The organism is Streptomyces sp. NPDC001508 (assembly GCF_040298665.1).
GTDB lineage: Bacteria > Actinomycetota > Actinomycetes > Streptomycetales > Streptomycetaceae > Streptomyces.
Window position 1 is genome coordinate 1 of record NZ_JBEPAP010000067.1, and the last position, 52,447, is coordinate 52,447.

Genomic DNA, 52,447 nt, shown 5'->3' on the forward strand with positions numbered 1-52,447 from the left:
CGCCGGCGGCCGCCTCCCCCCAGGGGGCGGCCGGCAGGGGGGCGTCGGCGGCGGGCGGCGCACCGGCGGGAGGCACCGGCGCACGACCGCCCTGCGGGGGCACGACGCCGACCGGGAGCGTGCGTCCGTCGGCGGCGGCCGGGAGCGAGCGTCCGTCGGCGGCGGCCGGCGGCAGGGCGGGGCCCGGACCGCCCCGCGCGCCAGGGGCGTGCGGGGTCGCGTGGACGGCGCCGCCCGGCGGGAGCGCAGTGCGCTGCCGGTCCTCGCCCGGGGCGCTCCGGGGGGACGTCCCGTGCCAGGGGGTGGCGCGCACTCCGTAGGGGTCGGCGATCTGTCCGGGGGGCGTGCCACCGGGACGTGGGTCCACGCCCAGGCCAGGGGCGTACGGCGCCGGGCCGGAGCCGTCAGCGCGGGCGGCGGCGCCCGGGTCGGCCTCGGTGGGCGGCCGGGCGCCGGGCAGCGCGGCCCGCCCGTTCTGCTGTGCCTCCTGCACCCGGGCGGCGGCGCGTGCGCCCGCCCGGTACGCGGCGATCGCCCCCGCACGGGCGGCCCGGATGTCCCCGCCGCTCTCCAGCGCGGGGCGGCCCGGTTCCCCCGGCGGCCCGGCTCCGTCCGCGCCCTCCGCGCCGGGCACCGGCCGGCCGCCCACGGCCCGCGCCTGGATCGCGGCACGCCGGGCTGCCTCGGCATCCACGCCCTCCGGCGCCCCACCACCGAACCCACCCCCGACACCACCAGGCCGACGGGCGTCGCTGCCGGGCACACCGGACGCCGCGGATCCGCCCGGGCCGACGCCACCGACGGCGCTCCCCGGCCCGCCCGGACCACCGGGTCCGGCGCCGCCACCCGGCCAGGTGGAGTCCCTCGGGCCGGTGGAGGCACCCGGGCCGGCGAGCCCGCCGGGCCCGGCGAGGCTCTGTGGACCGGTGCCCTCCGGCTCCTCCGGGGCCGGTACCGGGTCGTAGCCGGACAGGGCCTCCTCGGCCGCGCCGACCGCGAGGCCGGTCAGCATCACGCGGCCGTCGTCGCAGACGAGGACCGTGCGGGCGGTGATGTTGCGGTGCACCCAGCCGTGCGCGTGCAGCACCCGCAGCGCCATCAGGACATCGGAGGCGACCTCGGCGGCCCGGTACGGCGTCAGCGGACGCTCGGCCAGCAGCGCGGACAGCGGACGCGCCGTCACACACTCGCTGACGATCCACAGCGAACCGCCCTCGGCGAACACGTCGAAGACCTGGTCGAGCCGCGCGTGGTCGGGTATGCGGGCGGCGGCCTGCGCCGCCTCGACGGCGCGCCGCACCGCCGGATCCGTGGGCCGCCGCGTCGCCGACCGGGCCGCCGGGGGCCGCCGCGAGCCGCGGTCACGGGCGGTGAAACCGTCGGGCAGCCCGTCCGCGTCGAGCACCTCCGCCTCGACGACCTCGGGCAACGGCACCTGCCTGACGAGGACTTCCTGCCCGCTGTAGGTGTCGAAGGCGCGGGTCTCGGTGAGTTCGTACTCGTCGGAGGGCGGCAGCGGCAGGCGGTAGCGGTCGGCGAGCACCCGACCCGCATAGTCGTCCACGTTGCCTCCCCCGGCAGCCCTGTCGGTCAATTCGGTTCGCCTTACGGCCCGTTCGGCAGGCGTTCCTGGATGCGTACGGTCCGCGCCCCCTCACGATACGTGCCGGAGGCAATCCGCATTGAGGGCTTGACCGGATTGTCACGCCCCGAAACCCGGACCGCCCGACTCACACCTTGGGTTCGAAGGACCGCGTCAGCGTCTTCCAGGTGCCCTTGCGCAACTCTCCGCCCCACTGCGCGGACTTCGCGGTGTACATCAGCGCGTAACCGACCCGCCCGTCGATGACGAAGCCGCGGTCGATGGTCCGGTACTTCGTGCCGCCCTCGGTGTAGGTGAACTCCCAGTCGGCCGTGTTCCAGCCGCGGTAGTCCACCTGCTCTATCCGGATCCGCTGGTACTGCGCACGCACCATGTAGCGCTCCTGGTTCTTCCAGTCCGCCACCGGGTCGTCCTTGGGCGTACTGGTCCAGGCCACGAGAAGCTTCTGCCCGTCGGGCCCGGTGTACCGGTCTCCCGCCTCGTCCGAGGACCCGTACTTCCAGCCCTCGGGCAGCCCGATCGAGTACCCCTGGCTCCCCTTGTGCGTCTGTGCCACGGGCGCACCGCCGCTGCCACTGGAGTTCGACCGGCCGGAACCACCGTCGCCGGACGCGCTCGCGCTCGGTTCGCTCCCCGCGCCGGACGCGGAGCCCTTCGCCGCGCCCGTACCGGAGGAGGCCGAGGTCTCGCCGTCCGTGCGGGTGCCGCCGTCCTTGTCCTGCTTGGTACCGGCGCTCGCGCCCGCGCTCGCCACCGGCTTGCCGCCGCCGTCCTCGGCGCCGTTGGAGCCGCTGTCGTCACCGAGGGTGAGGGCCAGCACGGTGCCGACCACCGCGAGCACCAGCACCACCGCGATGATCACCAGCGTCCGTTTCGGCACCACGTCCGTGAGCGGCGCCCGGGGCGTCGGCCGCGACGGCAGATCCGGCGGCGGCACCACGGGCCACCCGGAACTCGGCTTCGCCGCACCCGACTTGGCCGCACCCGACTGCGCGCCCGCTCCCGGAGCCGCCGAGCCGGCCGCGGCCGACCGGGAAGCGGACTCGGACGCCCCCGCGGAGTCGGCACCGGCAGCCCCGGCGCCGCTTGCGCCCGCACCGCCGGAACTCGCACCGCCGGAACCCGCGCCGCCGACGGCCGGGGCGGACTCGCCCGCACCCGCCGCCGCGCCCTCTGTGCTCTGGGCCGTCCGGCTCGCCACCCCGGCCGTGGCCGCCCCCGCGGCCTTGCGCACGGAACGCAACGCCCCGCGCAGCTTGTCGGCGGCCTCCTCGCCCCGTTTGCCGCCGCCCGCGGCGGCCCGGTCCGCGGCCCCGCCGGACTGCGTCGGAAGCGGCACGACCCGTGTGGCGTCCATCGCCTCCGGCTCGGGCGCGTGGATCACCGCGTTGAGCATGGCCCGGGCGCCCGCGTCGTCCAGCCGCTGGGCGGCGTCCTTGGTGAGCAGCCCATGGATGACGTCTCTCAGGGGCCCCGCGTTCTTGGGCTCCTCCAAGGGCTCGGTCATCACCGCGGTCAGCGTCGCGATGGCCGACCCCTTGTCGTACGGCGGGGCGCCCTCCACCGCCGCGTACAGCAGGCCGCCGAGCGACCACAGGTCGGCCGCCGGGCCCGGCTTGTGCCCGCGGGCCCGCTCCGGGGAGATGTAGGAGGGCGCGCCGACGAGCATGCCGGTGGAGGTGATGGACGGGTCGCCCTCCACCTGGGCGATGCCGAAGTCGGTGAGCACGACCCGGCCGTCCTCGGCGATCAGCACGTTGGACGGCTTCACATCGCGGTGCAGGATGCCTTCGCGGTGCGCCGAGCGCAGCACGTCGAGGATCGCGAGCCCGACCTCCGCCGCACGCTTGGGCTCCAGCAGGCCGTCCTCCCGGATGACCTCGGCGAGGGACTTGCCCTCCACCAGTTCCATCACGATCCACGGCCGGTCGTCCTCGTCGACCACGTCGAAGACGGTGACCGCGCTGTTGTTGCGGATCCGTGCGATCGCCTTGGCCTCGCGCAGGGTCCGCGTGATCAGGCGCCGCTTCTCCTCCTCGTCGATGTTCGACGGGAACCGCAGCTCCTTGACGGCGACGGTCCGGCCCAGGGTCTCGTCCTCGGCGCGCCACACCGTACCCATGCCGCCGCGGCCGAGCACTTCTCCCAACCGGTATCGCCCGGCGAGGAGACGTCCGCTCTTGTCCTGACGGGATGTCCCCGCCCGATCCGCCTCCGACATGCGTCCCCTCATGCAACCCGCCCTGACAGAGCCTCCATTGTCCCTCACCCGACAAGTGCCCAACGCCCAGGGTGCCCCTCCTGATGCCCCGGGTCCCGCGCTCCTCCTTCCGCTTCCTTCCGGTTCCTTTCCCTGCCGCCATGCCCCGGCGATACTCCTGGCCGTACCCCCCGGCTCGCCGCGCCGGGTCGGCACGCGACGGCGGAACCGAGCCGCCAACCCGCCCCGCTCTCGGTCGACTTCCGCCCTCTCACCTGTTGAAACGGGCGGGCCGCGCACGGAGATCCCGGCTCACCACACCCGTTCGGGTGAAGTCGCCCGGCCGGCTCAGAGCGGCACGATGTCCGGCGCCCCCAGCCGCGCCGCGTCGGCGGTGAGGTCGTCGGGCTGCAACTGGGACTCCCGCTCGGCCTCCACTCGCTTCTCGTAGTGCTCGACCTCACGCTCGATCTGGTCCTTGTCCCAGCCGAGGACGGCCCCCATGAGTCCGGCCGCCTCACGGGCGCTGCGCGTGCCGCGGTCGAAGGTCTCGATGGAGATCCTGGTCCGGCGGGTCAGCACGTCGTCCAGGTGCCGCGCGCCCTCGTGCGTGGCGGCGTACACGACCTCGGCGCGCAGATAGTCGTCGGCCCCCTGGAGGGGGTCGCCCAGCGAGGGGTCGGCGGCGACCAGGTCCAGGACCTCCTCCGCCATCGAGCCGTACCGGTTGAGCAGGTGCTCCACGCGGGCCACATGCAGCCCGGCGCGGGCGGCGATCCGCGCCCGCGCGTTCCACCTCGCCCGGTAGCCCTCCGCGCCCAGCAGCGGGACGTCCTCGGTGACACACTCGGCGACACGCATGTCGAGTCCGTGCACCGCCTCGTCCACCGCGTCCTTCGCCATGACCCGGTACGTCGTGTACTTGCCGCCGGCGACCACGACGAGGCCCGGCGCCGGGTGCGCCACGGTGTGCTCGCGCGACAGCTTGCTGGTCGCGTCGGACTCGCCGGCGAGCAGCGGGCGCAGTCCCGCGTACACACCCTGGACGTCGTCGCGGGAGAGCGGCACCGCGAGCACCGAGTTGACGCGCTCCAGCAGGTAGTCGATGTCCGCGCTGGACGCGGCCGGGTGGGCCTTGTCCAGGTCCCAGTCGGTGTCGGTGGTGCCGACGATCCAGTGCCGCCCCCACGGTATGACGAACAGGACGGACTTCTCCGTGCGCAGGATCAGTCCGGTCGTGGAGTGGATGCGGTCCTTGGGCACCACCAGGTGGATGCCCTTGGAGGCGCGGACGTGGAACTGCCCCCGCTCCCCCACCATCGCCTGGGTGTCGTCGGTCCACACACCGGTGGCGTTGACGACCTGCTTGGCGTGGATCTCGTACTCCCCGCCCGCCTCCACGTCCTGCACCCGGACGCCGACCACCCGCTCGCCCTCGCGCAGGAACGCGGTCACCCGCGCGCGGTTGGCGGCCTTCGCGCCGTAGGACGCCGCGGTCCGCACGAGGGTGGCGACATAACGGGCGTCGTCCACCTGGGCGTCGTAGTACTGGAGGGCGCCGACCAGGGCGTCCTTGCGCAGGGCGGGGGCGACGCGCAGGGCCTGACGGCGGCTCAGGTGCCGGTGCATGGGCAGGCCCCGGCCGTGGCCGCGGGCCATCGACATGGCGTCGTAGAGCGCGACGCCCGAACCGGCGTACAGCCGCTCCCAGCCCTTGTGCTGGAGCGGGTAGAGGAACGGCACGGGCTTGACCAGGTGCGGCGCGAGGCGCTCCAGCAGCAGGCCGCGCTCCTTCAGCGCCTCGCGGACGAGCGCGAAGTCCAGCATCTCCAGATAGCGCAGGCCGCCGTGGATCAGCTTGCTGGACCTGCTGGACGTGCCCGACGCCCAGTCGCGCGCCTCGACCAGGCCGGTGGACAGGCCGCGGGTGACCGCGTCCAGCGCGGTGCCCGCGCCGACCACTCCGCCGCCCACCACCAATATGTCCAGCTCGCGCTCGGTCATGCGCGCGAGGGACTCCGCGCGCTGCGCCGGCCCCAGTGTCGCTGTCCTCACCGCTGCCTCCCGCTGTCGGTCGCGTAGGCCGCACCCGGTGGGCGAAGCCCGGTTCGTCCCCTCCTCATGCCCAAATTCTGACCGGCTTGCCCGACTTCAGCCACCACTGGCCCCCAGCCTGTGGACAACGACCGCGCGACCGGCGGAAGACCGCCGCAAGACACAAGAACACAATCCCACATCACGGTCATATTTACTCCTAGTGTGACATTGCGCTCTCCCGTCCTGTCCACCGGGCTTGCGCACCTGTCCTGCTTCGGCTACTGGGAAGGACGGCCCACGCATGCCCGCAGACCTCGCCGTCATCGGACTCGGCCCCTACGGCCTGCCCCTCGCCCAGGCAGCCGTCGCCGCCGGCATCCCCACACTCGGCTACGCCACCGGGCCGGAGACCGGCTCCCTCAGCCCCGCCGAACTGCGCAGGATGCTCTCGGGGGGCTTCCGGCCGGCCACCGACCCGGCCGGGCTCGGCCGGGTGCGCACCGCGGTGATCTGCGCACCGACCCCACGCGGCGTGGACGGCGGACTCGACCTGAGCCAGGTGGAGTCCGCCGCCCGCACCCTGGCGGCCCGGCTGCGCCCGCACACCACGGTGATCCTGGAGTCGCCGGTGCACCCGGGCACCACCGAGGACTTCCTGCGGCCCCTGCTCGAGAAGGGTTCACGGCTGCGCGCGGGCCGCGACTTCCACCTCGCCTACGCGCCCAGCCGAGTCGACCCCGGCAACCGGGACCACACCCCGGCCAACACACCCAAGGTCATCGGCGGCCTCACCCCGGCCTGCACCGAATCCGCCGCGGCGTTCTACGCACGGCTCACCGACAAGGTGGTACGCGCACGTGGACCGCGCGAGGCGGAGACGGTGCAACTGCTGGAGACGAACTTCCGGCACGTCAACATCGCCCTGGTCAACGAAATGGCCGCTCTGTGCCATGACTTGGGCGTGGACCTGTGGGACGTCATCCGTTGCGCGGAGACCAAGCCGTTCGGCTTCCAGGCGTTCCGGCCCGGCCCCGGCGTCGGCGGCCACGGCGTCCCGCAGGACCTGACCGGCCACGCCGGCCGCCCGCTGCGCATGGTGGAACTGGCCCAGCAGGTCAACGGCCGCATGCCCCGGTACGTCGTCCAGCGGGCCGCGGCCCTCCTCAACGAGCACGGCAAGTCGGCCCGCGGTGCGCGCGTGCTCCTGCTGGGCGTCACCTACAAGGCCGACCTCGCCGACCAGCAGGGCACCCCGGCCCATGAGGTCGCGATCCGGCTGATGGAGCTGGGCGCCTCCGTCAGCTACCACGACCCCCACATCGCGTCCTGGAGCGTCCTGGACCGCCCGGTCCCCCGCGCGGACTCCCTGTACGAGGCCGCGGCCGACGCGGACCTCACGATCCTCCTCCAGCAGCACCGCACGTACGACATGCAGGGCCTGTCGGTGAAGGCTCAACTGCTGCTGGACACACGGGGCGCCACACCCACGGGAGCGGCGCACCGGTTGTGAGGGGGGCGCACGCGACGGGGGCTCACTCCAGAGCCGGTGGCACAGGGCGCCGGCCGACGGGTAGCGTACGAAATCGGACGGAGCCCCACCGCAGCGGCCAACTGCAGCGGGCCCCTGAACGGTGAACGGAGTGTCCACCCCTAGTCTCTATAGGGGTGGCCGCTCACCTTCCGTAAAAGGTGGAGCGCACCGTAGCGGGTACTGGGGCGGGCTCCTGAAAAGTGAACGGAGTGTCCACCCCTAGTTCGTATAGGGGCGGCCGCTCACCTTCCGTAAATCCGCAAGATCCACCTCCTCCGGTACCGGACCTCCCCTCAGCGAATCCGGTACCGTACAAAAAGGTGGAGCCCACCGCAGAGGGCAACTGCAGCGGGCTCCTGAAGGTGAACGGAGTGTCCACCCCTAGCTCGTATAGGGGTGGCCGCTCACCTTCCGTAAATCCGCAAGATCCACCTCCTCCGGAACTTCACCAGCCGAAGCCGAATGCGGTCCCAGCGGGTGGGCATGCGGTGACGGCCCATGGGCGCGCCCCCTTCCACGATGCCGCCCAGAGGCCCGGTAGGGCGGTCCGTCGGAATTCGGGCCGGGCCCCGAGGGCGGGGTCCGGAACCGTGTCCTTGGAAGGGGGCGCCCCAGAGAGCAGGGTCGCCGATCACTGACGCTACCTGCCGAGTTCGCCCGTTCGGCCCATATTCGCCCCGAACGCAACCGCGCGCCCCACGCACACAACACGCGCCCCCGCCAAGCCACTTGGGCATACGGAAGGGCTCGGCTGCCCCTAGGGGCAGCCGAGCCCTTGCCGGCGACTCAGGTCGAGCGCGGTGTCACCTCACCGCCGGTGCTGCGAGTCCGCCACGGTGACCTCCACCCGCTGGAACTCCTTCAGCTCGCTGTAACCGGTGGTCGCCATGGCCCGGCGCAGGGCGCCGAAGAAGTTCATCGAACCGTCGGGGCTGTGGGACGGGCCGGTGAGGATCTCCTCCATCGTGCCCACCGTGCCGAGGTCGACCTTCTGGCCGCGCGGCAGTTCCTCGTTGACCGCCTCCATGCCCCAGTGGTGGCCCTTGCCGGGCGCGTCGGTGGCGCGGGCCAGCGGGGAGCCCATCATCACCGAGTCGGCGCCGCAGGCGATCGCCTTGGGCAGGTCGCCGGACCAGCCGACGCCGCCGTCCGCGATCACATGCACATACCGGCCGCCGGACTCGTCCATGTAGTCCCGGCGCGCGGCCGCCACATCGGCGACCGCCGTGGCCATCGGCACCTGGATGCCGAGCACGTTGCGCGTGGTGTGCGCGGCGCCCCCGCCGAAGCCGACCAGCACACCTGCCGCGCCGGTGCGCATCAGATGCAGGGCGGCCGTGTAGGTGGCACAGCCGCCGACGATCACCGGGACGTCCAGCTCGTAGATGAACTGCTTCAGGTTCAGCGGCTCGTGCGAGGAGGACACATGCTCCGCGGAGACCGTCGTACCGCGGATGACGAAGATGTCGACGCCCGCGTCCACCACCGCCTTGGAGAACTGGGCGGTGCGCTGCGGGGACAGCGCGGCGGCCGTGACCACGCCGGAGTCGCGCACCTCCTTGATGCGCGCGCCGATCAGCTCCTCCTGGATGGGGGCCGCGTAGACCTCCTGGAGCCGCCGCGTCGCCGCCTCGGCGGGCAGTGCGGCGATCTCGTCGAGCAGCGGCTGCGGGTCCTCGTACCGCGTCCACAGGCCCTCCAGGTTCAGCACGCCCAGGCCGCCCAGCTCGCCGATGCGGATCGCCGTGGCCGGGGAGACGACGGAGTCCATGGGGGCGGCCAGGAAGGGCAGCTCGAAGCGGTAGGCGTCGATCTGCCAGGCGATCGAGACCTCCTTCGGGTCCCGCGTACGGCGGCTCGGTACGACGGCGATGTCGTCGAAGGCGTACGCCCGGCGGCCGCGCTTGCCGCGCCCGATCTCGATCTCAGTCACGTCTGTGGCCTTTCCCTGATGCGTTCAGCGTCTTCCAGTATCGCCGACGGGCCGCGCACCGCCCCCGCTCAGGTGCCGGGCACCGCCCTCGCTCAGATGTCGGACGTCGCCCCGCTCGGGTACGGCGAGGACTCGCTCAGCACGACAGCTCAGGCGCGACAAGAGCGGCCCCGGAAGTTCCGGGGCCGCTCCAGGGACGTCGGTCACGCGCGGTGCACGCGCGCGTGGGTCACTGCCTGCTGTAGTTGGGCGCCTCGACCGTCATCTGGATGTCGTGCGGGTGGCTCTCCTTGAGGCCCGCGGAGGTGATCCGCACGAACCGGCCGTTGGACTGCAGCTGCGGCACGGTCCGGCCGCCGACGTAGAACATCGACTGGCGCAGGCCGCCGACCAGCTGGTGGACGACGGAGGACAGCGGGCCGCGGTAGGGCACCTGACCCTCGATGCCCTCGGGGATCAGCTGGTCGTCGGAGGCGACGCCCTCCTGGAAGTAACGGTCCTTGGAGAACGACTTACGGTCGCCGCGGGTCTGCATCGCCCCGAGGGACCCCATGCCGCGGTACGACTTGAACTGCTTGCCGTTGATGAACAGCAGCTCCCCGGGCGACTCCTCGCAGCCCGCGAGCAGCGAGCCGAGCATCACCGTGTCGGCGCCCGCGACAAGCGCCTTGGCGATGTCGCCGGAGTACTGCAGACCGCCGTCGCCGATGACCGGGACACCGGCCTCCTTGGCGGCGAGCGCGGCCTCGTAGATCGCGGTGACCTGCGGGACGCCGACGCCGGCGACGACGCGGGTGGTGCAGATCGAGCCCGGTCCGACACCGACCTTGATGCCGTCGGCGCCCGCGTCGACCAGGGTCTGGGCGCCGTCGCGGGTGGCGATGTTGCCGCCGATGACATCGACGCCCGCGGAGTTCGACTTGATCTTGGCGATCATGTCGCCGACCAGGCGGGAGTGGCCGTGCGCGGTGTCGACGACGATGAAGTCGACGCCGGCCTCGATCAGCGCCTGGGCGCGTTCGAAGGAGTCACCGGCGACGCCGACCGCGGCGCCGACCAGCAGCCGGCCCTCGGCGTCCTTGGCGGCGTTCGGGTACTTCTCCGCCTTGACGAAGTCCTTGACCGTGATCAGGCCCTTGAGGACGCCCTCGTCGTCGACCAACGGCAGCTTCTCGATCTTGTGCTTGCGCAGCAGTTGCACGGCGTCCTCGCCGGAGATCCCCACCTTGCCGGTGACCAGCGGCATCGGCGTCATGACCTCGCGGACCCGACGGCTGCGGTCGGTCTCGAAGGCCATGTCTCGGTTGGTGACGATGCCGAGCAGCCTCTTGTCGCCGTCCGTCACCGGGACGCCGCTGATGCGGAACTTCGCGCACAGGGCGTCGGCCTCGGCGAGCGTGGCGTCGGGGTGCACCGTGATGGGGTCCGCGACCATGCCGGACTCGGAGCGCTTGACCAGGTCGACCTGGTTGGCCTGGTCCTCGATGGAGAGGTTGCGGTGCAGGACGCCGACGCCGCCCTGACGGGCCATCGCGATCGCCATGCGCGATTCGGTGACCTTGTCCATGGCGGCGGACAGGAGCGGGATGTTGACCCGCACGTTCTTGGAGACGTACGAGGCGGTGTCGATGTCGTCGGGCGCCATGTCCGACGCGCCCGGCAGCAGCAAGACGTCGTCGTAGGTCAGCCCGAGTGTCGCGAATTTGCCGGGCACTCCGTCGACGTTGTCAGTCATGACACCTTCCCCAAATGGCCTTGATCGGTGCGGATGTCCATGCTAACGGGAAGCGTGGCTCTCCCATTCCACGGTCCGGGTCGGCCCCGGGCTTCGTATGTTCGTACGGACCGTGCGTCCGGCCCGTTCAGGCGCTGGTCCGCGCCCGCGGGCGGCTACTGCTCGGCCAGCGCCCGCAGGCGGCTGAGCGCCCTGTGCTGCGCCACCCGTACCGCACCGGGTGACATTCCCAACATCTGACCGGTCTCCTCCGCCGTCAAGCCCACCGCGATCCGCAGCAGCAGCAGCTCGCGCTGGTTCTCCGGAAGGTTGGCCAGCAGCTTCTTCGCCCACTCGGCGTCGCTGCTGAGCAGGGCCCGCTCCTCGGGGCCGAGGGAGTCGTCCGGGCGCTCGGGCATCTCGTCGGAGGGGACGGCCGTGGAGCCCGGGTGGCGCATCGCGGCCCGCTGCAGGTCGGCGACCTTGTGCGAGGCGATGGCGAAGACGAACGCCTCGAAGGGCCGGCCGGTGTCCCGGTAGCGGGGCAGCGCGAGGAGGACGGCGACGCAGACCTCCTGCGCGAGGTCCTCGACGAAGTGGCGGGCGTCGCCGGGGAGCCGGGACAGCCGGGTGCGGCAGTAGCGCAGCGCCAGGGGGTGGACATGGGCGAGCAGGTCGTGCGTGGCCTGCTCGTCCCCGTCGACGGCGCGATGCACGAGCGCACCGATCGCCCCATGGGCCGTGCCCGCCTCGTCGTCGCGCATCGGACCATGGTGCCCTGTGGCTGTCCGGTCCGTCGCATCGTGCTGATGGTTGTGCACCGAAGCGTTATGAGCAGGTGCGCCGGCACTCATCTCCTGCGCCCTCCCCTTCCGCTCGACCGACTCGTCCCCGAGAGACTCCACACCTCAAGGATGCGGCATCCGCGGCGAAACGAGCAGCGGGCACCCGCCGGACGGTGCCGCCCGGACCGGTGTCCGCGCCCCCGAGGGGGCGCGGAGAACCGCGTGACCAGCCACGGACGGCCCGCAGTTCACCGAACGCGAAGCCCTGAGCGAGCCTTGGGCCACCAGGGCACCCGCACGCCCGGCGGCGGGGTCCAGGGCGTGTTTCGAAAGTAGCGTCGTCCGCCCGGAGGGCGGGGCCCGCGGCGTCTGGTGCGGTGCATCGCAAGGCGGAGGGTCGTCCGCGTACTGGGCGTACACGGACGATCCCGACAACGCGGCGAGGTCCCATGCCAGGCGTCGCGGGCCAGACGGGACTTTCGAAACACGCCCTAGCGGACCAGACCCCAGCGGAAGCCGAGCGCCACCGCGTGTGCGCGGTCCGAGGCGCCGAGCTTCTTGAACAGGCGCCTTGCATGGGTCTTCACGGTGTCCTCGGAGAGGAACAGTTCGCGGCCGATCTCGGCGTTGGAGCGGCCGTGGCTCATGCCTTCGAGCACCTGGATCTCGCGCGCGGTGAGGGTGGGCGCGGCGCCCATCTCCGCCGAGCGCAGCCGGCGCGGGGCGAGCCGCCAGGTCGGGTCGGCGAGGGCCTGCGTGACCGTGGCGCGCAACTCGGCGCGCGAGGCGTCCTTGTGCAGATAGCCGCGGGCACCGGCGGCGACCGCGAGCGCCACGCCGTCGAGGTCCTCGGCGACGGTGAGCATGATGATGCGGGCCCCGGGATCGGCGGACAGCAGCCGCCGCACGGTCTCGACGCCGCCCAGTCCGGGCATGCGCACGTCCATGAGGATGAGGTCCGAGCGGTCGGCACCCCAGCGGCGGAGGACTTCCTCGCCGTTGGCCGCCGTCGTCACACGCTCGACGCCGGGCACGGTCGCGACCGCGCGGCGGAGCGCCTCTCGGGCAAGCGGGGAGTCGTCGCAGACGAGGACGGATGTCATGGCCGCCCTCCGCAGCTGATGCGCGTCACCTTGAGCCTCCAGGCTGGTACGGAATCGTCACCTGTGCGGTCGACCGTCTCGGACGGCTGCCCGAGCGCTTGTGTTCTCAACCGCCTCCGCACTCTCAACGACGGTCACTCGAAAGAGTTACGGGGCTGCGTGCCATCTTCGGCACTCTACGTGAGGGCGCGCACACGGTGCATACATGCCCGACGGACTCTCAAGTTTTCAGCACAACCTATGCCCCGTTTAGCCCCTTTTCTTCCCATTTCATGGTGTCTGGAGCTAGATTCGCAATGAGTCATATTTTCATCTTCTTAGACCGGACATGTACGGTCGTTGGCACCGCATCCGCCCAGAACGGCGACAAGGGGTCACGTAATGGCAGATTTCTCCCGCCTTCCCGGACCGAACGCGGACCTGTGGGACTGGCAGTTGCTGGCTGCCTGCCGTGGGGTCGACAGTTCGCTCTTCTTCCACCCGGAGGGTGAGCGCGGGGCGGCTCGGAGTGCTCGCGAGAACTCGGCCAAGGAGGTCTGCATGAGGTGCCCGGTCCGCGCGGAGTGCGCGGCGCATGCGCTGGCAGTACGCGAACCGTACGGCGTATGGGGCGGCCTGACCGAGGACGAGCGCGAGGAGCTGATGGGACGGGCGCGGAACCGGCTGGTGTCGGCTTCGTCGACCAGTGGGAACGCCGCACCCAACACCTGAAGGAACGTTTCTGCAACCCCATACCGCTGCGCCCCGGCTGCCCGGCGCGGCGGCACGAGTGCGCCTGCCCGCGCTCCTCACTGACGACGGGCGGCCCGCGCCAGCTGCTCCAGCGTCGCCGCCACCGCCGGCACATGGGCCAGGTCGGGCAGCGTGAGGGCGACGATCTCCCGGCGTACCGCCGGTTCCAGCGCCACCGTGCGCGCGCCCCGGGGGCGGACCGACTCGACCGCGAGCTGCGGCAGGACGGCCACGCCCAGTCCGGCGCCGACCAGACCGACCACAGCCGGATAGTCGTCGGTGGCGAAGTCGATGCGGGGGGTGAAGCCCGCTCCCTCGCACACCTCGACCAACTGACCGCGGCAGCGGGGACAGCCCGCGATCCACGGTTCCGCGGCGAGTTCGCCGATGGCGACGGACCGCGCGCCCGCGAGCCGGTGCCGCTCGGGCACCAGCGCCACCAGACGGTCCGTCAGCAGCGGCCGTAGGACGAGGTCGTCCCATTCCTCGGCGCCCGCCGCGTCCGCGTACCGGAACGCCAGGGTCACATCGCAGTCGCCGGCGCGCAGCAGATCCACGGAGTGCGGGGGCTCCGCCTCCTCGAGAAAGACACGGGTGCCGGGATGGGCGGCGCGCAGCGCGGCGAGGGCGGTGGGGACGAGGGTGGAGCTGCCGCTCGGGAAGGACACCAGGCGGACCCGGCCGGCCCGCAGCCCGGCGATCGCGGCGACCTCCTCCTCGGCCGCGGTCAGCCCGGCGAGGATCCCCGACGCGTGCCGCACCAGCGCCTCGCCCGCCTCCGTCAGACGCATCTCACGACCGCTGCGGACCAGCAGCGGGGTGCCGACCGATGTCTCCAAGGCCTTCATCTGCTGACTGACGGCCGGCTGGGTGCAGCCCAGTTCCCGGCCGGCCGCCGAGAAGGAGCCGGTGGTGGCGACGGCGCGCAGCGCGCGGAGATGACGGGCCTCGATCACTCTTCGAGCATAAGCCGACCTTGCATGGAGTGCCCGATATTGCGTCGACGCTTTGAGCGGGCTGCCGTACGGTGCCCGGCATGCGGCTTCTCTCGGTGCATGTGGGGCGCCCGAAGGCCGTCGACCACACGGACCAGCCGGACGGGCTGACCGGCATCGACAAGCGTCCGGTGGACGGTCCGGTGCGGGCGGCCGCGCCGGGCCCGAAGGGCAGCGGCAGGAGCGGCCTCGCCGGGGACGCGGTCTGCGACCTGCGCCACCACGGCGGTGACGACCAGGCGGTGTACGCGGTCGCGCGCGAGGACCTCGACGACTGGGAGGGCGAGCTGGGCCGGACGCTCGCGGACGGCGGCCTTCGGGGAGAACCTGACGACGAGCGGGCTCGATGTCTCCGGCGCGCTGATCGGCGAGCGCTGGCGGCTCGGCCCGGACGTCGTGCTCGAAGTCACCTGCGGGCGCATTCCGTGCCGGACGTTCCAGGCGCACCTGGGCGAGCGGGGATGGGTGCGGAGGTTCACGCGGAAGGGTGCGCCCGGTGCCTGCCTCCGGGTGATCGAGCCGGGTGAGATCAAGGCGGGCGACCCGGTGCGGATCGTGTACCGGCCGGACCACGAGGTGACGGTCGCCATGCAGTTCCGCGCGGAGACGACCGAGCGGGAGCTGCTGCCCCGCGTGCTCGCGGCGGGCGGGGCCCTGCACCCAAAGGCCCTGGCCGAGGCCCGTGCGTATGGGGCGAAGCACGGCGGCCAGGGGGTCTGAGCGGCCGTAGCAGGCGGCCCGCGAGCGGGCGTCGCACCGGAGGGAGGGCCGCGCGCACAGAACAGATGCCGACCCTGCGGGTAACTACTCTTGGGCCATGACAACGGCTCTGATTACGGGTTCGACGGCGGGGATCGGCGCCGCGTTCGCGCGGCGGCTGGCGGCGGACGGGCATGACCTGGTCCTGGTCGCGCGGGACACCGGACGGCTGCGTGAGCAGGCGACCGAGCTGCACGACCGGCACGGCATCGAGGCGGAGGTGCTGACGGCCGACCTGGCGCAGGACGAGGGCATCGAGGCGGTCGCCGCCCGGCTCGGTGACCGCAGGAACCCCGTCGACCTGCTGGTCAACAACGCCGGCTTCGGCAACAAGGGCCGCTATCTCGACGTACCGATGGCCGATGAGCTGCGGATGCTCAAGGTGCACATCGAGGCGGTGCTGCGGCTGACGTCGGCTGCGAGCGAGGCGATGCGGGAACGCGGGCGCGGCGGGATCCTGAACGTGGCCTCGGTGGCGGCGTTCGTGCCGCGGGGCACGTACGGGGCGTCCAAGGCGTGGGTCGCGCAGTTCACGCAGGGGGTGGCGAGGGATCTGGCCGGTACGGGCGTCCGCCTGATGGCGCTGGCCCCCGGGTTCGTGCGCACCGAGTTCCACCAGCGGGCTGGGATGGGCACGGACAACATCCCGGGGTGGATGTGGCTGGACGCGGACAAGCTGGTCGCGACGGCGCTCGCGGACCTGGCGCGCGGCAGGACGCTGTCCATTCCGGATCCGCGGTACAAGGCGCTGATGGGGCTGGCGAAGATGGCACCGCGCGGACTGGTGGGCGGCATCAGCTCCCGGACCGGGCGCAGGTACGGCCCGCGGTGAGCCCCCGGGGAACTCTCTCGCGCCGGGGGTAGGGGCGCCGCTTGGGTGGGAAGATGGGCGGGACGGAACCGGACCCAGGGGGGCCGGAGGCGGCGTCATGACGTTCGTACAGCTCATCGAGTGCAGGACGAGCCGGTTCGACGAGATGAACCGGCTGCTGGACACCTGGGTCGAGCAGACCAAGGGGAAGCGGACCGCGACATACGACCTGGTGGGCAGGGACCGGTCGGATGCGTCGCACATCGTGGAGATCGTGGAGTTCCCCTCGTACGCGGACGCGATGCGGAACTCGAACCTTCCCGAGACGGGCAAGGTCTACCAGCAGTTGGTCGCCCTCTGCGACGAGATGCCGACATTCATCGACCTGGACGTCGTACGCGAGGAGCCGCTGGGCGCTGAGACGGTGCGGCGCTTCTTCGCGACGCTCGCGGCGCCGGGTGAGCTGGGGCCGCTGAACGACCTGCTCGACGAGGACGTGCACAGCCATGATCCGCTCAATCCGCAGGACACGATCGGGCTGGACTCGGTCCGCGCGGAGTACCGGATGTGGCGGGCCGCCTTCGACTCCGCCTTCACCGTGGAGGATCTGATCGTCCAGGGCGACCGGGCCTGTGCCCGCTGGACCTGGAACGCCACGCACCGGGGGGAGTTCCTGGGGATCACCGCCACCGGCAGGCGGGTCACCACGACCGGTACCACCGTCTTCCGGTTCGGCGCGAACGGCCGGATCGCCGAGACCTGGTGGCAGCACGACCAGTTGGGTCTGATGCAGCAGTTGGGCGCGCTCGACCAGCTGGAACAGTGACCGCGGTGACCGCAGCGGGCAGCGCGAGGGCCCGGCGCCCTTTCGGGTGCCGGGCCCTCGCTGCCGGGTGTCAGTGGGCGTGGCCGTGGCCGTGGCCCGCGGCGGCCGGCTCCTCTTCTTCCTTCTTCTCGACGACCAGGGTCTCGGTCGTCAGCAGGAGGGAGGCGATGGAGGCGGCGTTCTCCAGGGCGGAGCGGGTGACCTTCACCGGGTCGATGACGCCGGCCTTGACCAGGTCGCCGTACTCGCCGGTGGCGGCGTTGTAGCCGTTGCCCTTGTCCAGCTCCTTGACCTTGGAGACGATCACGTAGCCCTCAAGGCCCGCGTTCTCCGCGATCCAGCGCAGCGGCTCGACGACGGCGTTGCGGACGACCGCGACACCGGTGGCCTCGTCGCCGGACTTGTCGAGGTTGCCGTCCAGGACCTTGGAGGAGTGGACGAGCGCGGAGCCACCACCGGAGACGATGCCCTCCTCGACCGCGGCGCGGGTCGCGGAGATGGCGTCCTCCAGACGGTGCTTCTTCTCCTTCAGCTCCACCTCGGTGGCGGCGCCGACCTTGATCACGCACACGCCGCCGGCCAGCTTCGCGAGGCGCTCCTGGAGCTTCTCGCGGTCCCAGTCGGAGTCGGTGTTCTCGATCTCGGCCTTGATCTGCGCGATGCGGCCCTCGACGTCCGACTTGTTGCCGGCGCCGTCGACGAGGGTGGTGTCGTCCTTGGTGACGGTGATGCGGCGGGCGGTGCCGAGCACGTCCAGACCGACCTGGTCCAGCTTGAGGCCGACCTCCTCGGAGATGACGGTGGCGCCGGTGAGGATCGCCATGTCCTCCAGCATCGCCTTGCGGCGGTCGCCGAAGCCCGGGGCCTTCACCGCGACGGCGTTGAAGGTGCCGCGGATCTTGTTGACGACCAGGGTCGACAGGGCCTCGCCCTCGACGTCCTCGGCGATGATCAGCAGCGGCTTGGAGGAGCCCGCCTGGATGACCTTCTCCAGCAGCGGCAGCAGGTCGGCGATGGCGGAGATCTTGCCCTGGTTGATGAGGATGTACGGGTCCTCCAGGACGGCCTCCATGCGCTCCTGGTCCGTCACGAAGTACGGCGACAGGTAGCCCTTGTCGAAGGCCATGCCCTCGGTGAAGTCCAGTTCGAGGCCGAAGGTGTTGGACTCCTCGACGGTGATCACACCGTCCTTGCCGACCTTGTCCATCGCCTCGGCGATCAGCTCGCCGACCTGCTGGTCCTGGGCGGACAGCGCGGCGACGGCGGCGATGTCGGACTTCTCGTCGATCGGCCGGGCCGAGCCGAGCAGGTCCTCGGAGATGGCCTTGACCGCGGCGTCGATGCCCTTCTTCAGGGCGGCCGGGGAGGCGCCGGCGGCGACGTTCCTCAGGCCCTCGCGCACCAGGGCCTGGGCCAGCACGGTGGCGGTGGTGGTGCCGTCACCCGCGATGTCGTTGGTCTTGGTCGCCACCTCCTTCACCAGCTGGGCGCCGAGGTTCTCGTACGGGTCCTCGATCTCGACCTCACGGGCGATGGTGACACCGTCGTTGGTGATGGTGGGTGCGCCGAACTTCTTGTCGATGACGACGTTGCGGCCCTTGGGGCCGATCGTCACCTTCACCGTGTCGGCCAGCTTGTTGACGCCGCGCTCAAGGGCGCGACGGGCGTCCTCGTCGAACTTCAGGATCTTCGCCATGGCAGCGGGGGCCCTCTCGGAAATCTGGTGGTAAAGACGCTGCGCCCCGGGCGCCCGGCTTCTTGATGGCGGGGCCAGGGGCGCAGCTCACAGCACGAGTGCTGGGGTGAATTACTTCTCGATGATCGCGAGCACGTCGCGGGCCGAGAGAACGAGGTACTCCTCGTTGTTGTACTTCACCTCGGTGCCGCCGTACTTGCTGTAGAGCACGACGTCGCCGACGCTGACGTCGAGCGGAAGACGGTTGCCGTCCTCGAAACGGCCCGGGCCCACGGCCAGGACGACGCCCTCCTGGGGCTTTTCCTTGGCGGTGTCCGGAATGACCAGGCCCGAGGCCGTGGTCTGCTCGGCGTCGAGCGGCTGGACCACGATGCGGTCCTCGAGCGGCTTGATGGCAACCTTGGAGCTGGCGGTCGTCACGATCCGACCTCCCCCTTCGGAGATCTCACGGGGTTAACTGTCTGAGGTGGCGACCAGGTCGATCCGTCGTCGCGGGTGCCGGACCTGCCCGTCGCGTTGTTGGCACTCTCCATGGGGGAGTGCCAGAGCCGAGACTATGACTGCGATTAGCACTCGGTCAAGCGGAGTGCCAATCGACCGTGGCGCGTCCGGCCCCGACGGCTCACAGGTAGTCCTCCAGACGGCCCACGGTCAGACCCGCGGACTGGACCCGCCGGAGCAGGCGCGTCGTGCGCTCCCTGAGGGTGGGTCCGGTGGACTCGTCGGGGCCGACCAGGATGATGTCGCCGGGGCTCAGGCGCTTGTCACCCCGGACGTAGTCGAGGGTGTCGGCGCCCATCGCGGCCCGCCACAGGATCACCGCGGCGATGCCGCAGTCGGCCGCCGCGCGCAGGGTCGTCGTGTCGTACGTGCCGTAGGGCGGGCGGAAGAGCCGGGGGCGGACGCCGAAACGGGACTTGAGCTTGTCCTGCTGGCCGCAGATCTCGGCGCGCTGCCCCGCGTAGGGCAGTCCGCCCAGGGCGGGATGGTCGAGGGTGTGGTTCTGGACGTCGGCGCCGACCGAGCGGAGGCGGGCGAAGTGGCCGTAGCCCGGGCCGACGACGCTGTCGGTGAGGAAGAAACTGACCGGGAGCCGCAGGTCGCGGACCATGTCGATGAACCGGGGGTCCCGCTCGGCGCCGTCGTCGTAGGTGAGGAAGACGACCGGGTCGGATGTCGTCACATGGTCCAGGACCGGGGGCAGCGGGCGGCCCGCGGTGCCGGCCGGCAGGGGGCGCGCCGCGGGCTTGGGGGCGGGGGCGAGCGGGGCGTTCAGGCCCCATCGGCGGTAGGGCTGCCCGGTGGCCGGGCCGGGTGACCGTACGCCCTGGGCGGCCTTCTTGCCGAGCCGTTCGATGGGGTCGACGGACTGCGCGCAGCCGGCCAGCAGCAGGACACCGGCCAGGGCCGCGGCGGCCGGCGTCCGGCACCGTGCCGCCGGCGTGAGCCGCCCCGGGCGCCTCACAGGTAGTCCTCCAGGCGTGCCACCGCGTACCCCTCGCGGGTGACCTTGTTCAGAAACCGCCGGACCATGTCGGTCATGGACCCGTCCCAGTCGGAGCGGCCCCGGAAGTGGGTGAGCACGATGTCCCCGGGATGCAGGCTGCGGTCCCACTCGCGGTACTCCCAGTGGTCGACGAAGACCTCCTCGTCCCAGATCGGCGCGTACTTGATCCCACAGGACTTGGCGGCGACCAGGGTGTCCCGGTTGTAGTTGCCGTAGGGCGGGCGGAAGACGGTCGGGCGCTTGCCGAGCTGCTTCTCCAGGATGTCCTGCATGCCGCAGATCTCGTCCCGCTGCTCCTCGTAGGACAGGCCGGGCAGATAGGGGTGGTGGAGGGTGTGGTTGTTGAGCGTGATGCCCTGCGACTGCATCTTGCGGAAGTAGCCGTAGTCGTCCTTGGCCAGGTAGTCGCTGAGGAAGGCGGTGTACGGGATCTTCAGGTCGGCCATCATGCGCAGGAACGCCGGGTCCTTCTCGGCGCCGTCGTCGATGGTGAGGAAGACGACCTTCTGCTGGGTGGGGATCGTGGTGAAGACCGGGGGCAGGCCCAGTTCCTCCTGGTCCTCGACCTCGAAGCCGTCGCGGGCGGTGATCGGCGGCTTGTGCGCCGGGGGCCGGGGGGGCGTCAGGGGGACCTCGTCCAGGCCCCAGCGGCGGGCGGCGGCGGCCAGGGTGGCGCGGTCGGCGGCGCGCCGGGCGTCGTAGTCGTCCAGACGGGGAGCGGGGGGCGCCTGGTGCGGCTGCCGGCCCGCGGCGGGGCGGACGTCCGCGTCACCGCCCGGCGCCGTGCAGCCGGAGACGACGGCGGTGACGGCGAGCAGGGCGAGGCCGCCCCGGACGGATGTTCTTCCACGATGCGCACTAATTTTGTCATTTTGTACTACTACTCGCATGGTGCCGGATCCTCGCAGCCACCGGCCGCCGATCCGGTCCGACACCGCCGCCGCGGGCGCAGCATCCATCGACTGGCCCACAATGACCCGGTGAACGACCTGCTTCCCTTCCGCTCGCTGCTCACCCCCGAGGGCCGTGCCCTCCTCGACGAGGTACGCGACACGCGGCCCGGCGACGAACTCGCCGTCGCCACCCGCCTGCGCCGCGCGCACCCGGCCGAACTGGTCTCGGCGGCCCTCGGCCAGGCCCGGCTGCGGCAGCGGGCGGCGGCGAAGTTCGGGGCGGACGCGGGGCGGATGTACTTCACGCCCGACGGGGTCGAGCAGGCGACCCGGACCAGCGTGGCGACGTACCGGGCGGCACGCCTGCGCGACCTGGGCGTCGGCTCCGTCGCCGATCTGTGCTGCGGCATCGGCGGCGACGCCATCGCGTTCGCCCGCGCCGGGATCCGGGTGCTCGCCGTGGACCGGGATCCGCTGACGGCCGAGGTCGCCCGCGCCAACGCGGCGGCACTGGGCCTTGAGGAGCTGATCGAGGTGCGGGAGGCGGATGTCACCGGGGTCGACACCTCCGGCTGGGACGCGGTGTTCGTCGACCCGGCCCGGCGCGGCGGCAGAACCGGAGGAGCCGCGCGAGGGGCGTCGGTGGCGGGCGGCGGCCGGGCGACGGGCGGGCGGATCTTCGACCCGGAGGGCTACTCGCCGCCGCTGTCCTGGGCGGTGGGGGCGGCGTCGACGGCGCGCACGGCCGCGCTGAAGATCGCGCCGGGGATCGCCCACGAGACGATCCCGGACCGGGCCGAGGCCGAGTGGATCTCGGACGGCGGTGAGGTGAAGGAGGCGGTGCTCTGGTTCGGCACCGGGACACCGGGCGCCGTGCGGGCCACCCTGCTGCCCGGTCCGCGCAGCCTGCTCGGCCGGGGGCTGCCGGACCCCGAAGTGCGGCCCGTGGGGCGGTACTTGTACGAACCCGACGGCGCCGTCATCCGGGCGCACCTGGTGGCCGAGGTGGCCGCGGAGCTGGGCGGCGGGCTGATCGACCCGACCATCGCCTATGTGACCGCGGACGAACTGCGGGCGACGCCGTACGCCACGTCGTACGAGATCACCGACCGGCTCCCCTTCAACGTCAAGAAGTTGAAGGCGCTGCTGCGGGAGCGGCGGGTCGGGACGCTGACCGTGAAGAAGCGGGGGTCGGCGGTGGAGCCGGAGGAACTGCGCAGGAAGGTCAGGCCGCAGGGGCCGAACGCGGCGACCGTGTTCCTCACGCGCGTCGCGGGGGCGCCGACCATGCTGGTCGGGGCCCCCGCGACGGCGACCGCTACTGGTTCTGGGCCGTCCTGAGCGCTTCCAGGTTCGGCTCGGCGGCCGGCCGGCCGGACTTGGCCGGGGCGGCTGCGGGCCCCTCGCCGCCGGCCCGCAGCGCGAAGGACTGCGGGCCCGCGCTGTCGACGCCGTTGTAGAACGGCCGGTACACGAAGTCGCTCCCGCCGGCGCTGATCGACGCACCTGCCGTGTTGAGCGCGCCCAGGGTGACCGAGCCGGTGTCGCCGAAGGCGATGACGGACTGGGTGCCCGCGGACTGGCGCAGCAGATAGCTCTTCGTGTCGTTCGACAGGCCGGGCCGGGAGGTCCACAGGATCGGGCCGTAGACGTTCATCGCCGCGCCCGCGGACATCCCGTCGCGCCAGGAGCCGGTGTAGGCGACCGCGACCGTGCGCGGCGTGGTCCACCAGAGCTTGGCGACGGCCACCGAGAGGGCCTCGGCGCTGCCCGCCGTGACCGGGTAGTAGTAGTACGTCGACGGCCACTTGGAGAAGTATGTGTGCGTCACCGCGTACTTCGCCGCCGACCCGACCGGGATGATCATGGTCTTGTCGGGGTTCAGGCCGTTGAGGTACGACTTCACCGCCGAGGACAGCGTGTTGCCGCTGGTGAGGACGAGACCGCCCGCGCCGCCCGTGCCGTCTGCGCCCGCCGCGGCGGCCGCCGCAAGGGCCGCCTTGTAGTCGGTGCCGCTGGCCAGGAAGACGTACTTCGGGCTGCCGGTCACCGCCTTGGCCGCCGAGACGGAGGTCGCGTAGCGGTCCGCGGCGGAGATCCGCTTGGGGACGTAGCCGAGGGTCCGCAGCTGCGCGGCGACGTCGCCGGACAGGACGGATGTGCCGCCCAGCATCCAGACGTTCGCGCCCGGCTTCAGCACCCGCTTCAGCTCGTTCTTCACCGCCGTCGACAGCCCGGTCTTCGGCGTCATCAGCACCGGGCCCTGCTTCTTGCCGGCCAGCGTGGGCGCGGTGAGCGAGTAGGCCGAGTCGTCCCGGTTGACCAGCACCGCGGACTTCGCGTTCAGCAGGCCGGGCCTGCTCGTGCCGACCGTGTTCCAACTCCAGCGGGAGGAGGCGACGTTGGTGGCGTAGGAGTCGGCGCCCCAGACCCGGCCGGTGGTGTTCTTGCGCAGCGGCTGCCAGCTGGGATTGTCGCCGATGCTCAGGCCCGCACCGCCCGCGACCTTGGTCAGCTCGCCGGTGGCCACGTCGGCGTACTCGATCGTGTGCACGTCGTCGCTGTTCGGCGAGGTGTGGGCGTCGAAGACGATCCGGGTGCCGGTGGGCGACCAGGACGGGTTGGCGTACTGCCGCGGGCCGGTGGTCAGCTGCTTGACGTCGGTGCCGTCGGCGTCGGCCGTGAAGATCTGGGTGTTGCCGTCGGCGTCCGGGCGGACGAAGGCCAGCTTGGTGCCGTCGGGCGAGTAGTCGGGCTGCCGGGCGTCGGTGAGGACGCGCTTGACCGTCTGCGCGGACCCGTCGTAGACGTAGACGCCGGCGTTGTCCAAGCAGCCGTGGCCGGTGGTGCGCTGGAAGGCGACCAGGCCCGTGGTGCTCACCGTCGGGTGGGTGTCGCAGACGGTGGACGGCTCCAGGGCGTTGGTCAGCAGCGGCTGCGGGGCCCACGACCCGTCCGAGGGGCCGTGGACGAGCTGGCCGCCGGTGGAGAAGACGACGTACCCGCCGCTCCAGCCGAAGGCCAGGTCCTCGTACGGGGCGCTGGAGCGCACACCTTCGGCCCACGGCAGGGTGATCTTGGCGGAGCCGCTGGGGCGGAAGCTGGAGATCCGGCCCGAGCTGGTGATCAGCCGGCTGCCGTCCGGCGCCCAGGCGGCGTGGTCGCCCCCCACATCGGGGATCTGGGTGGCCTTGCCGGTCGCCGGGTCGATCAGGGTGCCCCCGTCGACGAGGATCTTGCCTTCGGTGCCGGGCCAGGGCCCCGCGTCGTCGGCGGCGGCGCCCGGCGCGGTCGCCAGGGTGCCCACCGCGGCGAGCACCGCCGCGGTCGCGAGCGCCGCGGCACGGCGGCGCGTGAACAGTCTCAAGTTGTCGACCCCCCACGGTCGGATGACATGTCAGTCGAGTGCCGCGCGCGGCCGGGTCGGCTTCTTTCCCCCAGGCGACCACACAGCCGTTCCACAGCGGCTGAGTCACTGTAGTGCCCACCGGGACGGGGTGAACACGGCTACGAATGAACAGAGTTGATACTTCAGGTTACGAATCGCACCCCAGGGGGATTCAGCGCAGCGACGCCCACAGGTCGCTCGCCGCCGGTTCGCGGGCCACCACCCGGTTGCGGTCGTACGGCGCCGGCACCACCGGCATCATCACCGTCGTCACCCGGTCCGCCGTCAGCCCCTTTGGCGGAGAAGACGATCAGCGAGGACCCGCACCTGGTCGACACGGTCGGGCGCCCTGGGCGTACCGGGTGGCGGGGTGGTCAACGGCGGGCCGGGCGAGTCGTGGGCCTCCCCGGGCCGGCCGGTGGGGTCAGTTCTCGCCGACCGACTCGAAGCGCCAGCGGTGTACCGGGCGGGAGGCCAAGTCGGCTGGGGGCTCGGGGAGTTCGGGGAGGTCGGCGTCGTACGGCGCATCCCACCAGGTGATGACCAGCACCCGGTCCTGCGGGGCGCGGAAGGTCTCGCGGCGGAGCGGGCTGCCGGACGGGTGCTGGGTCCGGGCCCAGGCGAGGAGTTCCTCACCCCGGCCCTGCGCCGCCCGCGCCTCCCACATGAGAGCGACTGTCACGGGTAGAGGTTCTCCTTGCTGATCTCGTGCACGTGGTCGTGCGAGTGGGCGTGGGCGTGGCCGGGGGTCTCGCCCGGGACGTGCGGGTCCGTCACCGGCAGGGACGAGTCGGCCGACAGCCCCCAGTCCGACGCGGCCCGGTTGCGCGCCACCATCTCCGCGCCGAGGGCGGCCACCATCGCGCCGTTGTCGGTGCACAGCTTGGGCCGCGGCACCCGCAGCCGGATGCCCGCCGCCTCGCAGCGCTGCTGGGCCAGGACGCGCAGCCGGGAGTTGGCGGCGACCCCGCCGCCGATCATGAGGTGGTCGACGCCCTGGTCCTTGCACGCCCGTACGGCCTTGCGGGTGAGCACGTCCACCACGGCCTCCTGGAAGGACGCCGCGACATCCCGCACCGGAACCTCCTCGCCGGCCGCACGCCGGGCCTCGATCCAGCGGGCCACCGCCGTCTTCAGACCGGAGAAGGAGAAGTCGTACGCGGGATCGCGCGGGCCCGTCAGGCCGCGCGGGAACGCGATCGCCTCCGGGTCGCCCTCGCGCGCGTACCGGTCGATGACCGGGCCGCCGGGGAAGCCGAGGTCCAGCACCCGGGCGATCTTGTCGAAGGCCTCACCGGCCGCGTCGTCGATCGTCGCGCCCATGGGCCGGACGTCCGAGGTGATGTCCGTCGACAGCAGCAGCGACGAGTGCCCGCCGCTGACCAGCAGGGCCATGGTCGGCTCGGGCAGCGCGCCGTGCTCCAGCTGGTCCACGCAGATGTGCGAGGCGAGGTGGTTCACGCCGTACAGGGGCTTGCCGAGCGCGTAGGCGTACGCCTTCGCCGCCGAGACCCCGACCAGCAGCGCGCCCGCAAGGCCCGGACCCGCCGTCACCGCGATGCCGTCCAGGTCCCGCGCGCGCACACCGGCGTCCTTCAGGGCGCGCTCGATCGTCGGGACCATCGCCTCCAGGTGCGCTCTGGACGCCACCTCCGGCACCACCCCGCCGAAGCGGGCGTGCTCGTCCACGCTGGACGCGACGGCGTCCGCGAGCAGGGTGGTGCCGCGGACGATGCCGACGCCGGTCTCGTCACAGGAGGTCTCGATCCCCAGGACCAGAGGTTCGTCAGCCATTGTTCTCGGTTCCTCGTACGGAAGTGGATGCGGACGGGTCGGTCAGGCGCATCACCAGGGCGTCCACGTTCCCCGGCTGGTAGTAGCCGCGTCTGAAGCCGATCGGTTCGAAGCCGAAGCGCTCGTACAGCTTCTGTGCCCGGACGTTGTCCACCCGGCACTCCAGCATCACCTCGGCGCACTCGAAGGCGGTGGCGGCCCGCAGCAGCTCGGCCAGCAGCAGCCGGCCGAGTCCGGTGCCCCAGTGGTCGCGGGCGACGGCGATGGTCTGGATGTCGGCCAGTTCGCCCTGGGCGGCCAGGCCCGCGTAGCCGACGATCCGGTCGCCCTCGACGGCCACCACGTACCGCCGGGTCGCGGCCGGGCCGCGGGCGTGCGCCAGCTCCGACCAGAACATGCCGCGCGACCAGGCGTCCTCGGGGAAGAGGTCCTTCTCCATGCCGAGGACGGCATCGATGTCCCACCAGCGCATCTCGCGCAGCGCGGGCTTCACGGACTCGGTCACTTGGGGGTGACCACCTTGTAGTTCTTGGGCACCTGGGCGTCGGGACGGCGCAGGTAGAGCGGACGGGGCTCGGGCAGCGGCTCACCCGCGGCCAGCCGCTCCGCGGCCAGCGAGGCGAGGGCCGCGGCGGACACCTGCTCGGGCTCGTGGGCCTGCGGGAAGGTGTCGGGGTACAGCAGCGCGCCCGCGCCGACGGCGGGCAGCCCGGCCACCCGGTCGGCGATGTCCGCGGGCCGGTCCACGGCCGGGCCCGTCACCCGGGTGCGCGAATCCGCGTACGTCGCCCAGTAGACCTCCTTGCGCCGGGCGTCGGTCGCCACGACGAAGGGGCCCTTCTCGATGTCGGCCGCGTAGGCGAGGCCGTCCAGGGTGCACACGCCGTGCACCGGGACGCCCAGGGCGAGGCCGAAGGTGTCGGCGGTCATCAGACCCACGCGCAGTCCGGTGTAGGGGCCGGGGCCGATGCCGACGACGATCCCGGTGACGGCGTCCAGCCGGAGCCCCGCCTCGGCGAGGACACGGTCCACGGCCGGCAGCAGCAGCTCGCCGTGCCGGCGCGCGTCGACCTGGCTGGAGGAGGCGATGACGGCGTCGCCGTCGTGCAGCGCGACGGTGACGGCGGGGGTGGCGGTATCGAGAGCGAGCAAGAGCACGCGAACAGCCTACGGCTCCGCGGGCCCCGTGCACGCCCGCCCTTGTCGGGCGGTCACTGACTGCTACGGTCGGCACGAAGTACGACATATGACGCGAAGCAGAGGTGGGCAGACGTGGCAGGGACCAGCTCGTCGATCGTGGCCGGGCTCACCGCGGTGGCCGTGGGAACGGTCGGCTTCCTCGCCTACCAGGCCTCCGCGAACGTCCCGCCCGGGCTCGGCGGCAGGCCTGCCGCGAGCGCGTCGCCCGCGGTGGCGGCCAGCAAGGCGCCCCGGGACAGGAAGAACCCCATCGCGCTGCCCGCCGGCTCCGGCAGGGGTGAACGGGTCGTGTACTCGCTGGACGACAACCGGGTGTGGCTGGTCGGCGCGAACGGCAGGGTGCAGCACACGTTCGCGGTGACGCCGGGCACCGTGGACCCGAAGCCGGGCTCGTACGAGGTGACGTCCCGGTCGAAGGCGATCACCGGTACCGATGGGGCGCTCGTCGAGCACGTGGTGCGGTTCACCAGCGTGGACGGCGTGGTCGTCGGCTTCAGCGCCGCGGTCAGGGACTCGCCGTCGGTGACCGATCCGTCCGTCAAGACGGGTGGCATCCGGGAAACCCGGCGGAACGGTGAGGCGATGTGGAAGTTCGCGACGATCGGGGTCCGCGTGGTGGTCATCCGCTAGGCGCTCCGCGGGGCGAGCGGTCGGCGTCGGCGGTCGTCGGTCGGTGCTCGGTGGTCGTCGGTCGGCGTCGGTGGTCGGGGGTCGGGGGTCGGTGGCCGGTGGTCGGTGGTCGTCTGCGGGAGCGTCGTGGCTGGTCGCGCAGTTCCCCGCGCCCCTGACGCGCACGACCCCGGCCGGGATGACACGGTGACCCCAGCGGATGCGGTCCGAGGCCGGTGATCGTCTGCGGGAGCGTCGTGGGTTCTCGCGCAGTTCCCCGCGCCCCTGACACTGACGGGCGCGGCCCCCCAGCGCTGGTGGGCTCGCCGCCTGGAGCGGGTGGCAGGTTGGGGCCGGTGCGGGAGCGTTGTGGCTGGTCGTGCGGGTTCCCGCGCCCTTAGCGGGGCTGCCCTTGGGGGGACGGGGGGTGGGGTGGGTGGGAGATGATCGCCGCGGCCGCGCATGCGGCGAGCAGGTCGCGCATGGGGACCGGGGCGGGCTCGCGCGGCGGCGCCGCGGGGGGCTGGTGCGGCAGCGTAGGGGGCTGGTGCGGGGGCGCCGGGGGGTTCGAGGCTGACATGGACGCCTCCTGACGAACGGGGGCGGACGCAGCCAGGCGCTACCGGGTACTTAGGTACACCTAACTACGGGCTGGGTACCATGTGACCACACCGGACAGGCCCGGGGCAATATTTTCCCGACATGTTGTCGGAACCGTCCGCTACCGCCCACCGCCAGGTCAGGGGCGGTCCGCTCAGGCGGCGAGCACCCCGAGGTCCACGGTCTGCCAGCGCTCCCCGAGCCCGGCCAGCGTCACATGCCGTACCTCGTCCGTCGTGTCCCCGACGGCCCGGTGGATCACGATCCGCAACCGGTCCTCGGTCAGCTCCTCGACCTTGCCCTCGCCCCATTCCACGACGACCACCGACTCGGGCAGCGAGACATCGAGGTCGAGGTCCTCCATCTCGTCAAGGCCGCCGGACAGCCGGTAGGCGTCGACGTGCACGAGCGGCGCGCCGTCGCCCAGCGACGGGTGCACCCGGGCGATCACGAACGTCGGCGAGGTGACCGCCCCGCGCACACCGAGCCCTTCGCCGAGACCACGGGTGAGCGTCGTCTTGCCCGCGCCCAGCTCCCCGCTGAGCATCACCAGATCGCCGGCGCGCAGCAGCTTGGCCAGCTTGCGGCCCAACTCCCTCATCTGCTCGGGAGAGTTGACGGTGATCTCTACGGCAGGGGAGTCAGCCGGGTCGTGCGGCGCTGCTGGTGCTTCCATAGCCACTTACGGTAGCCCCTGCCGGCACGGCTCCCACGCGGGTGAGCAGGTCGGCGAGCCGGTCGGTCACCACTTCGGGGTGCTCCAGCATCACCAGGTGCCCCGCGTCCGGGACCAGCACCAGTTCCGCCTCCGGGAGCAGGTCGGCGATGGCCTCGCTGTGCTCGCTGGGCGTGATCAGATCCCGCACCCCGGCCAGCACCAGCACGGGTATGTCCTTGAAGTAGTCGAGCGCCTCGGTCTTGTCGTGGTCGGTGAAGGCCGGGTAGAACTCGGCGACCACATCGATCGGGGTGGACTCGATCATCCGCTCGGCGAACCGCTCGACCGCCGGATCGACGTCCCGGGACGCGAACGAGTACCGCTTGATGATCCCGGCGAACAGGTCGGCCGTGGCCCGGCGCCCCTTCTCGACCAGCGCCGCCTGCTGCCCGAGCGCCTTCAGCACACCCGGCAGGACCCGGCGCACCGCGTTGACGCCGGCCAGCGGCAACCCGAAGTTGACCTCGCCGAGCCGCCCGGACGACGTACCGACCAGCGCGGTGGCGACCACCCGGTCACGGATCAGTTCCGGGTACTGGGCGGCCAGCGCCATCACCGTCATGCCGCCCATGGAGTGTCCGACCAGCACCATCGGCCCCTCCGGCACGGCCGCGTCCATGACGGCCTTCAGGTCGCGGCCGAGCTGGTCGATGGTCAGCGGCACGTCGTCCCGCAGCTGTTCCATGCCCCGCCCGGACCGGCCGTGGCTGCGCTGGTCCCAGTACACGGTCCGCACGACGCCCCGCAGCGCCGCCCGCTGGAAGTGCCAGGAGTCCTGGCTGAGGCAGTAGCCGTGGCTGAAGACGACGGTGACCGGGGCGGGCGCCTTGCGGCCGAAGAGGCGGCGCCGCCGGGCCGCCGGGCCGCCCTCGGGTTCGACGTCGTCGACCTCGAAGTACAGCTCGGTGCCGTCGTCGGCGTACGCCTTGCCCGGCGTGCCGCGCAGCCCCCCGTACGGCCCCGTGGCGTCCAGCGCCAGCCGTGCCCTGCGGCGCATCCCGCGGCCCACGGTCATCCGCTCGATCGCGACACCGGCCGCCGCGCCCGCGGCCAGCACGCCTATCGCGGCGCCCGCGAGGCCGGTCGCCCTGCGCCAGCCGCCGGCCTCCTGCGCGGCGGATGCGACGGCCGCCGCGGCGGCGTCCACGACGGCCCTGGCGCTGCTCTCGCTCACGTACCGCTCCTCTTCGCCGTACTGCACAGTTCGCTGGGTGGGTACTGCGGGTCCTGCGTGCCTGCGGCACGGGCGTCACCGGGCCGGGTCCCCCGCGGTGCGGGTGCGACCCGGGTCCCTGTGCGGACTACCCGTCCAGGGCCTCGTTCACGTAGACGCGGGGGACGCGGGTTCCGATGCGCGTGACGATCTCGTACGCGATGGTGCCGGCGGCCTGCGCCCAGTCCTCGGCGGTGGGCTCACCGCGGTCGCCGGGCCCGAACAGGACCGCCTCGGCGCCGGTCTCGGGCCGGTCGCCGCCGAGGTCGACCACGAACTGGTCCATCGCGACCCGCCCGGCGACGGTCCGCCACTTGCCGCCGACCAGCACCGGGCCGCTGCCCGAGGCGTGCCGCGGGACGCCGTCCGCGTAGCCGACGGGCACCAGGCCGAGGGTCGTCTCGCCCGGGGTGACGTAGTGGTGGCCGTAGCTGATGCCGTGCCCGCCCGGAACGTGCTTGACCAGCGCCAGCGACGCCGCCAGCGTCATCACCGGACGCAGTCCGAAGTCGGCGGAGGTGCCGATCTCCGGGCCGGGCGAGATGCCGTAGACCGCGATCCCGGTGCGCACCAGGTCGAAGTGGGCCTCGGGGAGGGTGAGCGTGGCCGGCGAGTTGGCCATGTGCCGCACCTCGGGGCGTACGCCGTGGTCCTCGGCGTACGCCGTCATCTCCCGGAAGCGGGTGAGCTGGGCGGCGATGGACGGATGGCCGGGCTCGTCGGCGCAGGCGAAGTGCGACCACAGCCCGGTGATCCGGATCAGCCCGTCCGCCTCGGCGCGCAGGGCGGCGGCCACCAGGTCGGCCCAGTCGGCGGGCTGGCAGCCGTTGCGCCCGAGCCCGGTGTCCGCCTTGAGCTGCACCCGCGCGGGCAGGCCCGCCTCGCGCGCCGCCGCCGTGACCTCGCGCAGCGCCCACATGGCGCTGACCGACACATCGATGTCGGCCTCGATCGCCTGCCGCCAGGGGCCGCCGGGGGTCCACAGCCAGCACATGACGCGCCCCGGCAGCCCGGCCGCGCGCAGCTCCAGGGCCTCCTCGGGGGTGGCCGTGCCGAGCCAGGTCGCGCCCGCGTCGAGGGCCGCCCGGGCGCACGGCACCGCCCCGTGGCCGTACGCGTCGGACTTGACGACGGCCATCAGGGCGGCGCCCGGTGCGAGGGCGCGCAGCGCGCGCACATTGGACCGCAGCGCGGTCAGGTCGATCTCGGCACGGGCTCGCAGGGGCGCCGTCGGCAGGGGTGCTGTGTCTTTCATGGCGCCCCCAGTGTCTCAGAGGCGACCGGTGGTACCGGGGCACAGGCCCGCGCCTGACCACCGCCGCGCGCCCCACACACCGTCATGCGCCCCCGACGGACCACCGTTCCCGGCCGGCTCCGGTCCCTGGCCGCCCGGGCGAACGACGGCCCCTACGCCGACCGGCGGACAACCTCCGAAAGCCGACCCCGCTCCGCGCACGCGCCGGCCGGCAGGCCGTGGCGGGGGCGGGGTGCGTACCCGCCCGGTGGCAAGGGGCGTGTGGGCCGGCGCGGGTACGGCGCTGATGGGGCGTACGAGGGGAATCGCGCGGGTGCGGCGGGATACGCGCGGACAAGGCCCGCTACCGGTGCCGACCGGCAGACCGCGGCAACCACCCCCGCCACATCGCGCGCCCCCTACAGGCCCCCAACCGCCGCAAACAAACTCACCAGCCCTCACGCCCTCCCCACACCCGGCGTACACCCCCCGCCCACACGCCCCAGCCACCGCCTACCGACCAGGCCCCACACCCGGCATTACACCCCCGCCCACACACGTCCCAGGCACCACCTACAGACCAGGCCCCACACCCGGCATTACACCCCCGCCCACACACGTCCCAGGCACCACCTACAGACCAGGCCCCACATCCGGCATACACACGCCCCAGCCACCCCCTACCGACCAGGCCCGGCGCCGGCCTCCGCCCTGACATCGCGCCACGCCCGCGCAAGCGCCCCCGCCACATCGTGCGCCCCCACGGGCGCCCCGTTCGCCGCGAACCGGCCCGCCAGTCCGTGCAGATACGCGGCCACGCTGCCCGCGTCCCGGGGGGAGAGGCCCGCGGCCAGCAGGGATCCCGCGAGCCCGGACAGCACGTCTCCGCTGCCCGCGGTGGCCAGCCACGCCGTCCCCGTCGCGTTGACGCGTACCGCCCCGCCGTCCGGGTCGGCGACCAGCGTGGTCGAGCCCTTGAGCAGGACGGTGGCGCCGTACCGCGCGGCCAACTCGCGCACCGCCGGCAGCCGCGCCCCCTCGACCTCCTCGCGGTCCACGCCCAGCAGCGCGGCGGCCTCTCCGGCGTGCGGGGTCATCAGGGTCGGCGCCGTGCGGGCCCGTACCGCGTCCCGGTCGGCCAGCCGCAGCCCGTCCGCGTCGATGAGCACCGGCACCTCGGCCCCGACCACCTCCGCGACGGTCCCGGCGTCGTCCCCGGCGCCCGGCCCGGTGACCCATGCCTGCACCCGTCCCGCCTTGTGCGGGCCCTGGTCGGAGACCAGGGTCTCGGGGAAGCGGGCGATGACGGCGTCTGCGGCGGGCCCGACGTACCGCACGGCCCCGGTCCCGCCGCGCAGCGCGCCCGACACGGCGAGCACGGCGGCCCCCGGATACCGCGCCGACCCGGCCGCGATCCCGACGACCCCTCGCCGGTACTTGTCGCTCTCCGCCCCGGGCACCGGCAGCAGCCGGGCCACGTCCGCGTGTTGCAGTGCCTCAAGTTCCGGCTCGGCGGGCAGGTCGAGCCCGATGTCGACGAGCCGTACGGTACCCGCGTGCTCACGGGCGGGGTCGATCAGCAGCCCGGGCTTGTGCGTCCCGAAGGTCACGGTGAGGTCGGCGCGGACGGCGGCCCCCAGCACCTGCCCGGTGCCCGCCTCGACCCCGCTGGGCAGGTCGACGGCGACGACGACGGCGCGGGCCCGCTCGGCGGCGGCGGCCAGGGCCGCGGCCTCGGGCCGCAGCCCGCCCCGTCCGCCGATCCCGACGATGCCGTCGACGACGAGGCCGGCCCGCTCGATCGCCGCCTCACCGGCGCCGGGCGCGGCGATGCTGCCGCCCGCGCGGCGCAGCGCGGCGAGTCCCGCGGGATGGGTGCGGTCGGGCGCGAGCAGCACGGCCGTCACCCCCGCTCCCCGGCGCGCGAGCCGCGCCCCGGCGTACAGGGCGTCACCTCCGTTGTCCCCGCTGCCCACCAGCAGCACGACCCGGCTGCCGTAGACGCGTCCGAGCAACTCGGCGCAGGCGGCCGCCAGTCCGGCGGCGGCCCGCTGCATGAGCGCCCCCTCCGGCAGCCGCGCCATGAGATCACGCTCGGCGGCCCGCACCGTCTCCACGCTGTACGCAGTACGCATGGGTTCGAGTCTGCCCCGGATGTGCCCGCGCCCGCACCCGCGCCCCCGTGGGTCGGCGGATCGTCAGCCCTCCGCGATCACCACCGCGGACGCCACGCCCGCGTCGTGGCTGAGCGAGACGTGCCAGGACGTCACGCCGAGCTGGGCGGCCCGGGCCGCGACCGTGCCCGTCACCCGCAGCCGGGGCTGCCCGCTGTCCTCGACGTACACCTCGGCGTCCGTCCAGTGCAGGCCGGGCGGGGCACCGAGCGCCTTGGCCAGGGCCTCCTTGGCGGCGAAGCGGACGGCGAGGGAGGCCGCGCCCCGGCGCTCGCCGCTCGGCAGCAGCAACTCGCTTTCCAGGAAGAGCCGGCCGACCAGTCCGGGCGTCCGTTGCAGCGACGCCTCGAACCGGTCGATCTCGGCCACATCGATACCGACCCCGATGATGCTCATGCCGAGCACCCTACGGCGAACCGGCCCCCGTGACGGCGCCTCAGGACGCCGCCATGGCGCGGCAGACCGGGACGGTAGACCGGGGGCGACAGAGCGGGACGACGGAGCGGGACGACGGAGCGGGACGACCGAGCGGGACGACGGCTCGCGGCAGCGCACGGGCGAGTCCTCGCCCCAGCGGTACCCGCCGCGTGAGCGCGGCCCACCGAAGCGCCGCGCAGCACCCGGGGCCCGCTACTCCACCGTCACCGACTTCGCCAGGTTGCGCGGCTGGTCCACCTCGTTGCCGCGGGCGGTGGCGAGTTCGCAGGCGAACACCTGGAGCGGAACGGTCGCCACCATCGGCTGGAGCAGGGCCGGGGTCGCCGGGATGCGGATCAGGTGGTCGGCGTACGGGGCCACCGCCTCGTCGCCCTCCTCCGCGATCACGATCGTCCGCGCGCCCCGCGCCCGGATCTCCTGGATGTTGGACACGATCTTGTCGTGCAGCGTCGACCGCGCCTGCGGCGACGGCACGACGACCACCACCGGCAGGTCCTCCTCGATCAGCGCGATCGGCCCGTGCTTCAACTCCCCCGCCGCGAAGCCCTCGGCGTGCATGTACGCCAGTTCCTTCAGCTTCAGCGCGCCCTCCAACGCCACCGGATACCCCACATGCCGCCCCAGGAAGAGCACCGTGTTCTTCGCGGCGAGGGTGCGCGCCAGCGCCCGCACCGGCTCCATCGTCTCCAGGACCCGCTCGACCGATCTGGCGATCCGCGACAGGTCCCGGATGACCGCCCCGATCTCGTCACCCCACTTGGTGCCCCGCACCTGCGCCAGATACAGCGCCACCAGATAGCAGGCCACCAACTGGGTGAGGAACGCCTTGGTCGAGGCGACCGCGACCTCCGGCCCGGCGTGGGTGTACAGCACCGCGTCCGACTCTCGCGGAATCGTCGACCCGTTGGTGTTGCAGATCGCCAGCACCTTGGACCCCTGCTCGCGGGCGTGCCGCAGCGCCATCAGGGTGTCCATGGTCTCGCCGGACTGGGAGACCGCGATGACCAGCGTCCGATGGTCGAGGATCGGGTCCCGGTAGCGGAACTCGCTGGCCAGCTCCACCTCGCACGGGACCCGCGTCCAGTGCTCGATGGCGTACTTGGCGATCAGACCCGCGTGGAAGGCCGTGCCGCACGCGACGATGACGACCTTGTCCACCTCGCGCAGTTCACCCGCGCCGATCCGGACCTCGTCCAGGCTCAGCGAGCCGGCCGCGTCGATACGGCCCAGCAGCGTATCGGCGACCGCCTTGGGCTGTTCGGCGATCTCCTTGAGCATGAAGTAGTCATAACCCCCCTTTTCCGCGGCCGACGCGTCCCAGTCCACGTGGTACGACCTGACCTCCGCCGGACGGCCGTCGAAGCCCGTCACCGTGACGCCGTCCCGGCGCAGTTCCACCACCTGGTCCTGACCCAGCTCGATCGCCGACCGCGTGTGGGCGATGAACGCGGCGACGTCCGAGGCGAGAAAGGCCTCGCCCTCTCCAACGCCCACCACGAGCGGTGAGTTCCGCCGCGCGCCCACCACCATGTCCGGTTCGTCCGCGTGCACCGCCACGAGGGTGAACGCGCCCTCCAGTCGCCGGCACACCAGCCGCATCGCCTCAGCGAGGTCGGCGGTCACGGAGAACTCCTCGGCCAGCAGGTGCGCCACCACCTCGGTGTCGGTCTCGGACACCAGGTCGTGGCCGCGCCCGGTCAACTCGGCGCGCAGCACCGCGAAGTTCTCGATGATCCCGTTGTGCACCACCGCGACCCGCCCCGCGTTGTCCAGGTGCGGATGCGCGTTCGCGTCCGTGGGCGCCCCGTGGGTGGCCCACCGGGTGTGTCCGATGCCCGTGGTCCCCGCCGGCAGCGGCCGTTCGACCAGCTCCTTCTCCAGGTTGACGAGTTTTCCGGCCCGCTTCGCGGCGGCGAGCCCGCCGTCCGCGGGCACGGCGACGCCCGCGGAGTCGTACCCCCGGTACTCCAGCCGTTTCAACCCGGCCATGACGACATCGAGCGCCGACTGGGCCCCCACATATCCCACAATTCCGCACATGGGCCGCAGCCTACGGGCCAAGGCCCGCGCAAAACCGGCACCGCGTGCCCGAAATCGGAAATTCCCACCGTCGTACGACCGACCCGTCACCGGACGCCGATGCCGCGCGTGACCCATCCCACCCGCCGTGCCGTTCAAACTCCGTTAACAATGGACTGTGATCTCTCCGGTCTCCTCGATGCCCCGGAGCGCCCACCGGCACCGGCCGGAGGCGACTCCCTACGTCGACCTCACCCGAGCCGAGTGGAGCGCGCTGCGCGACAAGACGCCGCTGCCGCTCACCGCCGAGGAGGTCGAGAAGCTGCGCGGCCTCGGCGACGTCATCGACCTCGACGAGGTGCGCGACATCTATCTCCCGCTGTCCCGGCTGCTCAACCTGTACGTCGGCGCCACGGACGGGCTCAGAAGCGCCCTGAACACCTTCCTCGGCGAACAGGGCTCCCAGTCCGGCACGCCGTTCGTCATAGGCGTCGCCGGATCCGTCGCCGTGGGCAAGTCCACCGTCGCCCGCCTCCTCCAGGCGCTGCTGTCCCGCTGGCCGGAACATCCGCGGGTCGAACTGGTCACCACGGACGGTTTCCTGTTCCCCACCAAGGAGTTGGAGGCGCGCGGCCTGATGTCCCGCAAGGGCTTCCCGGAGTCGTACGACCGCCGCGCCCTCATCCGGTTCGTCGCCGACATCAAGGCCGGCAAGGACGAGGTCACCGCCCCCGTCTACTCCCACCTGATCTACGACATCGTGCCCGGCGAACGGCTCACCGTCCGCCGCCCGGACATCCTCATCGTCGAGGGACTGAACGTCCTCCAGCAGGCCCTGCCCGGCACGGACGGCCGCACCCGGGCCGGCCTCGCCGACTACTTCGACTTCAGCGTGTACGTCGACGCCGGCGCCGAGGACATCGAGCGCTGGTACCTCAGCCGCTTCCGCAAGCTGCGCGCCACCGCCTTCCTGGACCCGTCCTCGTACTTCCGCACGTACACGCAGGTGTCCGAGGAGGAGGCCCTGGACTACGCCCGCACGCTCTGGCGGACCATCAACAAGCCCAATCTGGTGGAGAACATCGCCCCCACCCGCGGTCGCGCCACCCTCATCCTGCGCAAGGGCCCGGACCACAAGGTACAGCGGCTGCGGCTGCGCAAACTGTGACCGCTACCCTGCCGCCATGCTTCACCTTCGGCTGATCGTCCCGTCCGGCGCGACCGACGACGTGGTGCGCCTCATCGAGCGAACCGTCGGCGCCACGCACGTCGTGGTGCTGCCCGGCGCCGCCCGCAACCCCGTCGGAGACGTCGTCATGTGCGACGTGGCCCGGGAGGCGGGCGACGAACTGCTCGCCGGGCTGCGGGCGTCGGGCCTTGAGGAGACCGGCTCGATCGCCGTCGAGAACATCGACCTGACCCTGTCCAAGCGGGCCGACAAGGCCGAGGAGGAGGCACCCGGCGAGGGTGCGGACGCGGTGCTGTGGGAACACCTCGCCGAGGCGACCCACGAGGAGTCGACGCTCACCGTCACCTATGTCGCGTTCCTGGCCGTGGCCACGATGCTCGCCGCGTGCGGTGTGATGCTGGACAACGCGGTCCTGATCGTCGGCGCGATGGCCGTCGGCCCGGAGTTCGGGCCGCTCGCGGGGATCTCGACGGCGCTCGTCCAGCGGGCGCCGCACCTGGTGTGGCGGTCGCTGTGGGCGCTGCTCGCCGGGTTCGCCGCCGCGATGGTCCTCACGGCCGGTTTCAGCGGGCTGATGGACGTGTTCGGGCTGTTCGAGAGGTCGATGGTGGAGGCGGCCCGGCCGAACACCTCGTTCATCTGGAAGCCGGACGCGATGTCGTTCGTGGTGGCGTTCCTGGCCGGCATCGCCGGCACCCTGTCCCTGACGTCCGCCAAGTCGGGTGCGCTGATCGGTGTGGCGATCTCCGTGACCACGGTCCCGGCGGCCGCGAACGCCGCGGTGGCCTTCAGCTACACGGACTACTCGCAGACCTGGGGTTCCGTCTGGCAACTGCTGGCCAACCTGGGCGGAATCGTCCTCGCGGGCACCCTCACCCTGCTCGCCCAGAAACTCCTGTGGTCAGGACAACGGCGCCGCCGCACATCCCCCTGACCGACACCCCACCCCGGCGGCCCGCCCGGCCGAGCGGGCCGGCCCTCCGTCCGGACGGACCCACCCGGCCGGACGGTCACCGGCCGGGTGGACGGTGTTCGGGGGTCAGCCCAGTGCCGACTTCACCGCGTCGGCGAGTCGGCCGGCGATCGAGCGGGCCTGGTCGATGTCCGCCGCCTCCACCATGACCCGTACCAGCGGCTCGGTGCCCGAGGGGCGCAGCAGTACCCGTCCGGCGGAGCCCAGCTCCCGCTCGGCCTCGGCGACCGCGGCGGCGAGGTCGGCGGAGGTCTTCACCCGGGACCTGTCCACATCCGGCACGTTGATGAGGACCTGGGGCAGCCGCTCCATGACCGACGCGAGGTCCCGCAGCGTACGGCCGGTCTCGGCGACCCGTGCGGCCAGCAGCAGCCCGGTCAGCGTGCCGTCGCCGGTGGTGGCGTGGTCGAGGACGATGACGTGCCCGGACTGCTCGCCGCCGAGGGCGTAGTCGTGCTCCTTCATCTCCTCCAGGACGTAGCGGTCGCCGACGGCGGTCTGCACGAGCCGGATGCCCTCGCGCTCCATGGCCAGCTTGAAGCCCAGATTCGACATCACGGTCGCGACGACGGTGTCGGAGCGCAGTGCAGAACGCTCCCGCATCGCCAGCGCGAGCACGGACAGGATCTGGTCGCCGTCGATCTCCTCGCCGGTGTGGTCCACGGCCAGGCAGCGGTCGGCGTCGCCGTCGTGCGCGATACCGAGGTCGGCGCCGTGCTCGACGACGGCGGCCTTCAGCTGGTCCAGGTGGGTGGAGCCGCAGCCGTCGTTGATGTTGAGCCCGTCCGGCTGGGCGCCGATGGTGACGACCTGCGCCCCGGCCCGGGAGAACGCCTCGGGCGAGACAGCGGCGGCGGCGCCGTGCGCCTCGTCGAGGACGATCTTCAGTCCGTCGAGCCGGTTCGGCAGCACGCCGAGGAGGTGGGCGACGTACTGGTCGAACCCTTCGTCGTAGGTCCGCACCCGGCCCACGCCCGCGCCGGTGGGGCGGTCCCAGGGGGCGCCCGTGCGGTGCTCCTCGTAGACGCCCTCGATCCGGTCCTCCAGCTCGTCGGCGAGCTTGTGGCCGCCGCGGGCGAAGAACTTGATGCCGTTGTCGGGCATCGCGTTGTGGCTCGCGGAGAGCATGACACCGAGGTCGGCCCCGAGGGCGCCGGTCAGATACGCCACCGCGGGCGTCGGCAGCACGCCGACCCGCAGCACATCCACGCCCGCGCTGGCCAGGCCCGCGACCACCGCGGCCTCCAGGAACTCCCCGGACGCGCGCGGGTCCCGCCCGACCACCGCCGTCGGCTTGTGGCCCGCGAAGCTGCCCGCCTCGGCCAGCACATGCGCCGCCGCGACGGAGAGGCCGAGCGCCATCTCGGCCGTCAGATCCGCGTTGGCGACGCCGCGCACGCCGTCCGTGCCGAAGAGTCGTCCCACTTGTCCTCCTGAGGAAGCGTCAGTTTCGAAGCCGTGGCGCATGCGACGGTTGGCTGCCGGTTCGGTGCGGCTCCGCAGCCCAGGCATCGCATGCCTGGACACCCGATCACACAAGCCTTTGAGCGTCTTGTGCCGTTATACGCCCTTGGCCTGCGATAGACGAACGCCCCGGTGGCACTGTGGCGTGCCGCCGGGGCGTTCGGAGTACGAGCAGGCAGCTGCGGTCAGCGCTTGCTGTACTGCGGAGCCTTGCGGGCCTTCTTCAGACCGGCCTTCTTGCGCTCGACCGCACGGTCGTCACGGCGCAGGAAGCCGGCCTTCTTCAGCGGGCCGCGGTTGTTGTCGACGTCGGCCTCGTTCAGCGCGCGGGCGACACCGAGACGGAGCGCACCGGCCTGACCGGAGACACCGCCGCCCGCGATGCGGGCGATGACGTCGTAACGGCCTTCCAGCTCCAGAACCTTGAACGGCTCGTTGACTTCCTGCTGGTGCACCTTGTTCGGGAAGTAGTCCTCAAGGGTGCGGCCGTTGATCTTCCACTTGCCGGAGCCCGGAACGATCCGGACCCGGGCGATGGCGTTCTTGCGGCGGCCCAGGCCGGCGGCCGGCTGGGGCTCGCCGAAGCGGGAGGCCAGGGACTCCGAGGTGTACTCGCCCTCGACGGGCGCCTCGGACTCGGTGGTGTAGCTGTCGATGTCAAGCTCTTCGAGCGGCTGCTCGGCAGTGGTCTCGGCCACGATTCTCCTCAGATTCTGTTCAGTCTTAGGGGGTGGCCGGACTTACTGCGCGACCTGGGTGATCTCGAACGGCACCGGCTGCTGGGCGCCGTGCGGGTGCTGGTCACCCTTGTAGACCTTCAGCTTCGAGAGCATCTGACGGCCCAGGGAGTTCTTGGGGAGCATGCCCTTGACGGCCTTCTCGATGGCCTTCTCGGGGTTCTTGTCGAGCAGCTCGTCGTAGCGGACGGAGCGCAGACCACCCGGGTAGCCGGAGTGGCGGTACGCCATCTTCTGGGTCCGCTTGTTACCGGAGAGGTGCACCTTGTCGGCGTTGATGATGATGACAAAGTCACCGGTGTCGACATGAGGGGCGTAGATCGGCTTGTGCTTGCCCCGGAGAAGGGTGGCGGCGGTCGTGGCGAGACGGCCCAGGACGACGTCCTGAGCGTCGATGACGTGCCACTGACGTGTCACATCGCCGGGCTTGGGGCTGTACGTACGCACGGTTCGTAGCCTTCGCTATCTTCAGTGAGTGGTCCTGACAAGGTCACCGAAGACGATCACGACAGCCCTGACCGCACAGCGGTGACGCAAACCGCGTGCTGGTCGCTGGTCATCGGCCCGGTGGACCGGTGTAAGGGCCCGTCCCGTGAGAATGAGCAAGCCAATACACAACGAACATGCAGGATACCGGGGTGCCTCGGACGGGTCAAAACGAGTGGCCTGCGACACCTCCGGCGGCGAAGATGCGCCACCCTGCGCCGATAGGTCCCCTATGGCCCCCGGCGGGAGCGCACCGGCGCGCCCGGTCCCCGTCTAGGATGCGCCCCATGAGCTATGGGCAGGGGGGACCCCAGTCCCAGTGGGATCCGTGGAAACCGCATTCTCAGCAGCCCTGGAACAGCGGCGGCAGCCAGACCCCGGACTGGGCCGCCCTGGCGGAGGCCTCGGAGACCCGGAACAAGCGCCGCAGACTGCTGTTCATCGGCGGCGGCGCGGTCGCCACCGTCGCGGTCGGCGCGGCCGTCGCCATGGCCGTGGTCTCGGCGAGCGGCGACAACGGCAACAACAACGCGGCGGGACAGCCCACCGACCTGCCCGCGAGCGCTTCCCTGCCGAGCGACTCCGCCGCGCCCGCGCCCTCCTTCGATCCGACCAGCGCGCCGCCGCCACTGGACCCGAAGGACTTCATATCCAGCGCGCAGAAGGACACGGCGCCGCTCAGCGCCGAAACCCTCTTCCCGGGCACCCAGCTGACCATGGGCGAGACCGTCTACAAGAAGGGCGCCACCGCCGACACCAAGGACTGCTCCTCGGCCGCCGGCGGCACCCTGCCCAAGATCCTCACCGCCAACGACTGCACACGGCTGCTGCGGGTCAGCTACCTCAAGGACGGGGTCGCGGTCACCGTCGGCGTCGCCGTCTTCGAGACGGAGGCCCAGGCCGTCAAGGCGAAGGGCCAGACCGACAAGAAGAGCATCGTGAAGTCCCTCGCGGGCAAGGGCGTCACGGCCTTCTGCGACTCGGCGGTCTGCCGCTCGACGACCAACGCCTACGGCCGTTACGCCTACTTCACCATCGCCGGTTTCGCCAACGGCAAGGACGTGACGACCAAGGACACCAAGGTCTTCTCGACCGGGGACGACCTGGCGGAGTTCACCTTCCGGCAGATCCGCCGCCGCGGCGAGGCCCAGGCGTCGGCCGCGGCCGGCGAGTGACGCACGGCACCGGCGTCACACCTTGGACCTGGACAGACGTGCACGGATCGGGCTGATAGCGGCCGCGGCCGGCGCGGCCCTGCTGGCCCCGCTGGGCATATGGGCCTGGCCCGAGGGCGAGGGCGCGGCGCACGGTCCCCGCCTCGTCCCCACCGATCTGCGCGGGCGCGATCCCGCGGCCACACCCGCCGCGCGCCGCGTCTACGCGCTGCTGGCCGGGCTGGAGAACGCCGCCCGCCGCGGCCGCCCGAGCCGTACGGTGATCGGCCAGCACGTGGAGCTGCAGAACGAGCGCTACAACGCGCAGTACGGCGACTACCGGGGCACCAAACAGCCGGGCTACTACTACCGCAAGGCCCGCGACATCACCGGGCGGCTGCCCGGCTTCGTCGAACTCGACCTCGGCCCCGGCTACGGCCGTCCCGGCTGGGCGGTGGGCGAGGCCCGCTCCTACTCCGCGGCCTGGCCGTCCTGCCGCCGCTCCTGGGGCTATGTGGAGGACGCCGTGGACCTCGCCGTCGGCGTGTGGGCGGGCCTGCCCCGGGCGGCCGACGGTTCGTACCGGCCCTCCGGCACGCACCGCGACTGCGCGTCCGGCGCGGAGGTCTCCCTGCCGCACAACGGGGGCGGCCCGGCGGGCCTGGTCGGCTTCTCCTTCCACCAGCCCTACCCGGGCAGCCCCGTCAAGGGCTTCCAGCAGACGCTGCACCGCAACTCCCCCGGCGCCGCGGACCCGGGCTGGTTCAGCCGGGTGGTCACCGAGGGCGGCCCCGAGCACCGGGCCCTGCTGCACGACCTCGCCTTCCTCGCGGACCACCTGGGCTATCTGGCCGGCCGCGGGGTGCCGGTGCTGCTGCGGCCGTACCACGAGATGAACACGGCCCCGGGGCACGGTTTCTGGTGGTCGGGGCAGGACCCGGCGGCGTTCCGCAGGCTGTGGCGGCTGACGTACGACTATCTCGTGCACCGTCGCGGCCTGCACAACCTGATCTTCGTCTGGTCGCCGAACTCCTGGGACGGGTCGTACGGGCGTGAGCCAGGCGCGTACTACCCCGGCGGCCGCTACGTCGACGTCGTGGGCGTCGACGACTACAGCGACACCCCGGCCAGGCCCTTCGGCGCGGGCGCCTGGACCGAGGTCTGGTACCGCGGCCTCGAGGCGTACCGCAGGCCGCGGATCGTCGCCGAGTCCTTCCATGTGCCGCTCAACGCCGCGCAGCCCCGGACCCTGACCCGGACACCGTGGGTGCTGTGGACCGTATGGGGCCAGGCACTGACGTACGACAACGTCTCCGCGCCCCGGCGGAAGAACACCTCGGCGGATGTACAACGGACCTATGGGTCGGCGAGGGTGATCACGGGCGGGCGCGACATCATGGCACCGCACACCGCATAGGTGGCGCTGCACCCCGCACAGACCGAGGCCCGGTACACCACACGGGACGGGCCGCACCATGCGTCACTCAATGAACCTTTGATGTCGCCTTCCTCACAACTGTTCCTTAGATCGTGCATATATGCGAGACTGGACCACCTGTTCGGTCAGTGGTTCGGAGCCCGGGGGGGCAGAGGGCCCGCTGACCGAGGCGCCAGCGAAGGCGTTGAGGGGGGATGGCTCCCGGAACCAGCCAGTCGTCGCGGTGCGCTCACGCGCGCCGCGACGGAGATCTGTCGCTGCCTCAACGCGCCACCGATCTCACGGGAAGTCCTGATTACCTGTCATGACATCGACTCTGGTAGAGGGTGACCCTTCGTTCTCGCGTCAAGGCGCGAAGCTCGCGAAGCGTACGGCCGCCTGGAAGCCGGGTGTCCTCCCGTTCCTGCTGCCCTTTGTCCTGCTGGTCTTCTTCGGCCTGTGGAGCTACCGGCCCAGCTCCTCCCTGCTGAGCTGGATCCTCACCGTCGTGTGGTCCCTGCCCGTGGCCGGTGTGCTCGTCGGCATCCAGGGCGCCCTGCTGATCCGCCGTCGGGTCCGCCGCAGCGACGGGATGACCCCGCCGGCCCCGGCCGACCAGGACTTCCTGATCGTCCTGTGCCCGACCATCGGCCGCCACGACACCTACCCGGCGCTGGAACGTTCCGTCCTGTCCTACGTCGAGCACCTGCCGGACTGGTTCCCGTACCTGCGGGTCGACATCCTCACCGAGGAGGGCTGCGAGGCGGCCGAGAAGATCGACCGCCTCGCCGACTCCCACCCGCTGATCCGGGTCATCACCGTCCCGAAGGACTACGTCCCGGCGAACGGCACCCGCTTCAAGGCCCGCGCCAACCACTACGCCCACGAACTGCGCATCGCGGAGGGCGAGGCCCTGGACTACGTCTGGGTCCTCCACATGGACGACGACACGGGCGTCGGCCCCGACACCGCGACCGCGCTCGCCCAGTTCATCAACCGCCAGCGCCGCGCCCACCCCGACAAGGCCAAGCACATGGCGCAGGGCATCCTGACCTATCCGCGCGAGAACGCGGTCAGCCTCTTCACCTGGCTCGCCGACGCCGTGCGCCCCGCCGACGACATCGCCCGCTTCCGCGCGCTGACCGGCATGGGCACCCCGGCCGCCGGGGTCCACGGTGAGCTGCTCGTGCTGCGCGCCTCCATCGAGGCGGAGATCGGCTGGGACTTCGGCCCCAAGGAGATCGTCGAGGACGCCCGGCTCGCGCTGACCTTCTGCCGCAAGTACCCCGGCCGCAGCGACTGGTTCAACGGCCGCTGCTACGGCGCCTCCCCCGCCAACGCGCGCGACTTCGTCAAGCAGCGCGAGCGATGGGCCTGGGGCCTGGTCGCCCTGTGCTTCAACCGCCAGGTGCCGCTGCGCTACCGCTGGTTCCTCTCGGTCTGCGTGACCACCTGGATCCTCGGCCCGCTCCAGCACATCGGCGCCGTCCTGCTCCTCGGCTGGCTGATCAACGACATGAACACCTCACCCGCGACCCAGTCCGTCGTCATTCTGTGGGCCCTGAACTTCGCCTACGTCATCTGGACCTACTGGGAGGGGCTGCGGCTGAACGCGCTCGCCTCGGTCAGCGGGCGGCGCAAGTGGTGGGAGCCGATCGTCGTGGTCGCGCTCATCCCCGTCTTCTCGGTGCTGGAGGGCCTCGGCGGCCTGCGCGGCTTCCTGAAGTTCGCCCGGCGCGAGGAGAACAAGTTCGTCGTGATCGCCAAGCCCGCCTGACCCTCCGCCCAGACGGAAGACTGAAGACAGAAGACAGAAGACACCTGACCATGCGCTCACGCCTACCCCTGCTCGCCATCTTCCCGGTGACCGTCCTCAGCGTCGTCCTGGGCACCCCCTTCCTCTTCGGCGACCACCCCGTGCGCTGGGAGGCGGGCTCGGCCCTGCCCAGGCTCGTCCTGGACGGCTCCCCCGAGAAATCGGACTCCCCCAGCCCGTCCGAGACGTCCCCGGACGCGACGACGCCCTCGACTCTCCGGGTCGCCAAGCCCTGGAAGGCCGGGATGCCGCAGTGGGGCGTCCAGATCTACTGGGAGGAGGAGCCGCAGAAACGTTCCGCCGATTTCATCGAGAAGCAGGCCCAGAAGCAGGCCGCGTACCTGGTCGGCCTCGGCGCCAACTCCGTGTCGATCTCCTTCCCCTTCTTCACCAAGAGCCCCAGCTCCGACACCGTCACCACCGGCGCCAAGACCCCCTCCCCCGAACGCCTCCAGCGTGTCCTGCGGGTCTTCCACCAGGCGGGCTTTCGCACCACGATCCGCCCGGTCATGGACGAGACCGCCCTCATCGGGACGGGCGACTGGCGCGGCAACATCGTGCCCGACTCGGACTCCGCCTGGTTCACCTCGTACGAGAAGCTCCTCGCGCCCTACCTGAAGATCGCCGATGCCGAGAAGACGAACACCTTCGTGATCGCCACCGAGCTGAGCTCCATGGAGGGCAAGCCGGGCTGGGAGAACCTCGTCGCGTCCGCCGAGAAGAAGTTCTCCGGCGAGATCTCCTACGACGCCAACTGGGACAACTACGTCTCAGGCCGGATCAACATGCCGGTCAACCACCTCGGCGTCGACGCCTACTTCCCCCTCAAGGTCCCGGACAGCGCCCCCGTGAAGACCCTGGTCGCCGGGTGGAACGACTGGCTCGACAAGAAGGCCGCCGGCCCCCTGCCGAAGATCACCATCGCCGAGGCCGGCATCGGCGCGATGAAGGGCGCCTACCACGCCCCCGGCGACTTCTACGCCCGTAGGACCGTCAACCCCGAGGTGCAGGCCAACTGGTACACGGCCGTCTGCAAGGTCGTCCAGGAGCGCCGGATGAGCGGCGTCTACTGGTGGTCGATCCACTTCGACGACGACCCCAACACGCCACCGGACGACAAGACCGCCTCCCGGCTCGACTTCGCCGGCCGCCCCCTCACCGAGCGGGCGATCAAGAACTGTTTCTCCTCGGGCTACGCGGGCCCCGGGACCGACACCGCCGAGTGACCTGCGAGACAACCATGCGAGAAGCCATCATCCTGGTGGGCGGCAAGGGAACCCGGCTGCGCCCCCTTACCAACCACACCCCGAAGCCGCTCCTCGGCGTCGCGGGCACCTCCTTCATCCGCCACCAGGTGGCCAAGCTGCTGGACGCGGGCGTCGAGCACCTGGTGTTCGCCACCTCCTACCTCGCCTCCCTCTTCGAGGACGAGTTCCGGGACTTCTCCGGCGACCTGGAGATCTCCTACGCCGTCGAAGAGGTGCCCCTGGGCACGGGCGGCGCGATCCGCAACGCCGGACAGCGGCTGCGCGGCGACTCGCCCGACGCGCCGGTGCTGATCCTGAACGGCGACATCCTGTCCGGCGTCGACCTGCGCGACCTCGTACGACAGCACGAGGCGCGGGACGCCGACGTGACCCTGCACCTCACCCGGGTCGCCGACCCGCGCGCCTTCGGCCTGGTGCCCACCGACGCCGACGGCCGGGTGCTGGCCTTCCTGGAGAAGCCCAAGACCCAGCAGGAGTGCGTCACCGACCAGATCAACGCCGGCTGCTACGTCTTCCGCCGCTCGGTCCTGGACGCCATCCCCGCCGACCGGGAGGTCTCGGTCGAGCAGGAGACCTTCCCGCAGCTCGTCGCCCGGGGCGCACGCGTCCTCGGCCACACCACCGACGACTACTGGCGCGACCTCGGCACCCCCTTGGCCTTCGTGCACGGCTCCGCCGACCTCGTCACCGGCAGGGCGACCTCACCGCTCGTCGGCCCGCCCGCCGATGCCCTGATCCACCCCACGGCCACCATCCACCCCACCGCCCGTGTCACGGGCGGCTCCACGGTCGGCCCGTACGCCGTCGTCGGTGCCCACGCCGTCATCGACCGCTCCATCATCGGCGAACGCGTCACCGTCGCCGAAGGCACCCGGATCCACGAGTCGGTCGTCGACCACGACTCCTCGGTCGGCAGCGATTCGTTCCTGCGCGAAGTCGTCGTGGGCTGCCACTCCCACGTCGGCGCGCAGAACGAGCTGCCGGCCCAGCTGCGGCTGTCGTGCGGCATCCGCATTCCCGCCCAAGGGGTGCGCGTCAGCGGAACGGCTGCCGCCTGCCTGACGGCCCACTGACCACCTGCTACGGGAGAACCGTGACCCGCCATCGCTCAACGGCCGCCCAGGCAGAGCGCCTTCGCAAGTACCGGCCGGACATCCAGGGCCTGCGTGCCGTCGCCATCATGATGGTCGTCAGCATGCACTGCGGCATCCTCGACATCCACGGCGGCGTGGACGTCAGCTTCGTGCTCAGCGGCTTCCTCATCGGCGGCCAGCTCCTCGCCGAGATCGACAAGACGGGCAAGGTGTCCCTCAGCAAGTTCTGGGCCCGCCGCTTCCGCCGCCTCGCGCCCCCCATGGCCCTCACCATCGTCGGCACCGCGGTCATCGCCTGGCTCTACGCCAGCCCCCTGAAGTTCCGCGACTTCGTCGCCGACGGCCTCAGCGCCTCCCTGAGCTTCCTGAACTGGCGGCTCGTCGAGAACGGCACCGACTACTTCGCCAACGACGGCACCCAGTCCCCGTACCAGCACTTCTGGTCACTGGGCATCGAGGAGCAGTTCTATCTCGTCGCCCCGATCGTGCTGGTCGCCCTGGTCTGGCTCAGCCGCAAGATCCTGCGCAACCGCGCCCTGGTCGGCCTCGCCCTGCTCGCCGTGATCGGCGGCTCGTTCTACCTCGGCTGGTCGCAGACCGCCGTGAACCAGCCGCTCGCCTACTTCAGCACCCACACCCGGATCTGGGAGATCACCTCCGGCGTCCTGCTCGCCCTCCTCGCGCCGTTCGTCTCACGCATGAACACCACGCTGGCGGCACTGGTCAGCTGGCTGGGCCTCGGCACCATCCTGGTGACCTCACTCCTGATCACCTCCGAGACCCCGCTGCCCGGCTACGCGGTGGCCGGACCGGTCCTCGGCGCCCTCCTGGTCATCGCCGGCGGCTGCGCCAACCCCGGCTTCGGCGCCGAACGCATCCTGCACAACCCGGTGTTCGACTTCGTCGGCAACGTCAGCTACGGCTGGTACCTCTGGCACTGGCCGCTCCTGGTGATGTGGCCGCACATCGTCGACCGGGGCTTCACCTTCCAGGAACGTATGCGGGTCGTCGTCCTGTCGTTCCTGCTCGCCACCGCCATGCACTACCTCGTGGAACGCCGGTTCAAGAAGAACGTGCAACTGGTGGCCCGCCCCTGGAAGGGCGTCCTCGCCGGCGGCTTCACCACCGCCGGCACCGCGGGCGCGATGGTGCTCGCCGCGATCGTGCCGCTGAACCTGGCCACCGCGCCCGCCTCGGCCCGGCCGGCCCCCGGATTCACCAGCACGGCGTCCGTCGAGAAGGCCGTCCACCAGCGGGAACTGTCCGCCACGGTGCAGAGCGGCCTGCTGAAGGCAACCGACAACCACGCCACCAAGGGCTGCATCGACAACACCGAGATCACCGAGTTCGTGATGCGCGACGCCTGCGTCATCGGCGACCGCGGCAGCAAGAAGACCGTGGTCCTCATGGGGGACTCCCACGCCTGGCAGTGGAACGACCTCTTCGACGAACTCGGCCGCGGACTCCACGCCAAGGTGGTCACCATGGCCAAGGGCGGCTGCTCGCCGCAGATCTACCACATCGCCAGCCCCAGCCTGGGCCGCGAGTACCGGGAGTGCGACAGCTGGCGTGCGTCGGCCTTCGCCGAGCTGAAGAAGCTCAAGCCCGACGTCCTGGTCATCGCCGACCGCGCCCGCCAGGAAGCCACCCGCGACGGCGCGGAGGCCTCGTTCAAGGTGTTCGAGAAGACCGGCGCCCACCTCGTCTACCTGACCGACACCCCGCAGCCGGGCCAGAACGTCCCCGACTGCCTGGCCACCCACACCGACGACATCACCCCCTGCAACCGCAAGCAGTGGCAGGCCCTCGAATACACCGAATTCCGCGCCATGGAACGCAAGGTGGCCGAGGAGCACGGCGCCGAGATCATCGACACCACGCCGGCCTTCTGCTCGCTGGGCGTCTGCCCCTCCGTGATCGGCGACCAGCTCGTCTACTACGACAACAGCCACATCACCTCGGGCTACTCCAAGTCGCTCAAGCCCTTCCTCAAGCCCGCCCTGGAAGGCATCCTCAACGACGCCTAGCGGGCACCGCCCGCCGCCGAGAGGGCTCCGCCGCACCCCGGCCGGGCCCTCTCAGTGAACCGGGCCCCGCACCCGGCGCGCCTGCCGCTGCCGCTCCGCGAGCAGCCCGGCCGCCGGGTAGCCGACCTCCTCCAGGGTCAGCCCGTGCGGGCGCACGACATGGACGGCGCTGTCGCGGACACGCGCGTCCAGGACCCGCCGCGGCCAGTCCACATCCCGGTGCCCGTCGCCCACGAACAGCAGGGCACCCACCATGGACCGCACCTGGTTGTGGCAGAAGGCGTCGGCCCGGACCTCGATCTCCACGACGCCGTCCGACCGCCGGCGCACCCCGAAGTCGAGGATCTCGCGGACCGTCGTCGCCCCCTCGCGCCGCTTCGCGTACGCCGCGAAGTCGTGCTCCCCGATCAGGGACTTCGCGGCGGCGTCCATCGCGGCCACGTCCAGCGCCCAGTCGTGCCAGAGCACATGGCCGCGCAGCAGCGGATCCACTCCGCCGGGCTGGTCCCCGACCCGGTACACATAGCGCCGCCACAGCGCGGCGAACCGCGCGTCGAACCCGGCCGGAGCCTCGGTGAGCGCCCACACCCGCACGTCCTTCGGCAGCCGCCCGGCGAGCCGCTTCAGCAGCTTCTCCCGGTGCTCGGCCCACAGCCCCGCGGGCAGGTCCACATGGGCCACCTGGCCGCGCGCGTGCACGCCGGCGTCCGTCCGCCCGGCCACGGTCAGCTCGTACGTCGTCTCCCCGGACCGGGTGACGGTCCGCAGGGCGTCCTCGATCTGCCCCTGCACGGTCCGGCGTCCCCCGGCCTGCTTGGCCCACCCGGAGAACTCGGTGCCGTCATAGGACAGATCGAGACGCACCCGTACATGACCGGGCCGTACTTCGTCACTCACAAACAGATCCTCACACAGGGTGTGCACGGTCGTTCAACGCGAAAGCGGGCCCGCCCCGATGAAGGGACGGACCCGCAATCGCCCCGAAGGGGCGCGGGGCTGCATCGATATGCGGCTCCGCCGCGCAGGCACGACCAGCCACGACGAAGCCGCGGCCGCCGACCGGACAGAACCCCGCAGACGCTTACGCGTCCTTGGCCTCCTCGGCGGCAGCCTCCGGCTTGGCGTCCTCGGCGGCTGCCTCGTCGGACGGGGCCTCGACGGCCTCCTCCTTCTTGAGGGCGTCTTCCTTGACCGCACGCTGGGTGACGGCCTCGGCCTCACCGGTCGCCTGCTGGGCGACGGTCAGCGCCTCCACCAGCTCGATGACGGCCATGGGCGCGTTGTCGCCACGACGGTTACCGATCTTGGTGATGCGGGTGTAGCCACCGGGACGGTTCTCGTAGCGCGGGCCGATCTCGGTGAAGAGCGTGTGGACGATGCCCTTGTCCGTGATGACCTGGAGCACCTGGCGACGGTTGTGCAGGTCGCCCTTCTTCGCCTTGGTGATCAGACGCTCGGCGTACGGGCGCAGGCGGCGGGCCTTCGCCTCGGTGGTGGTGATACGGCCGTGCTCGAAGAGGCTCTTCGCGAGGTTGGCGAGGAGCAGCTTCTCGTGCGCGGCGCTGCCGCCCAGACGGGCACCCTTGGTGGGCTTCGGCATTCTTCTTCTCCTGTGTCTCTGCCCCGGCCGTACCAGGTACCGGGGTCAGTATCCGAGCGAGCGGTTGCCCGTCGGAGATCCGGGGCGTCCCCGAAGGGGCGCCCCGGAAGGGGCGCGGGGCTGTGTCGATTTGCGGCTCCGCCGCGCGGGCGCGACCAGCCACAACGGACCCGCAGCCGCAGTACGGCCTCCCCGCGGAGCCCTCAGTACTGTTCAGTTTCCACGAAACCGGCATCCGCATCGTCGTCCGCGCCGAACGCGTCCGCCGCGGCCGTCGGGTCGAATCCGGGCGGGCTGTCCTTCAGGGCCAGGCCCATGCCGGCCAGCTTCGCCTTGACCTCGTCGATGGACTTCGCACCGAAGTTACGGATGTCCAGCAGGTCCGCCTCGGAGCGCGCGACCAGCTCACCCACGGAGTGGATGCCCTCACGCTTGAGGCAGTTGTAGGAGCGGACGGTGAGTTCCAGCTCCTCGATCGGCAGCGCGAGGTCCGCGGCCAGGGCGGCGTCCGTCGGGGACGGACCCATGTCGATGCCCTCGGCGTCGATGTTCAGCTCACGGGCCAGACCGAACAGCTCGACCAGGGTCTTGCCCGCCGACGCCATGGCGTCACGCGGACGCATGGCCTGCTTGGTCTCGACATCGACGATCAGCTTGTCGAAGTCGGTGCGCTGCTCGACACGCGTGGCCTCGACCTTGTACGTGACCTT

At 71.8% G+C, this 52,447-nt stretch carries 43 protein-coding genes and 2 pseudogenes; 15 read left to right on the forward strand and 30 right to left on the reverse strand.

Features of this window, described 5'->3' with window-relative positions; all coding sequences use genetic code 11:
* From ABT245_RS37815 to ABT245_RS37825, 3 genes are all read right to left on the reverse strand, one after another.
* The coding region (locus tag ABT245_RS37815; protein ID WP_351743166.1) for a protein kinase at positions 1-1,564 on the reverse strand (1,564 nt) is incomplete at its 3' end.
* A 166-nt stretch (positions 1,565-1,730) separates the two neighbouring features.
* Positions 1,731-3,824: a serine/threonine-protein kinase gene (locus ABT245_RS37820; RefSeq protein ID WP_351743168.1), complete on the reverse strand. Its 2,094-nt coding sequence runs from the start codon at positions 3,822-3,824 to the stop codon at positions 1,731-1,733.
* A 327-nt stretch (positions 3,825-4,151) separates the two neighbouring features.
* Positions 4,152-5,858 carry a glycerol-3-phosphate dehydrogenase/oxidase gene (locus ABT245_RS37825; RefSeq protein ID WP_351743170.1) on the reverse strand — a complete coding sequence of 569 codons (1,707 nt, stop codon included), beginning with the start codon at positions 5,856-5,858 and terminating at the stop codon, positions 4,152-4,154.
* Positions 5,859-6,141: 283 nt separating this feature from the next.
* On the opposite strand from ABT245_RS37825, the gene ABT245_RS37830 reads away from it, so the two are divergent.
* A complete protein-coding gene (locus tag ABT245_RS37830; protein WP_351743173.1) occupies positions 6,142-7,350 on the forward strand; it encodes a nucleotide sugar dehydrogenase in 1,209 nt (402 codons plus the stop codon).
* An 829-nt stretch (positions 7,351-8,179) separates the two neighbouring features.
* Here ABT245_RS37830 and ABT245_RS37835 read toward each other — a convergent pair.
* The 4 genes from ABT245_RS37835 to ABT245_RS37850 form a co-directional block, all read right to left on the reverse strand.
* A complete protein-coding gene (locus tag ABT245_RS37835; protein ID WP_351743175.1) occupies positions 8,180-9,304 on the reverse strand; it encodes a GuaB3 family IMP dehydrogenase-related protein in 1,125 nt (374 codons plus the stop codon).
* 229 nt (positions 9,305-9,533) lie between these two features.
* Positions 9,534-11,039: an IMP dehydrogenase gene (gene guaB / locus ABT245_RS37840; protein ID WP_351743178.1), complete on the reverse strand. Its 1,506-nt coding sequence runs from the start codon at positions 11,037-11,039 to the stop codon at positions 9,534-9,536.
* Positions 11,040-11,194: 155 nt separating this feature from the next.
* Positions 11,195-11,782: a sigma-70 family RNA polymerase sigma factor gene (locus ABT245_RS37845; protein ID WP_030641278.1), complete on the reverse strand. Its 588-nt coding sequence runs from the start codon at positions 11,780-11,782 to the stop codon at positions 11,195-11,197.
* A 512-nt stretch (positions 11,783-12,294) separates the two neighbouring features.
* Positions 12,295-12,906 (reverse strand): response regulator transcription factor, encoded by a 612-nt coding sequence (locus ABT245_RS37850; protein WP_003948568.1) that lies wholly within the window; start codon positions 12,904-12,906, stop codon positions 12,295-12,297.
* A gap of 381 nt (positions 12,907-13,287) precedes the next feature.
* On the opposite strand from ABT245_RS37850, the gene ABT245_RS37855 reads away from it, so the two are divergent.
* Entirely contained in the window at positions 13,288-13,617 is a 330-nt protein-coding gene (locus ABT245_RS37855; RefSeq protein WP_351743181.1) for a WhiB family transcriptional regulator, read from the forward strand.
* Between the two features lie 77 nt (positions 13,618-13,694).
* Here the strand turns inward: ABT245_RS37855 and ABT245_RS37860 are convergent, their stop codons facing one another.
* On the reverse strand, positions 13,695-14,594 hold the full coding sequence (locus ABT245_RS37860) for a LysR family transcriptional regulator (protein WP_351743184.1): 900 nt from the start codon (positions 14,592-14,594) through the stop codon (positions 13,695-13,697).
* 80 nt (positions 14,595-14,674) lie between these two features.
* Between ABT245_RS37860 and ABT245_RS37865 the strand changes: the two are divergent.
* The 3 genes and pseudogenes from ABT245_RS37865 (at position 14,675) to ABT245_RS37875 (ending at position 17,029) form a co-directional block, all read left to right on the forward strand.
* Positions 14,675-15,353 (forward strand): annotated as a pseudogene (locus ABT245_RS37865) (MOSC domain-containing protein).
* A gap of 97 nt (positions 15,354-15,450) precedes the next feature.
* Entirely contained in the window at positions 15,451-16,224 is a 774-nt protein-coding gene (locus tag ABT245_RS37870) for an SDR family NAD(P)-dependent oxidoreductase (RefSeq protein WP_351743186.1), read from the forward strand.
* A 97-nt stretch (positions 16,225-16,321) separates the two neighbouring features.
* Complete coding sequence (locus ABT245_RS37875) at positions 16,322-17,029, forward strand: ester cyclase (RefSeq protein WP_351743189.1); 708 nt, start codon at positions 16,322-16,324, stop codon at positions 17,027-17,029.
* A 70-nt stretch (positions 17,030-17,099) separates the two neighbouring features.
* On the opposite strand, the gene groL is transcribed toward ABT245_RS37875, so the two are convergent.
* The 4 genes from groL to ABT245_RS37895 form a co-directional block, all read right to left on the reverse strand.
* Positions 17,100-18,725 (reverse strand): chaperonin GroEL, encoded by a 1,626-nt coding sequence (gene groL, locus ABT245_RS37880; RefSeq protein ID WP_351743192.1) that lies wholly within the window; start codon positions 18,723-18,725, stop codon positions 17,100-17,102.
* Positions 18,726-18,836: 111 nt separating this feature from the next.
* Positions 18,837-19,145 (reverse strand): co-chaperone GroES, encoded by a 309-nt coding sequence (gene groES / locus ABT245_RS37885; RefSeq protein ID WP_132856129.1) that lies wholly within the window; start codon positions 19,143-19,145, stop codon positions 18,837-18,839.
* A gap of 202 nt (positions 19,146-19,347) precedes the next feature.
* The gene (locus ABT245_RS37890; protein WP_351743194.1) at positions 19,348-20,190 is read right to left on the reverse strand and encodes a polysaccharide deacetylase family protein; all 843 of its coding nucleotides are present in this window, start codon (positions 20,188-20,190) and stop codon (positions 19,348-19,350) included.
* Positions 20,187-21,122, reverse strand: coding sequence for a polysaccharide deacetylase family protein (locus ABT245_RS37895; RefSeq protein WP_351743197.1), 936 nt, complete (start codon positions 21,120-21,122; stop codon positions 20,187-20,189). Before ABT245_RS37895 ends, ABT245_RS37890 begins: the two co-directional genes overlap by 4 nt.
* Before the next feature lie 90 nt (positions 21,123-21,212).
* Between ABT245_RS37895 and ABT245_RS37900 the strand changes: the two genes are divergently transcribed.
* Positions 21,213-22,466, forward strand: a complete 1,254-nt coding sequence (locus ABT245_RS37900; RefSeq protein ID WP_502982263.1) for a class I SAM-dependent methyltransferase — start codon at positions 21,213-21,215, stop codon at positions 22,464-22,466.
* Here the strand turns inward: ABT245_RS37900 and ABT245_RS37905 are convergent.
* From ABT245_RS37905 to tsaB, 6 genes and pseudogenes are all read right to left on the reverse strand, one after another.
* Positions 22,444-24,492 carry a cell wall-binding repeat-containing protein gene (locus ABT245_RS37905; RefSeq protein ID WP_351743202.1) on the reverse strand — a complete coding sequence of 683 codons (2,049 nt, stop codon included), beginning with the start codon at positions 24,490-24,492 and terminating at the stop codon, positions 22,444-22,446. The two genes, ABT245_RS37900 and ABT245_RS37905, sit on opposite strands and share 23 nt — an antisense overlap.
* A gap of 193 nt (positions 24,493-24,685) precedes the next feature.
* A pseudogene (locus tag ABT245_RS37910) lies at positions 24,686-24,808 on the reverse strand (LCP family protein); the annotation flags it as partial.
* Between the two features lie 129 nt (positions 24,809-24,937).
* Positions 24,938-25,195: a hypothetical protein gene (locus tag ABT245_RS37915; RefSeq protein ID WP_351743205.1), complete on the reverse strand. Its 258-nt coding sequence runs from the start codon at positions 25,193-25,195 to the stop codon at positions 24,938-24,940.
* Positions 25,192-26,307, reverse strand: coding sequence for a tRNA (adenosine(37)-N6)-threonylcarbamoyltransferase complex transferase subunit TsaD (gene tsaD, locus ABT245_RS37920; RefSeq protein ID WP_351743208.1), 1,116 nt, complete (start codon positions 26,305-26,307; stop codon positions 25,192-25,194). The genes ABT245_RS37915 and tsaD overlap by 4 nt, the downstream gene beginning before the upstream one ends.
* Positions 26,300-26,812, reverse strand: a complete 513-nt coding sequence (gene rimI / locus ABT245_RS37925; protein WP_351743211.1) for a ribosomal protein S18-alanine N-acetyltransferase — start codon at positions 26,810-26,812, stop codon at positions 26,300-26,302. The genes tsaD and rimI overlap by 8 nt, the downstream gene beginning before the upstream one ends.
* Positions 26,809-27,465, reverse strand: a complete 657-nt coding sequence (tsaB, locus tag ABT245_RS37930) for a tRNA (adenosine(37)-N6)-threonylcarbamoyltransferase complex dimerization subunit type 1 TsaB (protein ID WP_351743214.1) — start codon at positions 27,463-27,465, stop codon at positions 26,809-26,811. Before tsaB ends, rimI begins: the two co-directional genes overlap by 4 nt.
* A 114-nt stretch (positions 27,466-27,579) precedes the next feature.
* Here tsaB and ABT245_RS37935 point away from each other — a divergent pair, with 114 nt between their 5' ends.
* Positions 27,580-28,137, forward strand: coding sequence for a hypothetical protein (locus ABT245_RS37935; RefSeq protein ID WP_351743216.1), 558 nt, complete (start codon positions 27,580-27,582; stop codon positions 28,135-28,137).
* Positions 28,138-28,870: 733 nt separating this feature from the next.
* Here ABT245_RS37935 and tsaE read toward each other — a convergent pair.
* The 6 genes from tsaE to glmS all read right to left on the reverse strand — a co-directional run bounded on the left by tsaE (position 28,871) and on the right by glmS (position 36,533).
* On the reverse strand, positions 28,871-29,392 hold the full coding sequence (gene tsaE / locus ABT245_RS37940) for a tRNA (adenosine(37)-N6)-threonylcarbamoyltransferase complex ATPase subunit type 1 TsaE (RefSeq protein WP_351743218.1): 522 nt from the start codon (positions 29,390-29,392) through the stop codon (positions 28,871-28,873).
* The gene (locus ABT245_RS37945; protein WP_351743220.1) at positions 29,358-30,608 is read right to left on the reverse strand and encodes an alpha/beta fold hydrolase; all 1,251 of its coding nucleotides are present in this window, start codon (positions 30,606-30,608) and stop codon (positions 29,358-29,360) included. Before ABT245_RS37945 ends, tsaE begins: the two co-directional genes overlap by 35 nt.
* 127 nt (positions 30,609-30,735) lie before the next feature.
* Positions 30,736-31,902: an alanine racemase gene (gene alr / locus ABT245_RS37950; protein ID WP_351743223.1), complete on the reverse strand. Its 1,167-nt coding sequence runs from the start codon at positions 31,900-31,902 to the stop codon at positions 30,736-30,738.
* Positions 31,903-32,561: 659 nt separating this feature from the next.
* Positions 32,562-34,016 carry an NAD(P)H-hydrate dehydratase gene (locus ABT245_RS37955; RefSeq protein ID WP_351743225.1) on the reverse strand — a complete coding sequence of 485 codons (1,455 nt, stop codon included), beginning with the start codon at positions 34,014-34,016 and terminating at the stop codon, positions 32,562-32,564.
* 63 nt (positions 34,017-34,079) lie between these two features.
* On the reverse strand, positions 34,080-34,451 hold the full coding sequence (locus tag ABT245_RS37960; RefSeq protein WP_351743228.1) for a holo-ACP synthase: 372 nt from the start codon (positions 34,449-34,451) through the stop codon (positions 34,080-34,082).
* 234 nt (positions 34,452-34,685) lie between these two features.
* Positions 34,686-36,533 (reverse strand): glutamine--fructose-6-phosphate transaminase (isomerizing), encoded by a 1,848-nt coding sequence (gene glmS, locus ABT245_RS37965; RefSeq protein WP_351743231.1) that lies wholly within the window; start codon positions 36,531-36,533, stop codon positions 34,686-34,688.
* Positions 36,534-36,711: 178 nt separating this feature from the next.
* Here glmS and coaA point away from each other — a divergent pair, with 178 nt between their 5' ends.
* On the forward strand, positions 36,712-37,680 hold the full coding sequence (coaA, locus tag ABT245_RS37970) for a type I pantothenate kinase (RefSeq protein ID WP_351743234.1): 969 nt from the start codon (positions 36,712-36,714) through the stop codon (positions 37,678-37,680).
* Between the two features lie 16 nt (positions 37,681-37,696).
* On the forward strand, positions 37,697-38,635 hold the full coding sequence (locus tag ABT245_RS37975; RefSeq protein ID WP_351743237.1) for a DUF389 domain-containing protein: 939 nt from the start codon (positions 37,697-37,699) through the stop codon (positions 38,633-38,635).
* A gap of 105 nt (positions 38,636-38,740) precedes the next feature.
* Here the strand turns inward: ABT245_RS37975 and glmM are convergent, their stop codons facing one another.
* The 3 genes from glmM to rplM all read right to left on the reverse strand — a co-directional run bounded on the left by glmM (position 38,741) and on the right by rplM (position 41,322).
* On the reverse strand, positions 38,741-40,099 hold the full coding sequence (gene glmM / locus ABT245_RS37980; protein WP_351743240.1) for a phosphoglucosamine mutase: 1,359 nt from the start codon (positions 40,097-40,099) through the stop codon (positions 38,741-38,743).
* Between the two features lie 224 nt (positions 40,100-40,323).
* The gene (rpsI, locus tag ABT245_RS37985; RefSeq protein WP_351743243.1) at positions 40,324-40,836 is read right to left on the reverse strand and encodes a 30S ribosomal protein S9; all 513 of its coding nucleotides are present in this window, start codon (positions 40,834-40,836) and stop codon (positions 40,324-40,326) included.
* A gap of 42 nt (positions 40,837-40,878) precedes the next feature.
* A complete protein-coding gene (gene rplM, locus ABT245_RS37990; protein WP_351743246.1) occupies positions 40,879-41,322 on the reverse strand; it encodes a 50S ribosomal protein L13 in 444 nt (147 codons plus the stop codon).
* 326 nt (positions 41,323-41,648) lie between these two features.
* Here rplM and ABT245_RS37995 point away from each other — a divergent pair, with 326 nt between their 5' ends.
* The 6 genes from ABT245_RS37995 (at position 41,649) to ABT245_RS38020 (ending at position 50,137) form a co-directional block, all read left to right on the forward strand.
* The gene (locus ABT245_RS37995) at positions 41,649-42,536 is read left to right on the forward strand and encodes a hypothetical protein (protein WP_351743249.1); all 888 of its coding nucleotides are present in this window, start codon (positions 41,649-41,651) and stop codon (positions 42,534-42,536) included.
* A 22-nt stretch (positions 42,537-42,558) separates the two neighbouring features.
* Positions 42,559-43,932 (forward strand): glycoside hydrolase family 26 protein, encoded by a 1,374-nt coding sequence (locus ABT245_RS38000; RefSeq protein ID WP_351743251.1) that lies wholly within the window; start codon positions 42,559-42,561, stop codon positions 43,930-43,932.
* A 325-nt stretch (positions 43,933-44,257) separates the two neighbouring features.
* Positions 44,258-45,709 (forward strand): glycosyltransferase family 2 protein, encoded by a 1,452-nt coding sequence (locus ABT245_RS38005; RefSeq protein WP_351743254.1) that lies wholly within the window; start codon positions 44,258-44,260, stop codon positions 45,707-45,709.
* 50 nt (positions 45,710-45,759) lie between these two features.
* The gene (locus ABT245_RS38010) at positions 45,760-46,974 is read left to right on the forward strand and encodes a glycoside hydrolase family 113 (RefSeq protein ID WP_351743257.1); all 1,215 of its coding nucleotides are present in this window, start codon (positions 45,760-45,762) and stop codon (positions 46,972-46,974) included.
* A gap of 14 nt (positions 46,975-46,988) precedes the next feature.
* Positions 46,989-48,089, forward strand: coding sequence for a mannose-1-phosphate guanylyltransferase (manB, locus tag ABT245_RS38015; RefSeq protein ID WP_351743260.1), 1,101 nt, complete (start codon positions 46,989-46,991; stop codon positions 48,087-48,089).
* A 20-nt stretch (positions 48,090-48,109) separates the two neighbouring features.
* Positions 48,110-50,137: an acyltransferase family protein gene (locus ABT245_RS38020; protein WP_351743262.1), complete on the forward strand. Its 2,028-nt coding sequence runs from the start codon at positions 48,110-48,112 to the stop codon at positions 50,135-50,137.
* Between the two features lie 51 nt (positions 50,138-50,188).
* Here ABT245_RS38020 and truA read toward each other — a convergent pair whose 3' ends face one another.
* From truA to ABT245_RS38035, 3 genes are all read right to left on the reverse strand, one after another.
* Complete coding sequence (gene truA / locus ABT245_RS38025; protein WP_351743265.1) at positions 50,189-51,034, reverse strand: tRNA pseudouridine(38-40) synthase TruA; 846 nt, start codon at positions 51,032-51,034, stop codon at positions 50,189-50,191.
* Positions 51,035-51,218: 184 nt separating this feature from the next.
* Entirely contained in the window at positions 51,219-51,737 is a 519-nt protein-coding gene (gene rplQ, locus ABT245_RS38030) for a 50S ribosomal protein L17 (protein WP_351743268.1), read from the reverse strand.
* A gap of 203 nt (positions 51,738-51,940) precedes the next feature.
* On the reverse strand, positions 51,941-52,447 hold a 507-nt coding region (locus tag ABT245_RS38035), incomplete at its 5' end, for a DNA-directed RNA polymerase subunit alpha C-terminal domain-containing protein (protein ID WP_351743271.1).

Excerpts from the sequence above, each read along its gene's own strand:
- ABT245_RS37820 (WP_351743168.1), bottom strand. The coding sequence starts at position 3,824 with ATGTCGGAGGCGGATCGGGCGGGGACATCCCGTCAGGACAAGAGCGGA.
- ABT245_RS37830 (WP_351743173.1), top strand. The coding sequence starts at position 6,142 with ATGCCCGCAGACCTCGCCGTCATCGGACTCGGCCCCTACGGCCTGCCC.
- guaB (WP_351743178.1), bottom strand. The coding sequence starts at position 11,039 with ATGACTGACAACGTCGACGGAGTGCCCGGCAAATTCGCGACACTCGGG.
- ABT245_RS37845 (WP_030641278.1), bottom strand. The coding sequence starts at position 11,782 with ATGCGCGACGACGAGGCGGGCACGGCCCATGGGGCGATCGGTGCGCTC.
- ABT245_RS37850 (WP_003948568.1), bottom strand. The coding sequence starts at position 12,906 with ATGACATCCGTCCTCGTCTGCGACGACTCCCCGCTTGCCCGAGAGGCG.
- ABT245_RS37855 (WP_351743181.1), top strand. The coding sequence starts at position 13,288 with ATGGCAGATTTCTCCCGCCTTCCCGGACCGAACGCGGACCTGTGGGAC.
- ABT245_RS37870 (WP_351743186.1), top strand. The coding sequence starts at position 15,451 with ATGACAACGGCTCTGATTACGGGTTCGACGGCGGGGATCGGCGCCGCG.
- ABT245_RS37875 (WP_351743189.1), top strand. The coding sequence starts at position 16,322 with ATGACGTTCGTACAGCTCATCGAGTGCAGGACGAGCCGGTTCGACGAG.
- groL (WP_351743192.1), bottom strand. The coding sequence starts at position 18,725 with ATGGCGAAGATCCTGAAGTTCGACGAGGACGCCCGTCGCGCCCTTGAG.
- ABT245_RS37895 (WP_351743197.1), bottom strand. The coding sequence starts at position 21,122 with ATGCGAGTAGTAGTACAAAATGACAAAATTAGTGCGCATCGTGGAAGA.
- tsaD (WP_351743208.1), bottom strand. The coding sequence starts at position 26,307 with ATGGCTGACGAACCTCTGGTCCTGGGGATCGAGACCTCCTGTGACGAG.
- tsaE (WP_351743218.1), bottom strand. The coding sequence starts at position 29,392 with ATGGAAGCACCAGCAGCGCCGCACGACCCGGCTGACTCCCCTGCCGTA.
- alr (WP_351743223.1), bottom strand. The coding sequence starts at position 31,902 with ATGAAAGACACAGCACCCCTGCCGACGGCGCCCCTGCGAGCCCGTGCC.
- ABT245_RS37955 (WP_351743225.1), bottom strand. The coding sequence starts at position 34,016 with ATGCGTACTGCGTACAGCGTGGAGACGGTGCGGGCCGCCGAGCGTGAT.
- ABT245_RS37960 (WP_351743228.1), bottom strand. The coding sequence starts at position 34,451 with ATGAGCATCATCGGGGTCGGTATCGATGTGGCCGAGATCGACCGGTTC.
- glmS (WP_351743231.1), bottom strand. The coding sequence starts at position 36,533 with ATGTGCGGAATTGTGGGATATGTGGGGGCCCAGTCGGCGCTCGATGTC.
- coaA (WP_351743234.1), top strand. The coding sequence starts at position 36,712 with ATGCCCCGGAGCGCCCACCGGCACCGGCCGGAGGCGACTCCCTACGTC.
- ABT245_RS37975 (WP_351743237.1), top strand. The coding sequence starts at position 37,697 with ATGCTTCACCTTCGGCTGATCGTCCCGTCCGGCGCGACCGACGACGTG.
- ABT245_RS37995 (WP_351743249.1), top strand. The coding sequence starts at position 41,649 with ATGAGCTATGGGCAGGGGGGACCCCAGTCCCAGTGGGATCCGTGGAAA.
- ABT245_RS38005 (WP_351743254.1), top strand. The coding sequence starts at position 44,258 with ATGACATCGACTCTGGTAGAGGGTGACCCTTCGTTCTCGCGTCAAGGC.
- ABT245_RS38010 (WP_351743257.1), top strand. The coding sequence starts at position 45,760 with ATGCGCTCACGCCTACCCCTGCTCGCCATCTTCCCGGTGACCGTCCTC.
- manB (WP_351743260.1), top strand. The coding sequence starts at position 46,989 with ATGCGAGAAGCCATCATCCTGGTGGGCGGCAAGGGAACCCGGCTGCGC.
- rplQ (WP_351743268.1), bottom strand. The coding sequence starts at position 51,737 with ATGCCGAAGCCCACCAAGGGTGCCCGTCTGGGCGGCAGCGCCGCGCAC.